We start from the raw sequence: 55,038 nt of genomic DNA on the forward strand, positions 1-55,038 counted from the left end.
CCCGCGATCATCCGCAGCAAGGTCGACTTGCCGCAGCCCGATGGCCCGACCAGCGCGACGAATTCGCCGTCCTCGATGTCGATCGAGATGCCGTGCAGCACCTCGACGGCCCCGTAGGCCTTCCGCGCGTTCCTGATCTGAACCGTTCCCATGCTCTCTCCCCTAAGTCTTTTCGACACTGGCCCCCACGGACCTACCTTTCAGCCGTTCCCGCCCGCCTGCGCTGCCTTCTCGTTCAGCAGCTTGATCAGGAACTCGCCTGTATTCTTCTCGTGCTGCTCGGCAAGCACCGCAGCCGCGCCGAAATCACCGGCACGGATCATGTCGCGGATGCTCTTGTGCTCCTGCAGCGCCTTTTCCAGGCGGTCGTGCTGGGGCACCAGCCCGTAGCGTTGCGCCGACATCAGCCCGTGCATGTTGTCCAGCAGCCGCCGGCACCAGCGCGAGCGCGGCGTGTCGCACAGCAGGTCGTGGAATTCATAGTTCAATTCTGCCACCTGGACATAGTCCTGCGCGTCCAGCGCCCGGCGATAGGCCTCGATATTGCGGTCGATCAGTGCCTTGCGCTCGGCGTCGAAAAAGGCCGCGCCGAGCTCGATGCCCAGCCCGCAGATCTGCCCTCGCAGCGCGCTGATCTCGGAAATCTGGTCCAGCTCCAGCCCCTTTACCACCGCGCCGACGTGGTTCTGGATATCGAGCCAGCCCTCGGAGGCCATCCAGCGCAGCGCCTCGCGGATCGGTGTTTCACTGATCCCCAGCGCCTGCGACATTTCGTTGGTGGTGATCCGGTCCCCCGGTCCGATCTTGCCCGCCAGGATCATCGAGCGGATATGGCGCCGAGCCATCTCGGTCTTGGTATTGAACTGGTTTGTAGCGGTCATCGCTCCACTCCCCTTCCCATGTTGCGCAATCGGCGCGGTCTAGCCCTTGGTTGCGCCGTCGGCGAGCCCCTTGATAAGCCATTTCTGGACCAGCAGCGCGAAGATCACGACCGGAACCACCGTTATCGTACCCACCGCCGTCAGCGCGGCCCAGTTGGCCCCGTTGATCGTATCCCCGGCGATCCCGGCAATGGCCACCGGCATCGTCGTCGCGTGGCGGTTGGTCAGCACCAGCGCAAAGAGCAACTCCTCCCAGGCCAGGATCATCGAGAAGATCATTGTCGAGATCAGGCCCGGCAGCGAGATCGGCACGATGATCTTGAAGAAGGCGCCATAGCGCGAACAGCCGTCGATCATCGCCGACTCTTCCAGCTCGCGCGGGAGCGAGACGAAGAAGCTACGCATCAGCCACATGACATAGGGCACTAGGAAGGTGCTGTAGGCCAGAATCAGCGTGATGTGCTTGTCGGTCAGCCCCAGCTTGCGCGCCACCAGGAACATCGGCACCGCCAGCGCAATCGGCGGCACCCCCCGCGACAGCAGGATCAGCAGCCCGAAAGTGGCCGCGCCCTTGATCCGGACCCGCGCCAGCGCATAGCCCGCCATCGCCCCGACCAGCAGCGAGAAGACACCCGAACCAAAGGCCACGATGATCGTGTTCGCCAGCCGTTTGTTGATATCGGCTCGGGTCATGTATTCGACGTAGGTTTCCAGCGTCGGCGAGAACAGGAACTTGGGCGGGTTGGTAAAGATATCGACCTGGTGCTTGAACGAGGTCAGCACCATCCAGAAGACCGGAAAGAGGAAGATCACGCTGACCGCGATTCCCGCCGCGATCCGCACCCGGTTGCCGGCAACGCCCTGCCGTGCGGGGGTTCTGCTCATGAACGCCATCCTAGAACCACTCCTCGAGCTTGCGGCTGCCGCGCAGGAAGATCCCGGTCAGCACCATGGTCAGAACCAGCACGATCACCGCCATCGCCGCCGCTTCGGCAAAACGCAGTGAACGGAAGGCCTCTTCGTAGATGAACAGGTTGACCACCCCGGTCGCCTTGCCGGGACCGCCATAGGTGGCCGCCAGCACGATATCGAACATCTTCACCGCGCCCAGCCAGCGGATCACGAAGGTGGCCGCGATCACCGGGACCAGCAGCGGCACCGCGACAGACCAGAGCGTCGACCACCAGTTGCAGCCGTCGATCTTGGCCGCCTCGAAGACGTCCTTGGGCAGCGCCAGCATGGCGGCGGTAGCGATCAGCACGATGAAGGGCGTCCAGCGCCAGGTGTCGATGATGATCACCGCCGCCATGGCCAGGTTCGCATCGCCGAACCAGTCGAGCGGCCCCAGACCGATCAGCCCCAGCCAATAGTTCAGGATCCCCCAGAGCGGGTCGAGGATCATCCGCCACATGCCCCCGGCGACTACCGGCGCGACCACCATGGGAATGATGAACAACGCCCGAAGCAGCCCCCGCCCGGCCCAGGGCGCATTGATGAGATAGGCAATGAAGAATCCCAAGGCGACCTGGATCGGCAACGCGAAGACCAGGTAAATCAGCGTCACCTTCATCGAGTCCCAGAAGCGATAATCGGCGATCACTTCGCGGTAGTTCTCGAGCCCAACCCATTCGCCAGCCCCGAAGGAGGTGATCTCGAAACGCGAGAAGCTGATGTCGAGCGTATAGAAGATCGGATAGGCGAGCAGCGCGACCATCAGAATGATCGCCGGCAGCATGAAGGACCAGCGCACCAGCAGGTCGCGGGTCAGAGGATTACGGCGCGTTTTCGCACTCCCAGGACTGGCTGCCAGAACATCACTCATACCTCATCTCCTTTCGTGTCGACAGCCCGCCAGATCGGCCCGCGCGCGCGCACTGGATCGAGCAAGGCAAGGTCACCCTGCTCCACTTCGTAGCCCTTCGGGAAAGGCGGCCTGGGCTCCAGGTCGAGGGCGAGCATCACCCGGTCATCGGCGTAGTAGCTCCGCGCCACCACCATCTCCAGCAGTCCCGCCAACTCGCGATTGCCGGTGCGGAAAGCCTCCAGGAGATCGCGCACCTCATCTCTCGGCAGTGCGCCGAACCCTCCACCAGCCATGTCTAGGATGCGCGCCAATGCGGTCCGCACGCCTGTCGCATCCCGGTCGAGCGACGCAACGATATCCGCCAGGATCGCTGGATCGTCCGCTCCCGGCATCCCGTGCTCGACGCTGGCGGGGATCATGTATCCAGCCACCATAGCGAGAACGCCCCGCTCCTCGGCGGTCAGTTCGATGGAAGGCCTTATCATACGTTCCATTCCCGCCTCAGTCGAACAGATCATAGATGCGGGCCTTGATCCGGTCCCCGATGTAAAGCGCCAGCGCCTGGATCGTCGAGGTCGGGTTGACCCCGCCCGAAGTAACGAAAAGGCTACCGTCGACGATGAACAGGTTGCGCACGTCATGCGCGCGGCCCCATTCGTTGACCACCGACCGCTCGGGGTCGCGGCCCATCCGCGCGGTGCCCATGAGGTGCCAGCCGGCATACGGCAGCAGCGTCTTTGACGTGATGTCCCGCGCCCCCGCCTCGGCCAGGATCTCGCGCCCGCGCGCAACAGAATGTTCCAGCATCTTCCGTGAGTTGTCGGACAAAGTGTAAGTGATCTTGGGCGCCGGGATGCCGTCACCGTCCCGCAGGCTCTCGTCGAGCGTCACCCGGTTGTGCTCTTCCGGCAGATCCTCACAGATCGAGACCATCCCGGCGCTATGCCCGAACAGCCGCCGCATCGCCGCATGATGGTCGGCACCCCAGGGGATCAGCCCATCGGCCATGCCGTTGATCGCCGTCCGCACGGGCCCCATCCCACGCGAGAACTGATAGGCATAACCCCGCAGGAAACCGCGCGCGGCGTCGGTCTCGTAGAACTCCATGCTCCAGGTGCAGATGGGCGAACCGCGCAGGCTGTCCATCGGCTGGTCGAAATGGCCCCGGATCTGGGCATAGGGGTGCAGCATCAGGTTCCGCCCCACCAGCCCGCTGGAATTCGCCAAGCCGTCAGGGAACCGTCCCGAGGCCGAGTTCAGCAGCAGCCGAGGCGTTCCGACCCCATTGCAGGCGACCACCACGATCTCTGCCGTCTGGAAGATCTCGCGCCCTTCGCGGTCATAGTAGACCGCGCCGCTTGCCATGCCCTCGGCATTCGTCTCGATCCGCGCCACCCGGCAGCCGGTGCGCACCTCGACCCGCGAGCGGATTGCCTCCTGCCAATAGGTGATATCGGTGCTTGCCTTGGCCCCCTGCGCGCAGCCCGAGCCACACTGGCCCAGGTTGATGCAGGGCGCGCGGCCATCGTATTCCTGCGTGGCGATGGCCGCGTCCGAGGGCCACCAATGCCACCCCAGGCGGTTCATCGCGGTGCCCAGCACCTCGCCCGTCCGGCCCATCGGTATCGGCGGCATGACCGCGGGCTTTTCCGGATAGGCCGGATCGCCGGCCAGGCTCGCCACGCCCATCTTGCGGTCGTTCAGGTCGTAGAACGGCGCAAGCGTGTCATAGTCGATCGGCCAGTCTTCGGCCACGCCATCCAGGCTGCGCACCCGGAAATCCGAGGGATGCAACCGAGGGAAATGCGCGGCATAGAAAACCGTGCCGCCACCGACGCCGTTGTAATTCGCCACCTTGATCGGCGAGTCGTCGTCGTTGATCGGATAGTCGGCCGGCAGCCCGCGCCGGTTCGGGCTGATCGCGTAGTCTTCGTAGGTGCGCCCCTCCCAGTCCCGGCGGTTGGCCGGAAAGGCCGAAGGCACCGGCCAATCGCCCTGCTCCAGGCAGACAATGCGCATCCGCGTTTCGGCCAGGCTCCAGGCCAGCGCGGCGCCGGACGCTCCGGCGCCGATGATGAGCACATCCACCGGCTCGGGATTATGAGCTGCCTTCGACTGCATGTCCGGCCCCGGCACCCGCCCTCAGATCGCCAGCCGCGGGATCGGCGTGCGCTTGGGCATGTCGATCATCGGCGACGGCGGGTATTTGGCAAGTGCCGCCTCGACCGGCTCGGTGCCCCAGCCGGGACGGTCCGGGACGATCAGGTAGCCGTCCTTGATCTCGGGTTCATGGGTGAAGATCTCGCCATCCCAGGCGATCCGGTCGATATCGGTTTCCATGATCCGCAAGTTCGGCACCACGGCGCTGAAATGCGCGTTCATCATGGTGCAGAGATGCCCGTAGAAGTTGTGGCTCGCGACGTTGATCTCATGCGCCTCGGCCGCCGCCGCGATCTTGAGCGACTGCCAGACCCCGTTCCAGGGCGTGTCGATAATCGCCACGTCAATCGCCTGCTCGCGGAAGAACGGCAGGAACTGCTGCAAGCCGATCAGCGTCTCGCAGGAGGAGATCGGATGCCGGCTCTTTGAACGGATATAGGCCAGAGCGCGCGGATCCAGCGTGTCGATCTCGACCCAGAACAGGTCCAGGTCCTCGATCTCCCTGAGGAATGACAAATAACCCTCTGTCTTTCCGTTGAAATTCAGATCAAGCAGGATATCGATATCCGGCCCGGCCTCTTCCCGCATGATCTGCAGGTGTTTGCGCAGGTCCTTGCGGGTGCGCCGTTCCACGTTGCGGCCCGGTTCGTGCGGACGGCTGAACCCAGGCGACCAGCCCTCGATCCGCCCGGCCTCATCATAGTGGAAGATATTGGTCTTGAGCGCACTGAACCCCTTCTCGCGCACCTCGCGCGCGATCTGGCGAACGCCGCTTTCGTCGCGGATGCCGGGCGGGAAATGCTCGGTCCGCGTGCGGTAGGATACGCAGTGCGACCAGTAAACGCGGATCTTGTCGCGCATCTTGCCACCCAGCAAAACGTGGCAGGGCACGTCCAGCGCCTTGGCCTTGACGTCCAGCAACGCGTTCTCGATGGCCCCGATGGCCTGGCCGACCACACCGCCAGATCCCGGACGCGTCACGTTGCGCAGGTCTTCGCGGATATGCTCGTGGAAATGCGCGCTCTGCCCGATCAGCCGGTGCGAGAGTTCGCGGATGATGTGGCCAACACCCGGAGAGCCGAAATTCTCGTCGAACTCGCTCCAGCCGACGATCCCGTCCTCGGTCACGATCTTCAGGAAATAGTAGTTCCGCCAGGAGTTGCTGCACGACAAGGTGCTGACTTCGCTGACAATGGCTTTGGAAGGCATCGTGTCCCTCGACAGGTTGCGCGCGCCCGTGGATGTCGCGCCTTGTGGTGAATGCAGACCGCTTTGGCGGTCAAAGGGCGGATACGGGCGGCGCCTGTGGCACCGCCCGCCGGTCTTCAAATCAGCGCAGCGCCTTCTCGATCTTGCCGGCCGCGGTGCTCAGCGCCTCCGAGGCGCTGGCCTGTCCGGCCAGTCCGCGGGCGATCTCATCCGCAAGGATCTGCTGCGCCGCATCGGATTTCGGGCTGCGGATGCGCCACATGTGCCCGGTTTCCGCCGCCTCGTAGGCCTGCTGCAGCGTTGCATAGACCGGACCCAGCCAGGGCTCGGCCGGTGTGCCCGCCAGCGTCGACTTACGCGCCGGGAAAGAGCCCATCAGTGCCGCGTTGATGCTTTCCCCCTGCTTCGAGGTCAGCCATTGCAAGAAGGCCCAGGAAGCCTCGGTCTCTTCGGTCTTGCTGCTCACGCCCGCGATCCAGATGCCGCGATGCGTGCCGGCGCTAGCCGTGCCGACCGGGAGCACCTGAATACCGACTTGGTCGACAGTCAGCGTGGTCGATTTCGGATCGACGGCTGTCGACTTGTAGACGCTGCCCCAGTTGAACATGTTGGCGACCATGCCCTGGCGGAACGCCTGCAGCGACTCCGAGAAGCCATGCCCCAGCGCACCCGGCGGCGCGTAATCCAGCAGCCGTTTGTGTGTTTCCAGCGATTTCTCACCGATCTCGTTGGCGAAGGCCGGCTTGCCGGCATCGTCCAGCAGGCTGCCACCGTTGGCGTTGAGGATCGATTGCCAGATGGTCGGCGTCAGCGGCTCGCGGACGAAATAGGTGTCAATCGCCCAGACGTCGTCCTTGCCGTCGCCATTGGTGTCCCGCACCAGCTTTGGCGCCTCGGCAAAGAACTCGTCCCAGGTCTGCGCCGGGGTCGGCTCGGGCAGGCCCGCCTCCTGGTAGAGTTTGCGGTTGTAGAAGCGCAGCAGCACGTTGGACCGCACCGGCACCGCATATTGCACGCCATCCCATGCGCCCGCGGCCAGCGGCGCCGCGTTGAAATCGTCCCAATCGTAATCCGCCGAGGTCATGCCGGCGATCTCGGAACCCTTCAGATCCTTCAGCGCACCGATCTGCGCCAGCTGCGGCACCCAGGGATCATCCACCAGCAGGATGTCATATTCCGGGTCCGGACTGGTCGCATCCAGCATCATCTTCGCCAGTAGCTCCGTGTAAGGAACACCGTCGAAGACCACGTTAATATTCGGAAATTCCTTATTGAATTCGGGAACTAATGTCTGCTGCCACGCTTTCACGAAAGCCTCGTTCCCGACGATCCGCACCTCGATCGGCGCGGATGCAGTTCCCAGCCCTTCAGCCAGAGCCGAGGTGCACAGCAGCCCGGCAAGGCCAACCGCACCGGCGGCGACGCCAGCCCTCCGAATCCCCCTGAACAGTATTGATTTTGTTTGATTTATCACGGCCTGATCCTCCCCTGATCGCGCAATATTATACATTCTATATAATCTAGAACGCGATCGCGCAAGCCCGACGACGCTCACGAGAAGATGTTCCCAAATACTTCACAAAATTATCTTAACATGCTGTTATTTATCTATTCTCCTGTTGATGGACAGCGTGCATTGATCGAGATCTACGCCCTGCCAGGCTAAACTGATCAAAGTCGACCCACTTAAAAATGCTCGGAATCCCCCCGCATCTCGCGGGCATGGATGCCGAGCACCATCAGCCCCGGCCAGAGCATATAGGCCTGGATCTCCAGGTTCTCACCGAAGGATAGAAGGACGATCGTCATGATGATCGCCATCGGAAGCCGTGCCCTCGGGTGGCGAGTTGCATCCAGCAGCACCAGCACTGTATGCCACAGCATCGGAAGCAGCAGAGCCACGAACCCGGCAACGCCTTTGACGAAGAGTAACCCCCACCAGGTATGATGGCTGCCGATCGGCATGTATTCCACGGCATGGCTCCCTGGATGCACGGTGCCATGGCCGAACCAGAAGGCCTCGGCCTGCCAGCGTTCGCCGGCGATACGCTGCAAAGTCTCGCGGACCCGCGTGCTGTCGGCCCGCGCGCCCCGGAACCGGGCCACGGCCTCGTCCGCCGCGCGCAGAACCGCGGGCCCGATCACCGCGAAGGACGCCGCCAACGCCGCCAGCACCTGCCAGGCCCAGCCGCGTACCACCAGCGGCATCACCCGCGGCCCCAGGGTGCAGGCCACCAGGCCGATCATCCCCATCCGCGATTTCGACAGGACGATCATCGCAACCCCGGCGGCGATCCCGATTGCCCGCCAGCGCCTGCTCTTCTCTTCGAGCGCAAAGGCGACCTGCAGCACCCCCAGCAAGGCGGCGAATGGCGACCAGGGCGCGTAGAACTGCCAGCGTGGCGTCCAGTTCGATGGATCCATCGTGTAGAAGAACACGGTGAAATACTCCGGTCCCGGCCCTCCAACAGCTTTCAGCGGCGAGGTGAATATCCGCTCCGGCAGCCCGGCATAGGGTGCAACGAACAGCACCGGCAACAGCGCAAGTGTCCACAGGCCGACGACGCACTGCCCGCGTATCAAGATCTCGCGCCGGATCGGCAGCACCGCCCCGGCAAGTGGGAACAGCGCAAGCAGTGCCCAGCCCTTGGCCCAGCCGATAGACGACTTGATCGTTTGTCCCGTCCCGAGGTTCCATGACAGGTGCCCTAACCAAAGCACCACCAGCATCGCGCACATGCCAGCGATCCAGCCCCAAACCACAGGCGGCACCGGGCCGGTGGCGCGCAGATCCTCGCGGATGCCAGGCCCGAGATAGAGCGAGAGCATCGCCAGCCCAGCGATCAGCCATCCCAGCACCGGTCCGACGATGTAGAGCGCACCGACGAAGTAGAACGGCCAGGTCCAGCGCAGGGCCGCGAAGACCATAGCCTCGGCCGGGTTGCGCGCCGCAACGACAGTGCTCATTCCGCGGCCACCCGAATGGCCGGCGCGCTGGTGCCCTGCCCCGTGGCAAGCAGTCGGTCGATCAGCGGGCGGCGCATCCAGCCCAGTCCCAAGCCAACCATGAACAGCAGCGTCGCCGCCGCTCCGGCAGCTATCGCGAGCTTGCGCCGAGGCGAGGACGGGCTGTCCGGCAGCGACGGATCCTCTAGCACTTGCACCAGTGGATAGGATGCGAAGAGATCGGACCGGTTGGTCTGCGTCCGCGCCATAGCCGACGCAAAGACCGCTTCTGCCACCGCAAAATCCCGTTGCAGGTCTTCAAGCCGCGCGGCCGGCTCGATCAGCGCGAGGCGGCGGTTTTCCGCAACATCAAGCCGCTCAGCAAGCGCCTCATGTTCGGCCGCCAGTCCGGCCCGCTCGGCCTCCAACTTGACGAGGTCGCTTAACAGTTCGGCCCGATTGCCGACATGCGACAGGTCCAGGCCCGCCAGTGCGGCTTCCGTCAACCCGGTCAGCCCTGCCGCCCGATCCAGCGCCTGCCGCCTCGCCGCTTCATGCCCGACCCGCGCGGCCTTGACCTCGGGGTGGTTCTCGCCATATCGCCCCCGCGCCTGCGACAGCAGCGCCGCCTGTTCGGACATCTGCGTCGCAAGGGCGGCGAATTCGCTATCGGCGTGGAGCTTCAGCGCTGCGGCAGCCAGCGAAGGTGTCGTGCTCAGCGCCTGTTCCAGCGCGACCACCGCCTCGCTCTTCTCGGCCAGGGTTGCAGTGAGATCGCGCAGGCGGCCGGACAATGTGTCCGCTTCGGCGACCAGCACCTTGTATTGCTCGGGCGAGATCAGCCCGGTTTCCTTTTGCAGCCTTGAAATCTCGGCTCGGGTCGACTGGACCGAGTTGCGATATTCCTCGATGGCCCCCCCGGCGCTGGTCTCACGCCGGGCCACTTCGTCCGCCCGCAGCGCGTCGATCTCGGTGAAGAATGCCTGCAACAGGGCGTCGCCCCTCGCCTTGGCGTCATCGGCGGAATTTCCAACGATGGAGACATGAATCAGCCCGGTCTGGTCAACCAGTTCCACCCGCGGCTTGCCGTAGTCCTCGCGCCGCATCTCCATATGTCCGGCCGCCGCATCCAGGATGCGTTCCGCCGCCAGCAGCCGTTTGTAAGTTTCGGTCGGGCTGACCGAACTGCTTGCGAAAGGCGAACTGGCATAGGACGAAGCCTGCCCGATCCGGTCGAGGTTGACCGAGGCCGAAGCCCCGGCGCCCGGCAGGATCAGCGACATCTCGGAAGTATATCGCAGCGGCGCGGTCGCCAGATAGGCCGCAATCGGAGCCCATATCGCGGCACTGCCGATAGCCAGCAGCCCGACATAGCGCGGCAACCGTCCGGCATCGGCGACGCGCCCGCCGCGCAGTAGGCGCATGAAGGACAGTTGACGAATGGGCAGACGCAACAGGCGGGGCATTGGCACGAAACTCGCAGGCAGGTGACACTCCACGAACCTACCATTCCTCGCCGAGCCCGGCTTCAACGCGGGGGGATCACCGCATGGAACTTGCGGAGAAGGACACTATCCTTTCGGAGAGGTCAGAACAGGCCCTGTTCCTTGGCCAGCATCGCCGCCTGGGTGCGATTGGCCGCGCCGATCTTGCGATAGAGCGTCTTGACGTGAAGCTTCACCGTCGGTTCTCGGATATCAAGATCGCGGGCTATCTCCTTGTTCGACTTGCCCAAGGTCAGCCCTTCCAGCACCTCCAGCTCGCGTGGCGAGAGCTTCTCGGCCAGCGGATGCGTTTGGGGTTCTTCCGCCGCGCGCATGAATTCGAGCGGCGCATATTGTTCGCCCATCGCCATGAAACGCACAGCGTTCACCAGCGACTTGCCCGACAGGGTCTTTGGCAGGAAACCGGCGGCACCGGCCTCCAGCACCCGCTCCGCGATCTCGCGGTTCGCAGTCCCCGAGATCACCGCGACGCGGTGATTGCCAGACATCTGCATGATCCGGTGAAGGCCATCCAAGCCGTTCATGCCGGGCATGGTGAAATCGAGCAGCACCAGATCGAACGCCACCCGTTCCAGCAGGGCCGCCGCCTCGTCGACATCGCGGGCGGTTTCCGTCTCCATCCCTGCCTCGCCGCCCAGGAACAGCTCCAGCATGTCGCGCAAAAGATCGTGGTCATCGGCGATCAAAATACGCATGGAACTCTCCAAACTGCGCAACCCGGGAATTCCGGATTGCGGTTCACCTCTGCGTATCTCGTTTATCACGAAAACTCTCCAATCAAATACAACCTTAGGCCATTTGCCGCGAACTGCGGCCCAACTGTGTCTAATACCAGAACTGCGTGACCGAAGCAGGACACTTACGGCTAAGCCACCCTATCCACAGGGATAGGTCGCCCTGTCACCCCAAGCGCAAAGCCGCGCGTTCGGGCAGGGTTTCCCCGGCTTTCGGCGCGAGCTTGGCCCCGGAAAGCTTGGCCTCACCACCGATTGGTCGGGTCTTCCTGGCATTTGGTATCGGGGGGCCGCCGCGCGGGAGAGCCACCCATCCCTGCGCCCCAACCACCTCTCCGGACGCGAAATTGAGCCAGGGCCGGCCGACGGGCATTCAGAAAGCGAAGTTTTCGCATCGGAGTTCCGGCATGTCCTACACCCACCACACCGGCGCAGGTTTCACGGCCCCCGCTGCCGTCCTGCCTCGTCCCGCCCCGCACAGCTTCGCCCGGATCCGGCTGTTCGGCCTCGATGTCATCTCGGCCGAGGGCCGCGAGGTGATCGCGCGCCTGCTGACTCCGGGCAGCCAGGCGCGTGTCGCCTTCCTCAACGCCCACTGTGCCAATATCGCGGCCCGTAACAGCAGCTATGCCGATGCGCTGGCGACTGCGGACATGGTCCTGCCCGACGGGATTGGCGTGGAAATCGCCGCGCGGATGCTGGGCGACGGCTTTGCCGAGAACCTCAACGGCACCGATTTTACCCCGGCACTGCTGCGCGAAGCCGCTCTGCGCGGCAAATCGGTGTTCCTGCTCGGCGGGCGACCCGGCGTCGCCGAAGACGCCGCGCGCAATCTTTGCCGTGCCATTCCCGGCCTGCGCATCGCCGGAACGCGTGATGGTTACGACGGAATAGCCGACGAGACCGCCGCAATCGCCGCAATCAACAAGGCCCGGCCCGACATACTGCTGGTGGCGCTCGGCGTGCCCGCGCAGGACGTCTGGCTTGCCCGCAACGCCCACCGTCTGGACGCCGGGCTAAGCCTCGGCGTCGGCGCGCTGTTCGACTTCCTCGCCGGTCGCGTGGCCCGCGCGCCAGCGGCCGTGCGGCGGGCGCGCTGCGAATGGATCTGGCGGCTGGCGATGGAACCGCGCCGCATGGCGGGCCGCTATCTCGCCGGCAACGCCAGCTTTCTCGCGCGCGCAGCTCTCCATGCGCTGTCCCGGACCAGCGCCACGCAGCACGTCCGCCGCGCTCTGGACATCCTGCTCGCGGGCACAGCCATCCTGGCCCTGTCGCCGCTCACAGCGGCCCTCGGCATCGCCATCCGTGCCGACAGCAGGGGTCCGGTGCTGTTCCGCCAAGTGCGGATCGGGCGGAAAGGCAAGCCCTTCACCATGTTCAAGTTCCGCTCGATGCACGTCGACGCCGAGGCGCGCCGAGCGGCACTGCTCGAGGGGTCCGACCGTGACGGCATCTGCTTCAAGTCGCGCCACGATCCGCGCATCACCCGGGTGGGGCGGTTCCTAAGGCGCTTTTCGATCGACGAGATGCCGCAGCTGCTGAACGTGCTGCGCGGCGAAATGTCTCTGGTTGGTCCGCGCCCCGCGCTGCCCGAGGAATATGCCGCCTACCCGGCCCATGCCCACGGTCGCCTCGCCGTCAAACCGGGCCTGACTGGGATCTGGCAGGTTTCGGGTCGCGCCGAGATTGGTTTCGACAAGATGGTAGATATGGACATTGCCTATGCCCGGTCGCGTTCTCCGCTGATCGATCTGCTTCTCTTCGCCATGACCTTCCGCGCTGTGATTGGCGGCCGCGGCGCCTATTGAGCCCTCAATCCAAGGAGGAGAGTACCATGTCTCATGTCAAGATTGCCGTCTTTCCCGTCGCCGGCCTCGGCACCCGGTTCCTGCCCGCGACCCGCTCGGTCCCCAAGGAGTTCATCCCGCTCGTTGACCGCCCGCTGATCGACTACGCCGTCGAAGAGGCCCGGCTGGCCGGTATCGAGGAATTCGTCTTCGTGACTTCCTTGGGCAAGACCGCGCTCGAAGATCATTTCGGTGCCGCGCCCGAACTGGAACGCAGACTGGCCGAGGGAGGAAAGACAGCCGCCCTGACTGCCCTGCGACGCAGCCGGCTGCCCGAAGGCAGCCATGCCTTCGTGCGGCAGGACCAACCGCGCGGCCTCGGACACGCGGTGTCGCTGGCACGACGGGTTGTCGGCAACCGCCCCTTCGCCGTCCTGCTGCCCGACGACGTGATCCGCGCGCCCCGGCCCTGCCTCGGACAGTTGATCGACGCGCATGAGCGCGAAGGCGGTCATGTCGTCGCCGCGATGGAAGTGCCTCGCGCCCAGGTTTCGTCCTACGGTATCCTCGACGTCCGGCAACAGACCGACGCCCTGGCCCGCGCGCGCGGTCTGGTCGAGAAACCGGACCCGAGCGTCGCGCCCTCCAACCTCGCAGTGGTCGGGCGGTATGTTCTCTCGCCTTGCATATTCGAGACCCTGGCCCGCACAGGCCCCGGTGCCGGCGGCGAGATCCAGCTGACCGACGCCATAACCGCTGATGCCGCCTCTGTGCCAGTTGCGGGCTACCGCTTCACCGGGGAACGCTTCGATTGTGGCACGGTTGCCGGGCATCTTGCGGCGACCATCGCCTTCGCGATGGAGCGGCCCGAACTCGCCAAGGCCATGTCCTGCCAGTTCTTCGACCATGCGACAGGCCAGGCGGCGGCCTGACTCACCTTTCCTCAACACCCATGCACCATTACTGGAGGCTTCGGCTGGATCCGACCGGCCGGCTGCCTATCCATTCGGATAGGGGCCTTGCCCCAATGCCCACAAGACCGCGCCGCCATTTTATGGCATCACACTCGCAGGGAACCGCCGAAGGAGGTCCGATGTCCGCAATTCTACAATCCGCCGCCATCATCGCCATCGCTCTTGCGTCGCCTCTCTACGCCGGCGACCTGCCCGCGCCGACCGGCGAAATCCTGCTTACCATCAGCGGCCAGATCACCGAGACCAACGGCGACGGCCTCGCACGGTTCGACCGCGCCATGCTCGAAACGCTCGCCCCAGTGACAATCGAGACCACCACGATCTGGACCGACGGAAAGCAAAGCTTCACCGGCGTTCCCCTGGCCCGGCTGATGGAAATGGTCGGCGCCAAAGGCGAGGTCGCCAAGGCCACCGCGATCAACGACTATGCCGTCGATATACCTTCCGAGGACTGGATCGAAAGCGGCCCGATTGTCGCTTACCTCAACAATGGCGCCTCGATGTCGGTTCGCGACAAGGGGCCGCTTTGGGTCATCTATCCATACGACTCCAAGCCGGCCTACCAGACCGAAGTGATCTATTCCCGCAGCATCTGGCAACTCGACCGGATCGAGGTCACGCCCTAGGTCACAGGCAATGAGCGCTCATGTCCCCCGCCCCCTGCAAAACCCCGGAACAAGGCTGAAGTTCGTCGCTGCCGTGCTCGGACTCAGCATGGCGCTGGTTGCGGGCATGGCCTGGCTGGTACTGAGCGAACTCGAAGAACTCTCGACCGCCAATTCGGACAACCTGCAGTGGACGCTGGCACAGGCCGACGTTGAATACCTCCGTTTTCGTCTGGCCATCGACGAAGCACGGCACCACGACGGCAGCCTCGCCGACGTGCGCCGCCGCTTCGACATATTCTACAGCCGCATGGACACGCTGGAACGCGGGACCGTCTACCAGACGCTTCGCGAGTCGCGCGAGTTCGACGCACCGAGGGAACGACTGACAACCTTCCTATCCCGAACCATCCCGCTGATCGACGCGCCAGATGCACAGCTTGAAGCCGGGCTCGGAGATCTCGCCGCCCAGGCACTCGCGATTTCCCCGCACGTGCGCGCGCTGTCGCTATCGGGCCTCTCGGCATTTGCCCAACTCTCCGACCACCGGCGCGCCGAATTGACCAAGACACTCGTATCGATGGCCTTTGTGCTCGCCCTTTTGGTCGCCGGGCTGGTACTCCTGGCCTTATCGCTGTTCCGCATGGCGCGGCTGGCGCAGGCCCGCGCACATCAGATCGACCAGACCGCGGCACGCTTGACCACCATCATCGAGACCTCGCAGGACGCGATCATCGTGACCAACCGCCAGGGCGAGATACTCGACTTCAGCCCCTCGGCCGAACGCCTTTTCGGATATGCGCACGGCGAGGCGCTGGGTCAAAAGGCACTCGACCTACTGGTGCCGCCGGAACAGGCTGAGGCGATCCGTCCGAACATGGCGGCCTTGCTGGCGAACGAGCACAAGGAAGGCCCCTGCGAGCGCAAGGGCGAAATCGTCGCCGTCGACAAGTCGGGCCGGGTGTTCCCGGCCGAGTTCTCGATCGACCTCGCCGACGACGGCGAGACCCACCTTTTCGTCGCCTTTCTGCGCGACATCTCCCAGCGCAAGGTGGCCGAGGCCGGGCTCAAGGACGCCCGCGACCGCGCGCTGGCAGGCGAGCGCGCCAAGGCCGAATTCCTCGCCGTCATGAGCCACGAGATGCGCACGCCGCTGAACGGCCTCCTGGGCACGATGGACCTGCTGCACGACCACAGTCTGACGGAACGCCAGACAGCCTTGGTGGAACGGATGCAATCCTCGGGCCGCCTGCTGCTGGGCCTGGTGAACGACGTGCTCGACCTCTCCAAGTTCGAGGCCGGCAAGATGGAGGCCGAAGCCCGGCCCTTCTCCTTCGCGAAACTGCTCGACGGCGTGGTCGCGACCGCGGCGCCGCTGGCTGTCGCCAATGGCAACTCGCTGTCCTGGCGCTGGGTCGGACCGGCCAAGGAAGGCGCCGTCGGGGATTCCCGACGCCTCCGGCAGGTGCTGCTGAACCTCGTCGGCAACGCGATCAAGTTCACCCGTGGCGGCAAGGTCGAGATCGAAGTGGAATGCATCAAGGCCCCGACACCAATCGCCGAGTTCCGCGTCATCGACACCGGTATCGGCATCGCGCCCGAAGATCTCGACCGGATCTTCCAGGACTTCGTGACACTCGACACTTCCTATGCCCGCAAGGCTGGGGGTACCGGCCTCGGGCTCGGCATCGCGCGCCGTCTCGCAAACCTGATGGGTGGGGCCATCGGCGCCCAGAGCACTGCCAGCCAAGGCACGACCTTCTGGCTGCGCGTGCCCCTCGTTCCGCTGTCCGAAGCGCTTCTGCCCTCTGATGCGCCGGAGCGCCCGCGCTCGCCGCGCGAAAGCCTCAACCTGCTGATCGTCGAGGACAACGAGATCAATCGCTTTGTCCTGCGCGAGATGCTCGAAGGTGCCGGCCATAACGTCACCGAGGCCATCAATGGCCGCGCCGGGGTGGAATGGGCGAATGCCGAACGCTTCGACGCCATCCTCATGGATATTTCAATGCCGGTCATGGACGGCGTCGAGGCCACGCGCATCATTCGCGCCGGTTCCGGCCCCTCACGCAATGCTCCGATCATCGCGGTGACCGCCCACGCGCTGCACGACGAAATCCTGCGGTTCCGCGAGGCGGGGATGGAGCTTTGCATCAGCAAGCCGATCGACCGCACAGTCCTGATGCAGACGCTTGACCGCATCGGCCCCAATGTTACCGGCCCAACAGCGAAAGCGGCGCCCTCCACGGACGATCTCGTCGACCTGGCTCAGGTTCATATCCTGGCGACTGCATTGCACGCCGCCAAGCGCCGCGGCTATCTCGACCGCTTCGCGGCCGAGACCGGACAGGCCGTCACCATTTTGTCCGCTGCGACCGAGGGCACGCCCGAAATCGCCGCCATCGCTCATAAATGCGCCGGCAGCTGCGCTGCCTTCGGGCTGACCGCCCTGCGCCAGTCGCTGGCCGAAATCGAAACCCGGATCAAGCAGGGCCAACCGCTCGACCCCGGCCTGATGGCCACGCTGGAGGCAACCTGGACCCAGAGCCTCCAAGCGCTGGAAGGCGCCTTCGGAGCCGAGATAACGTCAGCCGTGGATTAAGGCACCACCGCGATGGCGCCTGCCAGCGCCATCAGCCGTGCAATCTCCGAGATATTGGTGATGCCGCTGTCGTAACAGGCGATGGCATCGCCCGGTAGCAGGTAGGGGTCGTAGTCGTCCCGGTCCGCGCGCGAGCGCATGGTTTCGACCTTGCGCTGGATCACCACCGAAACCCCGGTCATCGGATTGCGAGAAAACAGCGCCGCCGAGCGATCCGCGCTCGACGCGCGTGGGCCGCCGACGCAATTCGCATCGATCACCGCCTGCATGAAACGTGTGCCATAGGGCACCTCGCGCACTGTCTGGCCGATGGCCGAAGGCGCATTGCCCGCCGCCGGCTGCGTCAGGTTCGACAGATAGAGCGAAATCCCAGGCGGGCTGATCAGACCGGGACGCATCATCTTGTCCTGGAAGCAGAGCCTCGTCGGCACCTCGATCTCGTCACCCCCGATTAGCATTACGTCCTCGAAGGTCCGCCCTTCGAGAACTCCGCGCAGGTCAAGCGTGTAATGCGTACCGTTCCTCGTGATCCGGACCGCCGAAAGGTCGGCATCCGGTCGGATCCCCCCGGCACGCCGCAGTGCGACCGACAGGTTGCGCCCTTCCGTCGAGGCCCCCAGCGCTTCTTGCCGCCGGCTGTCGACCTGATCGCCCGGCACGCCGCCGATATCCACTGGCTGTGGTTCGAACACCGCGCCGGTGACACCGACACGGGCCGATGCGAAATCCTTCACCAGAAGCGCGATATCCGGCGCGTCGTCGTAATACCCCCCGGCCAGAAGCGCGCGGCGCACGTCTGCGGCTACTTGTGCGGTGCTGCGCCCCTGCGCCGGAACCGGCTTGAGATAGGGCAGCTTGAGCGTTCCATCCCGCGAAATCACGTAATCGCCGGTGAAGGTGGTGTCTTCGGGCATCCGGAAATCGACCAGGTCGCCCCGCGACAGCACCTCTCCGCGCAGGGCAGCCGGGATGATACCGCTGTATTTGCCGCCCCCGCCGCTGCCCTGGGCTTCCGCCGCGAAGGGCCGGCATTTCGAGGCATTGATCTGCGGCGCCAACAGATACCCCACCGCATCCCTCGACACAGCAAAATCACGATATTGCGCCTGGTAGGCACCGCCGGTCGCAACCGGTTCGAGGTTGTCGGACACGGGAACAGCCGAACAAGCGCCCATCAACAGCGCCAGCACGCTGGCCGAGGTGGTCTTGCGGCTAAAATGCACTGGATCCCTGCTCCCGCGCGGTTCTCGTTATGGTTGCAGGGAATATAGCGGCCCCGGGACCGCTACGTCCATCACCACGAAGGCCCTGTCCCCCTATCCGATCGGATAGTGACCTCACCTGTTGCGCCACTGCACTGTCCGCCCGTGCGGAGGACGAGGCCGGGCCGGCACGGTAGAAATGGGACACGTCTGCCAGGGACGCCACTCACGAAACCGGGTTATTGTCATGTCACACAGCCGTTTTGGCACCTTCGCGACCAACCTGATGGCATATTGCCTGTCAGAAGCGGCCGCCAAGGCGTCGCGCCTGCTGGTCGTCGTGGCAGTGGCCCGAATCCTGGACGCCAGCGCGATCGGTATAGCTGCGGTCGCGCTGGCAACTTCCGACATCCTCAAGTCGCTGACCGAGAACGGTGTCGGCCAGCGCATCGTCGCCGCGCCCGCAGCCGAGTTCGAGGCGACTTGCGCGACCGCCCGCAAGATCTTCCGCGTCTGGTGCCTGGGTCTCTTCGCGCTGCAGCTGGTGGTCGGCGGCGTCATCGGGCTGGTGCAGCACGATCCCCTTCCCTTCCTGCTGATCGCAGTTCTGGCTGGCGAATACCTCTTCATGCCGGCCGGGCTGGTGCAATGCGCCCTCGCGATGCGCCAGGGCAAGATGCGCCAGACCGCCACCATTGCCGCCGGCCAGACCGTCGGCGCCAACACGATGACCGCGCTGCTGGTGCTTGTCCTGCCCGGCCCGATGGCACTTGTGCTGCCCCGCCTCTTGGCCGCACCGATCTGGACCATCGCCATGCGCCGCCTGGCACCCTGGCGTCCGGCACCCGGCGTGCAAGGCGCGCCGCTGCGCCCCTTCTTCTCCTACGGCTGGGCCGTGCTCGGGGTGGAACTGGTCAAGGCGCTGCGCTTCCAAGCCGACAAGCTGATCGTCGGGATGCTACTCGGCACCGAGGCGCTCGGCATCTATTTCATGGCCTTCAATGCCGGCCTGGGGTTGGCCAACTCTTTCTCTCAGGCCTTCTCCATCGTGCTCTTCCCGCACCTCTGTACCGCCGCTGACCACCGCGTTGCCCTGCGCCAGGCGCTGGCGCTGAGCCTCGGCCTCATAACGCCCGCCGTCGTGCTCCAGGCCCTGCTGGCCCCGGTTTATGTTCCCTTGCTGCTCGGCCCCGGCTGGGCCGATATCTCTGGCATCGTCTCGGTTCTCTGCCTTGCCGCCGTGCCCGGCATCGTCTGGACCGCCGCGGCCCAATGGCTGCGCGCCAATGACCAGCCGCGGCGCGAACTGAGCGTTACCGTCGCCCTCACCGCCGCCCTGATCGCCAATACCATGCTCATGGCCCCGCTCGGACTGTCGGCCATCGCCTGGGGCTATCTGGTCGTCGCCACCGTGGTCCAGGTCGCCGCCGCACTCGCGGCGCTGGCCCCGACATTCGCCAATGCGCCCGCCCGAAAGGTGTGACGTGACCCGCTTCACCATCATTGTTCCCTGCTACAACGCCGAGGCGACGCTAGGCGAAACCCTGGACAGCCTACGTGCACAGACCCTGCCTGACTGGGACTGCCTACTGGTCGACGACGGCTCGACCGACAGCACCCGAGCCATCGCCGAAGCGGCAGCACGGCGGGACAACCGGTTCCGTGTCGTTGCCAACCCGGGCAAGGGCCCCAGTTCCGCCCGCAACCTGGCCCTGTCCGAGGGGCGCGGCACCGACATCGCCTTCTGTGACGCCGATGACCTTTGGCTGCCCGCCAAGCTCGCCGAGGCCGCCGAAACGCTCGAGCGAACCGGTGCGGCGGCGACTTTCGGCCAGATCGCCTTCTTCGACGGCACCCAGTCAAGGACGCTGTCGCAGGTGCCCGGCAAGCCCCTAAGCGTCCCGATGCTGCTCGGCGAGAACCCCGTCTGCACCATGTCCAACCTGGTCATCCGTCGCGAGGCGTTCCAAGCGACGGGTGGTTTCGACTCCACGATGGTCCACAACGAAGACCTCGAATGGCTGATCCGCCTGGTCGCCGCGGGCCACGAAGTGATTGGGACAGACCGGCTCCAGGTCCGCTACCGCACAATGCCCACGGGCCTCTCCTCCAACCTCGAGGCCATGCGCGCCGGACGCGCCCGAGCGCTGGAGACTGCCGCACGCTACGGATTTACCGCCGATCCCCGCGCCGAGGCGGTGCACCTGCGCTACCTCGCCCGGCGTGCCCTTCGCGTCGACGCCCCGGCGGGCGAGGCCCTCAAATTCGCCTTGGCCGGTGTCGCCACCAGCCCGCGCGGATTTTTCGGCGACGCGCGCCGGGGCCTACTTACGCTGGCCGGCGCGCTAGCCGCCCCGATTTGTCCGCGCCCCCTGCGCCACGCCCTCTTCGCCTTCTGAAAGGACCAACCGATGCCCGAAGCCTCCATCGTCGTCCCCGCCTGCAACGCCGAAGCGACCCTCCCCGAAACGCTCCGCTCGCTCTGCGCCCAGACCCACCCGGACTTCGAGATCGTGGTGGTCGACGACGGATCGACCGACCGGACCGCAGCCATTGTGCGCGGCATGGGCGATCGCCGCCTGCGCCTGGTGCAGCAGCCGAACCGGGGCCTCGCCGGTGCACGCAACAGCGGTATCGAGGCCGCCTGCGGTGCCTTCATCGGCCTCTGCGATGCCGATGATCTCTGGCGCCCGACCAAGCTGGCCGCCCATGTCGAGCACCTGAAATCCGACCCGTCCATCGGGCTCAGCTTCTCCGGCTCGGAACTGATCGACGAGACCAGTCGCTCGGTGGGCATTGCACAACGCCCCAGGCTCCACGGCATCGGCGCCGCCCATGTGTTCCGCCGCAATCCGGTTGGCAACGGTTCGGCCCCGGTTCTGCGCCGCGAGGCGCTGGCCGCACTCGCCTGGCGCCCGGCCCCTGAGACCCTGCGCGACTGGGTCTTCGACGAGACATTCCGCCAGTCCGAGGACATCGAGTGCTGGCTCCGCCTGGCGCTGACCACAGACTGGCGCATCGAAGGCGTGCCCGGACTGCTCACGCGCTACCGCGTCGCCAACGGCGGCCTCTCGGCGGGCACCGATCGCCAATTCGCCTCGTGGGAGCGGATGGTCAACAAGCTCACCCCAGTTGCGCCCGCCTTCATGGCACGCCACGCACCGGCGGCGCGGGCCTACCAGCAGAGGTACCTGGCCCGCCGCGCGATCAGCACCGGCGACGGTACTCAGGCGATGCAGCGGCTCCGCGCCGCTTTCGGCCAGTCCTGGGCGCCGCTGGTCGAGGAGCCGCGCAAGACGCTTGTCACCCTGGCCGCGGCCGGCGTGCTGTGCGCCGTTGGCCCCCAGGCTCTGACTCGTGCGCGTCACCTCCTGTCCGCACGCCAATCCGCCTGAGCGAGGCCCCAGATGATCCGCGTCCTGCACCTGATCGACGACACCACCCCCGGCGGCGTGACCCGTTATCTCGAGTTCATCCGCCACCACCCCGCCATGACCGGCGTGGCCCGGCACCAGATCCGGTTGGTCACCCGCAATCGCCTGCGCGCCGAGCGTGTTACCGCCGACATCGTGGTCTCGCACCTCGCGATCTCCTGGCGCGGCCTGCCGCAGTTCATGGCCCTGCGCGCCGCCAACCCGAAGGTGCCGCTTATCCACGTCGAACACAGCTATTGCGAAGGCTTCGTCGCAGCACGGGTCTCCAAACGCGACCGTTTCTACACCCTGCTGCGTTGCTCCTACTCGCTCTTTGATCGGGTTGTCGCCGTGAGCGAAGGCCAGGCCGGCTGGTTCAACCGCCACCGCCTGGTTGCCGCCGATGCCCTCGCGGTAATCCCGCCCTGTGTCGACCTCTCGGCCTTCCGCGCCCTCGACGCGCCCACCGGCCCGGTCGACGTGATCGGCGCCTTTGGTCGCCTCGACCAGCAAAAGGGGTTCGACCTGCTGATCCGCGCCTATCGCCAGGTGAAAGGCCAGGCCGTCCTGCGGATTCACGGTGAAGGCCCTGAACGGGCCGCGCTCGAGGCCTTGGCCGAGGGCGACCGCCGTATCCAATTCACCGGCTTCGTCGCCGATCCCGCCGCGGCCATGGCGCAATGCGATGCCGTGGTGATGCCGTCGCGCTGGGAACCATACGGCATCGTCGCACTGGAAGCGCTCACCGCCCGCCGTCCGCTGCTGACCTCCCCCGTCGACGGGCTGAATGACCACCGCACCGCCGGTGCGCAATGCATCCGGGGCGCGTCGGTCGAAGTCTGGGCGGATGCCCTGCGCGACCTGGTGAACGGCCGCACGGGTGCGCTCAATGTAAGCCCGTTCCGCACGCCCGAGCAGACCACGGCCGCGTTGTGGCAGAAATTGCTGGAGGACATTGCAATTCAGCCGAGGACAAGCGGCACGGAAACGCCCCGCCAATCCTCGGCCAGCTAACCCTGGCGGCGGTTCACGCCGCCGTCAGGCCCAGGATCCGCCGCGCCGTCTTCCAGTCGGCAACGGGGCGCTCGTATTTCTCGCAGAGTTCAGCCGCCCGCCGCACCAGCGCGGCATTCGACGGCGCCAGGCGGTCCTTGTCGAGCCGCACGTTGTCCTCGAGACCGGTGCGCGCATGACCGCCCGAAGAGATCGCCCATTCGTTTATGACGATCTGCTTCGGCCCGATCCCGGCGGCACACCAGGCGGCATCCTCTCCGAACATCCGCTTGACGGTGTGGATGTAGAAATCGAAGACCTCGCGGTCGACCGGCATCGCGTTTTTCACGCCCATGACGAACTGAACATAGGGCGTTGCCGCGATCCGGCCCTCGCCATGCATCTTCGCGGCCTGGAAGATATGCGAAAGATCAAAGGCTTCGATCTCGGGCTTCACGTTGTACTTCAGCATTTCTCCCGCCAGCCAGTCGACCAGATCCGGCGGGTTCTCGTAGACCCGCGTCGGGAAGTTGTTCGACCCGACCGAGAGCGAGGCCATGTCCGGCGCAAGCGGCAACATGCCGCCCCGCGCCTGACCCGCGCCTGACCGCCCGCCGGTCGAGAACTGGATGATCATGCCGGGGCAATGCTTCTCCAGCCCTTCCTTCAGGCGGGCGAATTTCTCCGGGTCCGAGCTCGGTGTCTCGTCGTCGTTGCGCACATGCGCATGGCAGATGGTAGCTCCGGCCTCGAAGGCCTCCTGCGTGCTCTCCACCTGTTCCGAAACCGTGATCGGAACCGCCGGGTTATTTGCCTTGGTCGGCAAGGACCCGGTGATCGCCACGCAGATGATGCAGGGTTTGCTCATGACAGCCTCACAGGTCGAAGAAGACCGTTTCGGCCTCGCCCTGAAGCCGGATCTCGAAACGGTAGACCGGCAGGCCGTCGCGTTCAATCCTCTGGGCGATCAGCGTGGCGCGCCGGTTCTCCCATTCGATGAGGTTCAGCACCGGGTCCTTGGCATTGGCCTCGACCTCGTCGGCAAAATACATCCGCGTGTTCAGCCCGATGTTGATGCCGCGTGCCACGATCCAGAGGTTCAGGTGCGGCGCCTGGGTGCCGATGTTGCGGCCACGGGTCTTGCCCGGCTTCACCGTGTCAAAGCCCCATTCGCCGGTGGCGAAATCGGTGATCACCCTGCCCCAGCCGCGGAACCCTTCCTCGACCGGCCCGCCGCCTTCGGGATGAGCATAATGCCCCTCCGCATTGGCCTGCCAGATCTCGAGCATGACGTCCTTGATCGGCGCACCCATGCCGTCGATTACCAGACCTTCGACCCGGATGCGCTCGCCCTTGGCGTTCGGCCCGGCAATGTCCCAGCCCAGTTCGCGCCGGTATATGTCGAACCCCGCCGCGCCGGGCGCCAGACCGATATGGACATAGGGACCAGCGGTCTGCGAAGCGGATTCCCGGAGATAATCGAGATGCTTGGCCATGGCTCAGTTTCCTTCCAGGCGGTTTTCGAACAGCGTCGACCGGCGGCCGCGCAGGATGATGTCGAAACGGTAGGCCACCGTGTCCAGCGGGATCGTCGCCTTGAGGTCGAGCTTGGCGGTCAACTGGTCGATGGCGTCGGCGTCCGGGATAGTCTGCACGATCGGGCAGAGCGGAATGAACGGGTCGCCCTCGAAATAGCATTGGGTGATCAGCCGCTGAACAAATGCCGTGCCGAAGACCGAGACGTGGATATGCGCGGGCCGCCAGTTGTTGACGTAGTTGCGCCAGGGATAGGCTCCCGGCTTGACCGTGCGGAAGTAGAAGTAGCCGTTTTCATCGGTGACCGTGCGCCCGCAGCCGCCAAAGTTCGGGTCGATCGGCGCGAGATAGGTGTCCTTCTTGTGCCGATAACGCCCACCGGCATTGGCCTGCCAGATCTCGACCAGCGTGTTGGGCACCGGCCGGGCGTTCTCGTCCAGCACGCGGCCGTGCAGGATGATCCGCTCGCCGATCGGGCTCTGGCCTGCCTTGGCGTAATTCGTCAGCAGGTCGTTGTCGCCCGCATCCACGTCGTTATGCCCAAAGACCGGCCCGGTGATCTCGGACACCGAATTCTGCAGGCTGATCAGCGAATAGCGCGGCGACCGCGCTACCGAGGTCTTGTAGCCCGGCGTCAGCGCCGGCGGGTGGATATCCCGGTCGCGCTGGTGGAATTCTCCCGGTTTCATCATTTCTTGGCCTCCTCCATCTCGGCATAGGTTGCCTTGGCTAGCTTGATCGCGTGGTTGGCCTTCGGCACGCCGGCATAGATCGCCACGTGCAGAAAGGCCTGCATCACGTCGTCCTTGGTCGCGCCGGTCTGTGCCGTGGCACGGATATGCATCGGGATCTCGTCGAAATTCCCCATCGCGGCGAGCAGAGCCAGCGTCAGCATCGAGCGTTCGCGTCGGCTGATGGTGTCATCGCTCCAGACAGTGCCCCAGGCGCCTTCCGTGATCAGCGTCTGGAAGGGAGTGTCGAAGGGCGTGCGGTTCGCCTCGGCGCGGTCCACATGGGCATCGCCCAGCACCGCCCGGCGCGTGCGCATCCCATCCGCATAGCGGTCTGTCATCGTGATCCTCCCTGCAGGTGTTTCCCGAGCACATCCTAACTCATGCTTGAAGGAAACTGATATTGATAATTTTCGAAGATTACATAACCTCACAGGCATGGATTGGGATTCCTACCTGCGCCTTCGGCACGTCCGCTGCTTCCTCGAAATTGCCCGTGCCGAGAGCATCTCGCGCGCGGCCGAACGGCTGAACATCACCCAGCCCGCCGTCTCGCGCACCCTCAAGGAACTCGAGGCCATGCTCGGCACGCCGTTATTCGACCGGGTCGGCCGCGGGCTGCGGCTGAACGATGCGGGCCGCGTGTTCCAGAGCCACGCCGCCGCCGCCATGGTCGAACTGCTGCGCGGCCGCGAACGCCTCTCGCGCGAGAGTGACATCGCCGAGCGCCTGTCCGTCGGCGCGCTGCCCACCGCCGCGACCGATCTGCTGCCCCATGCCGCGCTCGCCTTCCGCGCCGAGGCGCCGCATGTGAGGCTGCATGTCCTGACCGGGCCGAACTGGCTGCTGTTCAACCAGCTGCGCGACGGCACGCTCGACCTCGTCGTCGGCCGAATGCCCGAGGGCGAGGCCGGCAAGGGCGTCACCTTCGAACAGCTCTACGTCGAGGACGTCGTGCTGCTCTGCCGTCCGGGCCACCCGATCCTCTCGGCCGACCGGCCCGAGCGGCAAATCACCGACCATCTTCTGCTGACGCCGCCCCGTGGGGCGGTGATCTCGGCCACGGTCTCGCGCTACCTCGCCAGCATCGGCCTGCCCGAGATGCGCGGTGCCATCGAGACCGTCTCGCTCCAGGTCGGCCGCAAGATCGTACAAAGCTCGGACGCGCTCTGGTTCATCTCGCGCGGCGTGGTTGCCGAGGAACTGCGCCTCGGCACGCTGGCCTCGGTCAACCTCGCCTCGCCCCTGCTGGCCGGGCCGGTGGGAATCAGCGTCTCGCGCTCGGCCCCTCTGAGCGTCGCCCGCAGCCTGTTTGCCAATTGCCTGCGGCGTGCAGCCGATGGCGTACTCGAGACAACTTGAGCTGTAGATATGGAAAAGACGCGAAACTGGTACGGGCGGTCGGACTCGAACCGACATATCCTTCCGGACGGCGGATTTTGAATCCGCTGCGTCTACCATTCCGCCACGCCCGCAGCGCCTTGACGTCTAGCGCGCCGCGCGACGCTCGGCAAGACGGGGAAGACGGCTTTTGCGCCCCTGCGCGCACCCGCCCGGTTGACCCGGCAGGGAACCCGTGATTTGCCGGTGCCAACATTGAAATCCCGCCACGGACCCCTCGAATGCTGCGACCGCTCTACGACTGGACGATGCGCCTGGCCGACCATCCGCGCGCGATGTGGGCCCTGGCGGCCGTAGCGTTCGCCGAAAGCTCGTTCTTCCCGATTCCACCCGATGTGCTGATGATCCCGATGATCCTCGCGCGCCCCTCGCGCGCCTGGGCCATTGCCGGGGTGGCGTTGATCGCCTCGGTGCTGGGCGGGATGCTCGGTTATGCCATCGGCGCGCTGGCCTTCGAGGGCATCGGCCAGCCGATCCTCGCCGCCTTCGGCAAGACCGCCGAGATGGAAGCCTTCAACGCCCGCTTCAACGACTATGGCGTCTGGGCGGTTCTGATCGCGGGGGTGACGCCCTTCCCCTACAAGGTCATCACGATCATGTCCGGCTGGACCTCGCTGCCGCTGCTGCCCTTCGTGCTCAGCTCCATCGTCGCGCGCGCGCTGCGTTTCTTCGTGGTGGCCGGGCTGCTCTGGAAATTCGGCGCACCGGTTCGTGATTTCATTGAACGGCGTCTGGGCCTTATGTTCACCCTGTTTGTCCTGATCCTCCTGGGCGGCTTTGCCGCGGTGAAATACCTATGACCCGACTTCGCCTGATCCTGCTCGCCGCCGGCGGGTCCGCTGCGCTTCTGCTCGGTGCCTTCACCTTCCAGTATTTCGGCTACCCGCCCTGCAAGCTCTGCCTCTGGCAACGCTGGCCCCATGCGGTCGCGATCCTGCTTGGTCTGCTCGCCGTTGCCTTCCCCGGCATCGCCCCCATCGCCCTGCTCGGCGCCATCGCCGCGCTGACCACAGGTGGCATCGGCGTCTATCACACCGGGGTCGAGCGCGGCTGGTGGGAAGGCCCCAACACCTGCACCTCCGGTTCGATCGGCGGGCTCAGCTCCAGCGAACTGCTCGACAAGATCATGAACGCCCCGCTGATCCGCTGCGACGATGTCGCCTGGCAGTTGATGGGCCTCTCGATGGCCAGCTGGAATGCGCTGATCTCTTTCGGTCTTGCTGCCATCTGGGTCGTGGCCTGGCGCGCCCGCGCCTGAGGCCCGCCTCAGAGCAAATGTAAAAAACTTTTACATCGCCCCTTGCAATGGCGCGGACAGTCGCCATCTTCGGTAATGTGAAGCGCATTCACATACAGTTCCAACACCGGAGAGACCCGACAATGTCAACGATGACGACTGATCTGCCCTCCCCGTCCCCCGGCGGGTGGTTCTCCAAGGCCGAGGCCTGGCTCGACAGCCGGGGCAAGGGCGCCTGGATCGCCGCTATGGTTCTGGGCTTCATCTTCTTCTGGCCGGTCGGCCTGGCCCTGCTGGCCTACATGATCTGGAGCAAACGCATGTTCAACAAATCCTGCCGCCACCGCAACGGCTTTGGTTCGCATCATTGGAGCCGTGGCCTGCACACCCCGACCGGCAATAGCGCCTTCGACGCCTACAAGGCCGACACGCTGCGCCGTCTCGAGGAAGAACAGCGCGATTTCCAGGCCTTCCTGGAACGGCTCCGCGAAGCCAAGGACAAGGCAGAGTTCGACCAGTTCATCGACGACCGCGCCCGCCGCGCCGCACAGGGCGAGGCAGACAACTCGGCCGCCTGAGAGAAGTCACCGGCCGGCCCCTCTCCAGGGGGCCGGTCTTCCCCTTTGCCGGAGACCGCCCGCATGTATGCCGACTATCACACGGCCCTGCCCGACCCCGAACGGCAGCCGCAGTTCTACCGTGACGTGCCCGTCAAACGGCTTGTAGCCTGGGTTGCCGACAGCGCGGTGATCCTGGCACTTTGCGTCCTGGCGGTGCTGATGACGGCCTTTGTCGGCCTGCTGATCTGGCCGCTGCTCTACCTTGGCATCGGCTTTGCCTACCGCGCCGCGACCCTCGCGGCGGGCTCCGCCACGCTGGGTATGCGCCTCGCCGGAATCGAGCTGCGCCGCGCCGACGGTGGACGTTTCGACGGCACCCATGCCCTGTTGCACACCGGCTTCTATTCCTTCTGCCTGAGCCTGCCGATCCTGCAGATCATCTCGGTCGTGCTGATGGCAACAAGCACGCGCGGTCAGGGCCTGCCCGACCTGGCGCTGGGGACCGTCGCGCTCAACCGCAGGGCCGCATAATCCCCCCGAATAGTGACTTGCGCGGCGGCTTTGGCGATTGTTATCATCGCTCAAAGCTGCTTCAAGACTCGTTCATGCGCCATACTTTGCCAATCGCTCCGCAGTTCTACGTGACTGCTCCGCAACCATGCCCGTATCTCGACGGTCGCATGGAACGGAAGCTGTTCACCGCGCTGCAGGGCGAAAACGCAGACAAACTGAACAACGCACTTTCGCGCCAGGGCTTCCGCCGGTCACAGAACGTGCTCTACCGCCCCTCCTGCGCCGAATGCTCGGCCTGCCTCTCGGCTCGGATCGACGTTGACCGCTTCCGGCCCACCCGCAGCCAGAAGCGGATTGCCAAGCGCAACTCCGGGCTGACCCGCAAGGCGAATTCGCCCTGGGCCACCGAAGAGCAATACGAGCTGTTCCGCCGCTACCTCGACGCCCGCCACGCCGATGGCGGCATGGCCGACATGGATGTCTTCGAATTCGCCGCGATGATCGAGGAAACGCCGATCCGCAGCCGGGTGATCGAATATACCGACGCCGAGCGCCGCCTGACCGCGGTCAGCCTGACCGACGTGCTCGAGGACGGCCTCAGCATGGTCTATTCCTTCTACACCCCGGACCAGCCGCAGGCGAGCCTGGGCACGCACATGATCCTCGACCATATCGAGATCGCCCGCGAGGCGGGGCTGCCCTATGTCTACCTCGGCTACTGGGTGCCCGGCAGCCAGAAGATGGGCTACAAGTCCCGTTTCTCGGGGCTGGAGATCTACACCGGCGGCAAGTGGCAGGTCATGACCGATCCCGAGAGCTATTCCTCGACCCTGCACCCGCTCTCGACCGACCCGATCGCCGAACAGGTCGCCAACATCAGTCTCCCTGATCGCCGTCCCGCGCCGGGCATCTGATACAGTGCAATCGCTCTTCGCCGTGACCCTCATGGTGCCCGACTATGACGCGGCGCTAGATCTCTACGTGGGCGCCCTGGGCTTTACGCTGCTTCAGGATATCGCCCTTGGCGAGGGCAAGCGCTGGGTCCGCGTGGCGCCCCCCGGAGGCAATGGCGCTTCGCTGCTGATCGCCCGTGCCGCGGATGACGCCCAGGCCGCCGCCATCGGGAGGCAGACCGGCGGCCGCGTAGGCTTCTTCCTCGAAAAGGATGACTTCCAGCGCGACCACGCCGCGATGCTGGCGCGCAGCGTGACCTTCGAGGAACCACCCAGACATGAGCCCTACGGCACCGTCGCCGTCTGGCGCGATCCCTTCGGCAACCGCTGGGACCTGATCGAGTTCGCCGCTACTGCGTGAGGCTTGCGGCCAGCCGGGCCAGTTGGTCGATCACCGTGCCCCAGCCATCGTGAAAACCGAGGTCGTCGTGTTTGGCGCGCTCCTCCGGCGAGCGATGCAACGCCTGAGCCACGTAGCGCGTGCCGCCGTCCTCGTCGGTCATCGTGACGACAGAGGTCATCGCCAACCAGGGCTCCAGCGGCTGCCAACCCTCCTTCAGCACCGTGGTGAAAACCAGCCGTTCCATCGGCTCGATATGGAGGAAGCAACCTTCGACATGCGGCTGGAATTCCCCCTGCCCCTCGCGCATCTGCGTCTCGAACCCGCCGCCGGGCCGCAGCTCCATCTTCACCACCTTGCATTCCAACGGCTCGGGCAGCCACCACTTCGCGAAATGCGCCGGGTCCGACCAGGCAGACCAAACAACCGCGCGCGGCGCGCGGATCAGGCGGGAAATCGTCAACGTGCTGTCGGTCATGTCAGGTCTTTCGGGCAAGGGTTTCGGCATAGGCGGTCAGTCGGTCGGTGCGCCCTTCCCATACGGCGCGCTGTTGCGACAGCCAATCTTCGGCCTGGGCGAGCCGTTCGGGGTTGATCCGGCAGATCCTCGACCGGCCGGCCTTTTCGGTTCCGATCAGCCCGCTAGCCTCAAGCACGCGCAAATGCTTGAGGATGGCCGGTAGGGTCATCCCGAAGGGCGCGGCAAGATCCTTCACTGCCGCCGGCCCCTTTATCAGCCGCGCGATGACGGCGCGGCGGGTGGGATCGGCCAGAGCGTGGAAGGCGGAATCAAGGTTTACCATATGGTTCACCATATAACCAGTAAACCAATTGGTAAAGTAACTGCACAAAAGAAAGGGCCGACGCTCATGGCGCCAGCCCCCCCGTTGCGTTGCTGCGATCACACCCCGATCAGATCCGGCACGATGGTCACGATCCCCGGGAACAGCCACAGGATCGCAAGCCCCACCACCTGAATCAACACGAAGGGCACGATCCCGCGGTAGATATGCCCGGTCGTCACCTCCGGCGGCGCCACGCCGCGCAAGTAGAACAGGGCAAACCCGAAGGGCGGCGTCAGGAACGAGGTCTGCAGGTTGACCGCGATCATGATCGTCACCCACTTGGGATCGAACGAACCGCCGTAGATCACCGGGCCGACAATCGGGATCACGATGTAGATGATCTCGAGGAAATCAAGCACGAAGCCCAGCAGGAAGAGCACCATCATCACGATCAGGAAGACAGTGAACTCGTTGTCATAGCTTTTCAGGAAGTCCTGGATGTAATGCTCGCCGCCGAAGGAGATCACCACCAGGTTCAGGATCTGCGACCCGATCAGGATCGAGAAGACCATCGAGGTCACCTTCGCTGTCTCGCGCACCACCGGCGTCAGCACCCGGCTGCGGTAGAGCACCCAGCAGGCATAACCGAGACCGAACATCGCGTAGAGATAGGTCAGGTAGGCGATCAGGAAGGCCAGGCCGTTCTCGAAGGTCACCAATTCCTGGTTCACTCGCAGGTCGAAGTTCACCCCGATCAACAGGCAGATCACGATGGCGAAGGTCGACATCAGGATGACCCGGCCCGACCGCTGCTCGTCATGCAGCTTTCGGAAGGCCGCGAGCATGATCGCCCCACCGGCCCCGAGCGCCGCCGCCGGCGTCGGGTTGGTGATCCCGCCCAGGATCGACCCCAGTACAGCCACAATCAGAACCAGCGGCGGGAAAACCACCTTGACCAGGTCATTCTGCGCCATCGCGATGGCAGCGGCCCGGCAGCCAAAAAGAACCATGACCGTCGGAATCGCAATCAGCAGCACCGTCACGCCAGGCGTCGTCACCGGGCTGACCAGCAATGCGTCAATCAGCAGGATCAGTACCAGCCCTAGCGCGCCGATGATCATCGGCCGCGGGCTCGACGAGGGCGAGATGCCCCGGCTGAAGGCCAAGACAATCGCCATCAGCGTGACGAAGAACCCGATGCCGGTGCCGATGGGCGCCGCCGCCGCGATCTTGGCCTCATGGGCAGCCGCGCGTTCCTCGTCGGTCAGCTTCTCGCTCTGGTGTTGTCCACCTGCCGCGTCAATGTCGGCCTGCTGCTTGACTGCAAGATCCCACTTCGACTGGCCGTGCAACTCGATCATCGAGGCCTTGCACTCGTCCGAGACATTGGTCCGCAGGATCGCGCCCTTGGTGATGTCCGAATAGGACGAAACCGTCACATCCTGCGATCCGATGACGCGCGCGGCGTCCAGTCCGACAAAGGCGATGATGATCGCCAGCGGCACCGCCAGCAACCAGGTCAGCCGCTCCGAACGGGTCACTGGCTCGCCGATGCTGCCCTCCAGATCCACCGCCGGCGCCTTCTCCGGGTTCAGCAGCGCATAGCCGAAGGAATAGACCGCGTAGAGCAGCGCCAGCAGGATCCCCGGCAGCAGCGCCGCCTGGAACAGCGTGCCGACCGAAACCACCGCCGGTGTGCCGAGATAGGTCAGCGCATCGGTGCAGCCGGCCAGGTTCGCCCGTTCCTCCTGCGCGGCGGCATAGAGGTCGCCCGCCAGCGTGCCAAGCAGAACGATCACGATCGAGGGCGGGATGATCTGCCCCAGCGTGCCCGAGGCCGCGATGACCCCCGTCGCCAGTTCGGGCGAGTAGTTGTTGCGCAGCATCGTCGGCAACGCGAGCAGGCCCATCGTCACCACGGTGGCGCCGACGATCCCGGTCGAGGCAGCGAGGAAGGCGCCCACCACCACGATCGAAACGGCCAGACCGCCCGGCAGCGGGCCGAAGACCCGTGCCATGGTCGTCAGCAGGTCGTTGGCGATCTTGGACCGCTCCAGCGTGATGCCCATGAGCACGAACATCAGCACCGCCAGCAGTGTTTCGATGGACTGGCCCGCCAGCACGCGTTCGTTCATCCGGTTCACGATGAACGAGATGTTGCGATCCATCGCCTGGACCCAGCCGCCTTCGAACACGTGCTGCGCGACCCGCGGCAGCTCGGGATATCTGAAGATCGAGATGGCGTCGGCCTTGACGCCCTGGCCTATCAGGTCCGCGTAGGCCTGTGTCGATGTGTCGATTGCCTGGTGGATCAACAATCCCGCGCTGTCCAGCGCGGCGATGATGCCAAAGGCGATGAGACCTGCCCCACCCAGCGCGAATGCCACCGGGAAACCCGAGAGGATGCCGCCGAACAGGCACAGGAGCAGGATGATCAGGCCGATTTCGATGCCGTCGAGACCGAGAAACATGTCAGCTGTTCCTAAATTCTAGTGGGTGCCTTCGTAGGCTTCTTCACCTTCGCCGAGCGTGTCTCGGTCCAAGTATTTGCCCGCGCTCGCCTCGCCTTCCACGAACTCGAGCCACGAGCGGTAGAGGAAGGTGAAGGAATGGATGAAGATCATGGCCGCGAAGAGGCAAAGCAGGACCTTGAACATGTAGTAATGGTCAAAGCCGTTGGGGCTGAAGCCGATCCGTTCGACGTTCCAGCGCAGCGCCTTCGCCTTCATCACCAGCCGCTCCAGCGTGTCGCTGGCCGAGGGCTTGGGCACGATCAGGTGCCGCCACATGAAGTACCAGCCGTACATCCAGATAACGACGGACATCGGCAGCATGAAGATCATCGAACCGACCATGTCGATGACCTTCTTGGCGCGGAAGCTCACTGCTGAATAGACGAGGTCAACCCGCACGTGCCCGCCCTGCACGAAGGTGTAGGAGACGCAGAGCGCGATGATGATGGCGTTGTAGAGCTTCAGCTCCTCGCCCCACCAGCTGATGTCATATTGCAGCGGAATGCCGAAGCCGAAGACCATGTCTGCCCGGGCAAACACGCGCTGGATGAAGACGACCACGATCTGCTGCAGCACCATGATCAGGCCGGCCCATGCAAAGACCCGTCCGAAGAGGTTGCCGAAGCCCTCCATGAAGCGCACCGTCGCCCAGCCGAACCGCCGGTTGGCCATGACCGCGATGGTCAAGAGCAGGAACAGGTCGAACATCACGAAAAAGAACTCGACCGAGCCGCCATAGTAGACGACCCGCATGATCGCCTCCTTGTTGGACCAGTCGAGCCATAGCGATGGATGCGTGAGTGCATAGGCGAGATTGTAGAATCCGCCGAATATCTGGCTGAACAACCAGATGATCGCGTCAATCATGACGTCTTTATCCTCCCTGGCCCTGTTTTTGGGGTCCGGTTCTTATTTTTGGTTCTTATGCCGGTATTCCGGTCATGTCGGGCCCGCGCATGGCGCGGACCCGCTTTGCTGCACTTATGTGCCGATCAGCCCAGAACGCGGTCGCGCTGCGCGGTATAGGCGCCGTCCGACAGGGCCAGCCAGGCCGAGGACTCGCGCATCGACGCATCGACGCTCGCCCGGATCTTGGCGAAGAGCTCGTCGCCCATATACTGGTCGAGGGTCTCTTTCGACGCCTTGCCGAAGGCATCCCAGACCGAATCCGGGAACTGCAGCGTCTTCACGCCACCTGCCCGCAGACGACCCAGCGCCGCCGAGTTGTTGGCCAGGAACAGCGCCAGGGTCCACTGGTGCGAGGCGCTGGCCACCTGCTCGATGATCTGCTGGTGCGCAGGCGACAGGCTGTCGAAGACGTCGCGGTTGGTCGCCAGCGAGAGCGCCGCACCCGGCTCGTGGAAGCCGGCGGTGTAGTAGAACTTGGTGATCTCCTGGAAGCCCGCCTTCTCGTCGGCCCAGGGACCGATCCACTCGGTACCGTCGATCGCGCCAGACGACAGTGCCTGGTACACTTCCGCGCCGGGCAGGTTCTGAACCGAGCAGCCGAGCTTGCCAAGTGCCTGGCCGCCCATGCCGGGCATCCGGAACTTGAGGCCGTTGAAGTCCTCGGGACCGTTGATCTCCTTGCGGAACCAACCGCCAGCCTGCGCGCCGGTGTTGCCGGCCAGGAAGGACTTCAGCCCGAAGATCTGGCCGAGCTCGTCGTGGAAGCCGAGTCCGCCGCCGTGGTAATACCAGTTGACGATCTCCTGCGCGGTCATCCCGAAGGGCGCTGCGGTGAAGAACTGGTAGCCCGGGTGCTGACCGGTGAAGTAGTAGTCGGCGCCGTGGTACATGTCGGCCTGGCCCGAGGTCACTGCGTCGAAGACCTCGAAGGCCCCCACGAGTTCGCCAGCGGCCTTGAGGTCGATGGTCAGCATCCCATCGGTAGCTGCGGTGATCTTGTCGGCGCAGTATTGCGCGGAATCATGCACACCGGCGAGGCCACGGCCCCAGGTCGTTACCATTGTCAGGGTCCGCTTGCCCTGGGCGTAGGCCGGCGCGGCCAGTGTGGTGGCCGCAGCCGCGCTTCCGCCCAACGCGGTCGTCTTCAGGAACGATCGACGATCCATGTAGTTCTCCTCCCGTTTTTTATGCTCTTGGGGACCGGTTGTGTCCCCGGCTTTCTCAAAAGTGTTGCTACCCTAGCCATTTGTCTCTCGTTGTGAATAGCAAATCATGGATGTGATTGCGTAGCGTCCGGGGCTCTGCGCTGCCCGCATCGGCCCTGGCCCGCCCATTCAAGGGCTGTACCCGCCCCTCGCCTTGCCCCCGCGAACGGCCGCCAGACCGTCTGAAATCAAGCCAAAACGCGATGATTCGCACATTCGATCAATACCTTCCGGACCCCGTCCCGTCGCCCGCCCGTCTCGGCGCGGAGCCCGCGGCTACGGTTTCCAAGTACGTACTCTTACTTACATCGGCGCTTTTCGATAAAGTCGTCAGAAATGGCGCGCGCGCAACATAATTACCTAAAATCCACCCACACGATCATCTTTTTCGCCGCTTTGAAGGTTGACGCCTCTGCCCGACCTCCATAAGGTCCGCGCACACGAAACTGGAGTCCCGGGGCATGATCACCCTAGTCGTAATCGTAGGAACGAATCGCATGGGCCGGTGACGGATATCCAGATCCCTACCCATGCGCCTCCGATATCCTCGGGGGCTTTTTTATGTTCGGCGGCAGGATGACCCGCAAGATGGAGCAAGACAGATGACACGGGAAATGACGGGCGCGAAGATCGTCGTAAAGGCGCTGAAGGACCAGGGCGTCGACACGATTTTCGGCTATCCCGGCGGTGCGGCGCTGCCGATCTATGACGAGATCTTCCAGCAGAACGACATCCGTCACATCCTGGTGCGGCACGAACAGGGCGCGGTGCACGCCGCCGAAGGCTATGCCCGATCAACCGGCAAGGTCGGCGTCTGCCTCGTCACCTCGGGCCCCGGCGCGACCAACACCGTCACCGGCCTGACCGACGCGCTGCTCGACTCCATCCCGATCCTGGTCATCTCCGCCCAGGTGCCGACCTTCCTGATCGGCTCGGACGCCTTCCAGGAGGCCGATACCGTCGGCATCACCCGCCCCTGCACCAAACACAACTGGCTGGTGAAGGACACCGAGCGCCTGGCCGGAACCATCCATGAAGCCTTCCACGTCGCCCGTTCCGGCCGTCCCGGCCCCGTGCTGATCGACATCCCTAAGGACGTGCAGTTCGCAACCGGCACCTATGCGCCGCCGAAACCCTCGACCTCGCACTACCAGCCCAAGCTCAAAGGCGACATGGATGCGATCACCGAGTTGGTCGCCGCGATGGAAAAGGCCAAGCGTCCGGTCTTCTACACTGGCGGCGGCGTCGTGAATTCCGGCCCGGCCGCCAGCATCCTGCTGCGCGAACTGGTCGACGCCACCGGCTTCCCCGTCACCTCGACCCTGATGGGTCTCGGCAGCTATCCGGCCAGCGGCAAGAACTGGCTCGGGATGCTGGGTATGCACGGCCTCTACGAGGCCAACCTGGCGATGCACGGCTGCGACTTGATGATCAACATCGGCGCCCGCTTCGATGACCGTATCACCGGCCGCATTGACGCTTTCAGCCCGAAGTCGAAGAAGGCGCATATCGACATCGATCCCTCCTCGATCAACAAGGTGATCAAGGCCGACATCCCGATCGTCGGTGACGTCGCCCATGTCCTCGAGGACATCCTCAAGGTCTGGAAGGCACGCGGCCGCAAGACCGAGGCCGAGTCAGTGGCCAAATGGCACAGCCAGATCGAGGAGTGGCGCAAGGTCCGCTGCCTCGACTACACACCGTCGACCACTTCGATCAAACCGCAATACGCGCTGGAACGGCTCGAGGCGCTGACCAAGCACCGAAAAGACCGCTTCATCACCACCGAAGTCGGCCAACACCAGATGTGGGCGGCGCAATTCCTGCATTTCGAGGACCCCAACCACTGGATGACCTCCGGTGGTCTCGGCACCATGGGCTATGGCTTCCCCGCCTCGATCGGCGTGCAGATGGCGCACCCCGAGGCGCTGGTCATCAACGTCGCGGGCGAGGCCTCCTGGCTCATGAACATGCAGGAAATGGGCACTGCAGTGCAGTTCCGCCTGCCGGTAAAGCAGTTCATCCTGAACAACGAACGCCTCGGCATGGTGCGCCAGTGGCAGGACCTGCTGCACGGCGGCCGCTTCTCGCATTCCTGGTCCGAGGCGCTGCCCGATTTCGTCAAGTTGGCCGAGGCCTTTGGCGCCAAGGGGATCCTCTGCAAGGATCCCGCCGATCTGGATGATGCGATCATGGAGATGCTGAACCACGACGGGCCCGTGATCTTCGACTGCCTGGTCGAGAAGCACGAGAACTGCTTCCCGATGATCCCTTCGGGCAAGGCGCACAACGAGATGCTGCTCGGCAATGCCGAGACGAAGGGCGTGATCGACACCAAGGGGTCGGTGCTGGTCTGAGACCAGGCGCCACCCCAGTTCATTTGCATTCAGAGGAACGAGAAGATCATGTCCCCCCTGCACATCACCAAAGGCGCAACCAGCCACTCCGCCTACAACCTGCGCCCCAGCTTCTCCGAGATCGAGGAACGCCACACGCTCGCCGTTCTGGTCGAGAACGAACCCGGCGTCCTGGCCCGTGTCATCGGCCTATTCTCGGGTCGCGGCTACAACATCGAAAGCCTGACCGTGGCCGAGGTCGACCATACCGGCCACCTCAGCCGCATCACCATCGTCACCACCGGCACGCCGCAGGTGATCGAGCAGATCAAGGCCCAGCTCGGCCGCATCGTGGTGGTGCACGAGGTGCATGACCTCACCGTCGAAGGCCCCAGCGTCGAACGGGAACTGGCCATGCTCAAGGTCGTCGGCACCAGCGAGAAGCGGGTCGAGGCGCTGCGCCTCGCCGACATCTTCCGCGCCAGCGTGGTGGATTCGACGCTCAACAGCTTCGTTTTCGAGATCACCGGCGCGCCGGACAAGATCGAAGCCTTTGCCGAGCTGATGCGCCCGCTCGGCCTGACCGAGATCGCGCGCACCGGAGTAGCGGCGCTGCTGCGCGGCGCCTAAGGGGGCTCAGACCGGCTCCAGAGAACTGTCCCTGCGCCGTCTCCAGGCGCCGGGATCATTGGCAGCCGGGCGCCGAAGTGGAATGACCTCGGCCCCGCGGTGCGAAACGGCGCCTGCCGCCTTCGATGCCACTGCGCTCAACCGGTCGGCCAATCCGCAGAACAACCCCTCGGCAACCAGTCTGGGATTGCTGGCCACTCTCTGATGCCGAACCGTGGCAAGGTCGAACTGGATCCAGTCACCCGCGTCCAGATTTACGCCGATCTGCTGATCGTCCTGCAGACAGAAAGCCAGTTCCCCGTGATCTTCGCACCAGATCACGGCATGTCGCTCGCGTTTGTCGCTCCATAGCACTACGCCGAACATTTCATGACTCACATCCGCCAATGCTCCGACTTTGCGGCAAAATGCATTGCACAAACATGGCCTATTCAGTGTCTCTGTCTTGCAATTTGTGTCGGAGCGGATACGCTTCTGGCGTTAATTGGCACCAGCCATGACGCCAATCAGCGTCAGGTCGCAAAGCCCAGGATTTGTTAATCTTTATTGCAGGTAGTAAATTGCCACAATAATACAATCACAGGGAGAACAAGGGACCACGATGGCACGACAGACACGATCTCCGGCGGACCTGCGCAACATGTTCGGCAGCAACCTCAGGCGCCTGTCGACGCAATACCCGTCGATTTCGGAACTGTCGCGACAACTCGGGATCAATCGGACCCAGTTCAATCGCTATCTCTCGGGCGAAAGTTTCCCGCGCCCGGACGTTCTTGACCGCATCTGCGAATTCTTCGGGGTCGATGCGCGAATACTGCTCGAACCGGTTGAAACGCTTATCGGCCCCAAGCAAGCGACCAGCCACCCCTTTCTGGCCGATTTCCTCGCAAAGGGCGTAAAGGACATACCCGACGACTACTTTCCCTCGGGATTCTATCGTTTCACCCGGCGCAGTTTTTCGAACGAAGGGCAATATGTCGTCGGCCTCGTCTACATCTTCCGCGATGGCGACATGACTTTCCTGCGCGGCTTTGAAGCCCGCGAGGCAATGCAAGCCCAAGGTCTGCCGCAAGATGCCCGCTCGCGCGAGTTCCGGGGCTATGTCTCCCAGCAAGAAGAAGGCGTGGCCATGGTCGTCTCGCGCCGTAACGCGCTGACCAGTTCATTCAACTTCCTGAGCAGGATCAACTCCTTCGAGAACAACTTCTGGGTCGGTTACGTGGCACGTCCGATGCGCGAAACTGCTCACGGCAGCCGCGTCGCCCGCATGGTTTACGAATACCTAGGCCCTACCGCTCGCAAAGCATTCCCCGCAGCGCGCAAAACCGGGTTCTACAAGGAAGAAGATCTTTTGCCCTTCCACGTGCGGCTTCTGCAGGTGAAAGAGCCCTTCCGCTAGGCCGGCCGGGGAGCTGCCAGCCGTCTTCCGACGGCCTCTGTTTTAGGTGTAATCCGAGCGCTGCAAGCCGTATTTCGCCATCTTCTCGTTCAGCGTCCGACGCGGCAGGCAAAGCTCGTCCATCACGGATGCGATCGAGCCCTTGTGGCGCCGCATCGTATTGTCGATCAGCATACGCTCGAATGCTTCCACGTATTCCTTCAGGGGCTTGCCTTCCGTGGTCATCACCGGCTGCATCTCCTCGTGGTCGCTCATCAGCAGCGAGGCGATGGTGCCCGACCCGCGCCGCGACTGCAGCACCGCACGCTCGGCGATGTTGATGAGCTGGCGCACGTTGCCCGGCCAGGGCGCCTGGAGCAGCTGCGCGGCCTCCTGTGCGCTGACCTTCGGCGCGTCGCAGCCGTATTCCTCGGCGAACTGCTCGGATAGCCGGGTGAAGAGCGTCAGGATGTCCTCGCCGCGCTGGCGCAGCGGCGGCACCGTGATGCGCAGCGCCGCCAGGCGATAGAACAGGTCCGGGCGCAGCACGTCCTCGGTCTTTCGGCCGGCCTCCTGCAGGTTCGAGATCGCCACGATCCGGGTCTCGGCCGGGGTGCCCTGCTCGTTGATGACCGACAGCAAGCGGGCCTGCAGCGAGTCCGTCAGCGCCTCGATATCCTCGAGCACCAAGGTGCCACCGCGGGCCTCTTCAATGGCCGGAAGCTGGGTATCCTCGGGCTGCATCGGCCCGAACAGCCGCTTGGCCAGCGCCTGCTCCTCCAGCGCGCCGCAACTCACCAGCACGAATTTTTTGCCGGCGCGGCTGCCAACCGCGTGGAGCGCGTGGGCCACCAGCGTCTTGCCGGTCCCGGTCTCGCCGTCGATCAGCACGTGTCCGTCGGCCTGACCGAGGTCGAGGATGTCTTCCTTGAGCCGCGCCATTACCGGGCTCGCGCCGATCAGCTTCTTCATGATCTGACCGCCGTCCGACAGCTCGCGCCGCAGCGCCCGGTTGTCGAGCACCAGCCGGCGCGCGCCGGTGGCGCGCTTGGCCAGACGCGACATGTGGTCCGGGTTGAACGGCTTTTCTAGGAAGTCGAATGCGCCGACACGCATCGCCTCTACCGCCATCGGCACATCGCCGTGACCCGTGATCATTATGACCGGCAGCGCGGAATCCGAGCCCATCAGCTTCTTGAGGAACTGCATCCCGTCCATGCCAGGCATCTTGATGTCCGAGATCACGATGCCCGGATAGTCCGGCCCCAGCACCCGCAGTGCGTCCTCTGCGCTCGAGAAAGTCTCGGTGTCATATCCCGAGAGAGCCAGCCACTGGCTGATGGACTGGCGCATATCCTGTTCGTCGTCGACAATTGCGATCTTCATTGCCTGGGCCATTCGGGCGTACCTCTCATTCGGCGGCTTCGACGCCGTCCTCTTTTACGATGGGCAGTTGCATCTCGAAAACTGCTCCACCCCTCTGTCCGTTCCGCGCTGTGAGCCGGCCGCCATGGTCGTTGACGATCCCCGAGGAGATCGCCAGCCCCAGGCCGACCCCGTCGCCGGGTTGCTTGGTCGTATAAAAGGGCTCGAACAAGGAATCCAAGTCCTCGATCCCGTCGCCGTTGTCCCGCACGGTCAGCGTCGCGGTCGCGCCGGCGGCCAGGATGATCTGCACCTCGGGGTCGGAAACCGACTTGATCGCGTCCAGCGCGTTGCGCAGCAGGTTCACCATCACCTGCTCGATCCGCATCCGGTCGCCCAGCACACGCACCGGCTGGTCGGGCAGAACCTGGGTGATCTGCACCTGCCGCTGGCGCAATTGCGGCTCCATCATCGACAGCGACGAGGCCAGCGCATCGCGCATGTCGAAGGGCGCAAAGGCGTCTCCGCCCTTCCTGGCATAGGATTTCAGCTGCCTGGTGATCGCGCCCATGCGCTCGATCAGGTCGTCGATCCGCCCGAATGAGGAGAGCGCCTCCTCGGGCCGGTTGCGCCGGATCAGCAGGCGCGCGCCGGCAAGATAGGTCTTCATCGCCGCCAGCGGCTGGTTCAATTCGTGGCTGACAGCCGCCGACATTTCGCCAAGTGCGGCCAATTTCGAGCTCTGCGCCAGCGATTGTTCGGTGACCGCAAGGGTCTCCTGCACCCTTTCACGCTCGGCAATTTCCCGCTGTAACCGTGCGTTCAGCGCGCGAAGTTCCGCTGACTCCCGCTGGAACAACGCCATGCGCAACGCAGTCTTCCGGCTCAGGGCGTAAAAGGCCAGCGCGAGCAGAATGGCAAATCCCATGATCTCCAGTGCCAGCACCCCGTTCACCCGTTCGCGGATCGAGGCATAGGTGGTGAAGGAGGTCATGCGCCAGCCGCGGAAGGGAATGCGCGTCTCGGTGCGCATCACGCCCTCGCCCTGGATATAGGCGTCGGCCGGCAGCGCGGTCCAGTCGGCAGTGGCACGGATCGCGCGCTGGATCGCGCTCTGCGGATCCTGCCGCTTTAGCGCTACGTCCTCCGACAGCCCGCGCCAGCGCGACTCGGTGGCCAGCACGATCCGGCCCGTACTGTCGGCCACGAGCACCGCGTCCGATATGCCCGCCCAGGCCCGTTCGAACTTCTGCAGGTCGACCTCGACCACGATGACGCCAAGCGCCGCCTGTCCGCTCTCGACCCGGCGCGAATAGATGAAGCGATAGCCCGCGCCGCTGCGCTCGATCACCGAGAAGACCGTCGCGTTCGAGCGCATCGCCTCGATGAAATAGGGTTCTTCCTGGTGGGCGGTGCCCAGCAACCGGTTCTCGGTCGCGGCAACCGTGCGCCCCTCGCCGTCCAGCATCATCAGACCGGCGGCGCCGATCTCCTCGACGAAGGAGGTCAGGCGGTCGGTCGATTCGGCAAAGTTCCGCGTCTCCAGCGCGCTGATCAGCGTCGGGTCACGCGCCAGAAGCTGCGGCACGATGGCATTGCGGCGCAGCTCGCTCAACAGGTTGCCGCTGTAAAGCGCCAGGCGAAGCTCGGCCCGGCTGCGGGTCGTGGCGGTGAAACGGTCGGTCAGCAACCGGTTGGTAGTCCAGACCGTGGCGACCGCAACCGCCAGCAACGCCAGAAGGGACAGGCGCACGCGCCAGCTTATGGTATCCGTGCGGGGCAGGATTAGGGTCGATTGCAAGGGGTTGCGCGTGTTCGCCATGGACGAAGGGTAATGAAACCCCGCGTCCCGCTCAAGTCACGCCGGTGTCAGCACACCGACCAGCGCGCGGAACATTGCCGCTCCGTCGGTGCCTCCGTGGCCGGGATCCGCCGCCCGCTCCGGGTGCGGCATCATGCCGAGCACGCGCCGGTTGGCCGAAAGCACCCCGGCGATGTCGCGCTGCGACCCGTTCGGGTTCTCGGCATAGGTGAAGGCCACGCGGTCCTCGCCCTTCAGCGCATCCAGCGTGGCGGCATCGGCATAGTAGTTGCCGTCGTGGTGCGCGATCGGAATACCCAGAACATCGCCGGCGTTATAGCCCGAGGTAAAGGCGCTGTTCGACGTCTCGACCTTCAACTGAACGGTCTTGCAGATGTATTTCAACCCGGCGTTGCGCAGCAGCGCGCCCGGCAGGATGCCGGTCTCGGTCAGCACCTGGAAGCCGTTGCACACGCCCATCGCATAGCCACCGCGCTTGGTGTGCTCGACCACCGCCGAACAGATCGGCGAGCGCGAGGCGATGGCGCCACAGCGAAGGTAGTCCCCGAAGGAGAAGCCACCGGGAATGCCGACGATATCGACGCCTTTGGGCAGGTCGCTGTCCTTGTGCCAGACCATGGTGACATCGGCCCCGGCGGCGCGGAAGGCTTCGGCCAGGTCGCGGTCGCAGTTGGACCCGGGGAAAACGATGACGGCGGCTTTCATGTCTGACCTCTCAGGAAGACGATGCGGTTGGCCGCCCACCAGGGCAGCAAGGCAAGGACCAGCGACGCCAGGCCGATCAGGGTGAGCATAGGGGGCACAAACCACAAGCCCCGCCCTGTGTCCAGATGGACAATGCCCCCGTTGCCGGCCCGGCCCCGCGCGACCTCAGGCCATTTCGATGCGATAGCTCTCGATCACCGTATTGGCGAGGAGCTTCTCGCACATTTCCTTGACCTGCGCTTCGGTCGCGCCCTCGGCGAGATCGAGCTCGATCAACTTGCCCTGGCGCACGCCGTTGATCCCGGCAAAGCCCAGTGCCCCCAGCGCGTGGCGCACGGCCTCGCCCTGTGGATCCAGAACCCCGTCCTTCAGCATTACCTTGACGATTGCCCGCATGTCCGACCCTCTTGAATGGTTGAGGCTGCTTCGCGCAAGCGGCGGGCACTGTCAACCCGGGTGCGCGCGGTGCCGGGGGCGGGACGTGGTCCCTGCCCTCCGGCCTTGATCCAAGCTCAGTTGATGAGCTTCGGCTTGGTCATCTGGGTGGGCTCGTTCGGCATCACGCCAAGCCGCCGCGCAACTTCGGAATAGGCATCCGTAAGGTTGCCCAGGTCGCGCCGGAACACGTCCTTGTCGAGCTTGCGGCCCGAGCTGATGTCCCACAGGCGGCAGCTGTCGGGGCTGATCTCATCGGCCACGACCAGGCGCTGGAAGTCGCCGTCATAGATCCGGCCGATCTCGATCTTGAAGTCGATCAGGCGGATGCCGACGCCCAGCATGAGGCCCGAAAGGAAGTCGTTGACCCGCAGCGCGAGGCTCAGGATGTCGTCCATGTCCTGCTGGCTGGCCCAGCCGAAGGCAGCGATATGCTCTTCGGTGACCATCGGGTCACCCAGCTTGTCGTCCTTGAAGTAGTATTCGACGATCGGCCGGGGCAGCTGCTGGCCCTCTTCGATGCCCAGACGCTTGGACAGCGAGCCCGCGGCATAATTGCGCACCACCACTTCCAGCGGGATGATCTCGCAGGCGCGGACAAGCTGCTCGCGCATGTTCAGGCGGCGAATGAAGTGAGTCGGCACGCCGATCTGGTTCAGACCGGTCATGAAATACTCGGACAGCCGGTTGTTCAGGACGCCCTTGCCGTCGATCACGTCCTTCTTCTGGGCGTTGAACGCGGTGGCGTCGTCCTTGAAATACTGAACGATGGTTCCCGGCTCCGGGCCTTCGTACAGGATCTTGGCCTTGCCTTCATAGATTTTCTTGCGACGCGCCATAGCCAGCCTTTCGGGAAACGCGGCCCGGATTGAGTCCCGTGCGCGCGTAGCGCCGTATAGTCCAAGGGGAGAAGTGTCGCAAGCAGGGGACAGGCACTTGCACCTTCGCGGCCGCGTCGGCATATCAGACAACAAGCCGAATTCATCCCAGGGGGACTCTTTGCCATGACCACCTTCGACAATCGCGAGAACGCTTTCGAGAACAAATTCGCCCATGACGAGGAAATGATGTTCAAGGCCGTGGCACGGCGGAACAAGCTCCTCGGTCTCTGGGCGGCCGAGCTGATGGGCAAGTCGGGCGACGACGCCACAGAATATGCCAAGTCGGTCGTCCTGGCCGATTTTGAGGAAGCCGGCCACGAGGACGTGGTGCGCAAAGTGGCCAAGGACCTCGACGGCAAGGCCGACGCCGACGCCATCCGCGCCAAGATGGAAGAGCTGATGCCCGTCGCCAAGAACCAGATCATGAACGAAGTGGGCTGAGCCCAAGGACCTTCGGCGCCTTCCGGCCCGGCGGCGATCCGCATCGCCGTCCTCCGGTGGGCGCCACACCTGCCGGCCGCCCCGCGGCCCGCAGCGCCCCGGAAAGGGGCACCTTCCCAAATCCAACTCATGAAGAAGTTGCGCAGAATGGGTTTGCCTTGGCGCATCCCGCGTGACAGACCGTCGCGAAACCGCCGGCGCGCCGGCAGCCCCGTGAAGGAGCGACAAGACATGAGCGATCTGCTTTCCGAACTGCTGGCCACCCGTGACGTTCTGCTCGCCGATGGCGCCACCGGCACCAACCTATTCGCAATGGGTCTCGAGGCCGGCGAAGCGCCCGAACTCTGGAATACCGCCGAGCCGAAGAAGATCCTTGCGCTCTACCAGTTCGCGGTCGACGCCGGCAGCGACCTCTTTCTGACCAATACCTTCGGCGGCACCGCTGCGCGGCTCAAGCTGCACAGCGCTGACAAGCGCGTGCGCGAACTGAACCGCGTCGGCGCCGAACTCGGCCGCGAGGTCGCCGACAAGGCAGAGCGCAAGGTGGTGGTCGCCGGCTCCGTCGGCCCGACGGGCGAGATCATGGAACCGGTCGGCAGCCTCTCGCATTCCCTGGCCGTCGAGATGTTCCACGAACAGGCTGACGGGCTGAAGGAAGGCGGCGCCGACGTGCTCTGGCTCGAAACCATCAGCGCGCCCGAGGAATACCGCGCCGCCGCCAAGGCCTTCGCCCTCACCGGCTTGCCTTGGTGCGGCACCATGAGCTTCGACACCGCCGGGCGCACCATGATGGGGGTCACCTCCTCGGCGCTGGCGCAGCTGGTCGAGTCGCTCGACCCGCCCCCCCTCGCCTATGGCGCCAACTGCGGCACCGGTGCCTCGGACCTGTTGCGGACCGTGCTCGGCTTCACCGCGCAGGGCACCGGCCGTCCGATCATCGCCAAGGGCAACGCCGGCATCCCGAAATACGTCGAGGGCCACATCCACTACGACGGCACCCCTGCTCTGATGGCGGAATACGCGGTGATGGCCCGGGACTGCGGCGCCAAGATCATCGGCGGCTGCTGCGGCACCAAGCCCGAGCACCTGCGCTCCATGCGCGACGCGCTCGACAGCCGCCCGCGCGGCGAAGCCCCGTCGCTCGAGCGCATCCAGGCAGAGATCGGCCCCTTCAGCTCGGCGAGCGACGGCACCGGCGAAGATCCGAACGCTGCCCGCCGTGAGCGCGGCCGCCGCCGGCGCGGCTGACACCGCAGCCCCTCAGAACAGCGAAAGCTGATCCCCCGGCCGCACCGGCGGCCGGAACCGGCCGCAATCGAGCGGCGGACTCGGCGCATCCAGCCCCAGCCGATGCGCCGCAGCCTTGAACCTCTTGCCGATCAGCTCGGCATGAATGCCTTCGCCCCGCATCCGGTGACCCCAGCGCGCATCGTAGTCCTTGCCGCCGTGCATCTCGCGCAGCCTCGCCATGATGCGGGCGGCCTTGCCCGGTACGTTTTCAGCCAGCCATTCCTGCCAAAGCTCCGAAACCTCGCGCGGCAGCCGCAGCATGATCCAGCTCGCCGTACTCGCACCGGCCTCGCGCCCCGCCGCCAGCAGCGCCTCGACCTCGTGATCGGTCAGCCCCGGGACTATAGGCGAGGTCATCACCCGCACCGGCACGCCCGCTTCGCTGAGCCTGCGGATGGTGGCGAGGCGACGCGCCGGTGTCGGTGCCCTCGGCTCCATCCGGCGCGACAGGTCGGCGTCGAGCGTCGTCAACGAGATCCCGACCCGCACCAATCCCCGTTCCGCCATCGGCGCGAGAATGTCGAGATCGCGCTCGACCAGCGTGCCCTTGGTGACGATGGCGACCGGGTGGTCGCACTCGGCCAGCACTTCCAGGCAGCCGCGGGTGATACTCATGTCCCGCTCGACCGGCTGATAGGGGTCGGTATTGGTGCCGATGGCAATCGGCGCGACGCGATACGACTTCGCCCCCAGCTCACGCGCCAGCACCTCCGGCGCGGCAGGACGGGCGATCAGCCGCGTCTCGAAGTCCAACCCCGGCGAGAGGCCTAGATAGGCGTGCGATGGTCGCGCAAAACAATAGATGCAGCCATGCTCGCAGCCCCGGTATGGGTTGATCGACCGGTCAAACGGCAGGTCGGGCGAGCGGTTGTAGGTGATGAGGCTCTTTGGCACCTCGACTCCTACCTCGGTGCGCAGCGCCGGCAGTTCCTCGGGCATGTCCCAGCCATCCCAATCGGCGCTGCGGCTCGGCTCGAACCTGCCGGGCGCATTGCTGGCGGCGCCACGGGCTCGGCGACGGTCTTTGTCGATGGGCAGGCTCGGGGTCATGAATTAGATATAGAACAAATGAGGAACATCAGCAAGCGCCGCCCGACACGCCCGCCCCGGCCTCGCCATTGGCCCGCCGCAGGTCGGAACAGATGCGGCCAGTGTCGCAATTAACGCAGTGCGCGCCACGCGCTTTCGCCAAAAGTGCGACAGACCGCCCCAAGGGCGCCCCCGGCCTCAATGCAAGGAATCGCGCGCATGTCGGAAGAAGACGAGATCATCCTGTCGGAACTCGACGACGAGGAACTGGTCCAGCAGATGTTCGACGACCTCTACGACGGTCTCAAGGAAGAGATCGAGGAAGGCGTGAACATCCTGCTCGAACGCGGCTGGGCACCCTACGAGGTGCTGACCAAGGCGCTGGTGGGCGGCATGACCATCGTCGGCGCCGACTTCCGCGACGGCATCCTCTTCGTGCCAGAGGTGCTGCTTGCCGCAAACGCGATGAAGGGCGGCATGGCCATCCTCAAGCCGCTGCTCGCAGAAACCGGCGCGCCGCGCGTCGGCAAGATGGTCATCGGCACCGTCAAGGGCGACATCCACGATATCGGCAAGAACCTCGTCGGCATGATGATGGAGGGCGCCGGCTTCGAGGTGGTCGATCTCGGCATCAACAACTCGGTCGAGAAATACCTTGAGGCGCTTGAGCGCGAAGGTCCCGATATCCTCGGCATGTCGGCGCTGCTGACCACGACGATGCCATACATGAAAGTGGTGATCGACACGCTGGTCGAACAGGGCAAGCGCGACAACTACATCGTGCTGGTGGGCGGCGCTCCCCTGAACGAGGAATTCGGCAAGGCCATCGGCGCCGACGCCTACTGCCGCGATGCCGCCGTCGCTGTGGAAACCGCCAAGCATTTCGTCTCGCGCAAGCACAACAGCATGAACGCCTGACCCCCGCTTGCGGCGCGCTGAGAGCTATGGTCGGCCCGCAGGTCATCCTGCGGGCCGTTTTGTTCCGGCGGCGTCAGCGCCCCTCGATCCGGGCCACCACCGCACCCAGCACGATGCCGTAGAGCACATGGCCGATCAGCGCGACCCAGGTGATGCCGGTGAAGTTCAGGAACAGCGGCAGGCCAGCGATGGCGGTAATCCCGCCGATGGCGAAGATCCAGAGGCCGAAGCCATAAATCGCCGAGGGCACGAACCAGCCGAACCGCGCGCCCATCACGGCGTGCCAGAGCGGGCGGAAAATAAACAGCCAGCCGACCGGATAGCCGATCAGCCCGACGAGGTAGAAATGCACGAAGTAGCCCGCGAAATCGCCGCTCGGCAGGCCGAGGCTCTCGAGCAGGCTGCGCGCGAGGCCATGCGGCGAGAGCGCGGCGAAGCCCAGGCCGGGGCTGATGAGCTGCCCCCAGAGATCGAAGGCGATGGTGGCGAGGAAGCCGGCAATGAACATCAGGCCGAGCGGGCGGACATTGGGCGCGGGCAAGGCGGTCGGGGCGGTCATGGCATCGGATCTCCTGGGACTGTCTCTGCCGCCGATCTTGCGCCCGGTTCCCTCCAGCGTCATCCTCAATCCGGAAATCCTACAGGATCACACGCACAGGTTAGATTTGTGTCAGAGCGAGACGACACCCAGCCCGACCCTGGCACGCTGACCTACGAAGGGCTTGCACCTGCCCATCGCGGTCGGCTGCTGCTGATCGCCTGCGGCGCGCTCGCGCGCGAGATCCTGGCGCTGAAGACGCGCAACGGCTGGGACCATATCGACGTGACCTGCCTGCCCGCGATCCTGCACAACCATCCCGAGAAGATCACCGCCGCGGTCGAAGCCGCCATCGACAAGCACCGCGCAGACTATGACGACATCTTCGTCGTCTATGCCGATTGCGGCACCGGCGGTCTGCTCAAGGCGGCCTGCGCCAGGCTCGGGGTCGAGATGATCGCCGGACCGCACTGCTATTCCTTCTTCGAGGGAAATGCGAACTTCGCCGCCCATGACGATGAAATAACGTCGTTCTACCTGACCGACTTCCTCGCTCGCCAGTTCGACGCCTTCGTCTGGAAGCCGCTCGGCCTCGACAGGCACCCCGAACTGATCGGCATGTATTTCGGCAATTACACCAAGCTGGTCTACCAGGCCCAGACCGACGACCCGGACCTGACCGCCCGCGCCCGCGCCTGCGCCGACCGGCTCGGCCTCGCCTTCGAACGCCGTTTCACCAGCTACGGCGATCTCGCCACCGCCCTGGAAGCCTGGGCGCGGCGCTGACGGCGGAAGCCGCGCGCGCTTGCGCCGCGATGCCTCCTTAAGAACCACAGAAGAGGTCGGCGCCGCGCCCCTGATTTCTCTTCTTCAACAAATACCTCCGGGGGAGCCGCCAAAGGCGGCGGGGGCAGAGCCCCCTATTGCGCCGCCGCCACAGAACGGATCCGTTCGATCATGGCGCGCAACCCGTTCGAGCGCTGCGCAGAAAGGTGGTCATGCAGCCCCAGCCGCCCGAGTTCCGCCCGCGCGTCGACCCCGGCAACCTCCGTAACCGGCAGGCCGTTGTAGAGCGCACGCAGCAGCGCGATCAGCCCGCGCACGATCAGCGCGTCGCTGTCACCGTCGAAATGGAACGTCCCCTTCTCGATCACCGGATGCAGCCAGACCTGACTGGCGCAGCCACTGACCTTGGTGGCCGGCACCTTCAGGGCCTCGGGCAGCGGCTCCATCGCCTTGCCCAGCTCGATGACATGGCGATAGCGATCTTCCCAATCGTCGAGAAACTCGAAATCCTCGGCGATCTCTTCGAAGGCGGCGCTGGCCATGACTTTGTTCCCCGAAACACTGCGCCCCGTGAGGTAAGACGCAGGCGCGGCGCTGTCCACCCCGCCTTCATGCTTTTCAAGCGCGGCGCGATGGGTTAACCCCTTCTGAGGCAATTACACACCGCGGGCAGGCGATGCGCAAACCCCTGATGCTTCTCATTCTGGCCAGCCTGGTGCTGGCCTCCTGCGGCTGGCGCGATTCCCGGGTCAATCCGCGCAACTGGTTCGGCCGCGGCAAGGAAGTCGCCGTGGCCACGGAAACCGCCTCGCCGGTCAACCCGCTGATCCCCAGGCGCAGCAGCATTCTCGAAAAGGGGCCAGTCGTCGATCGCAGCGTGCCCATCGGCCGCGTGACCGAACTCAGGATCGAGCCGACCAATACAGGCGCCATCGTCTATGCGACCGGCATCGCCGAGCGCCAGGGCCCCTTCCAGGCCAAGCTGCGTCCGTCCAACAAGGAACTGATCCCGGACGAGAACGGTGTTCTGACCTTCGACTTCAATATCGTTTACCCCAACCGCGCCACTCCCGTTGGCAGCGACCTGACCCGCACGGTGCACGAGGCGCACAGCCTCTCCAAGCAGGAACTGGCCCGCATCCGCGTGGTCCGCGTGGTTGCCGCCCAGAACGCGATGGAATCGCGCCGCCGCTAGGTCGGAGACGCGCGTTATTCCCCTGACTTGCCACGCTGGCCCTCGTCGCGGCCTTGCGCTATGACGGCGCGAGGCTTCAAGGGCACGACATGGCACGTTATCTCATCACTTCGGCGATCCCCTACATCAACGGGATCAAGCACCTCGGCAACCTGGTCGGCTCGCAGCTGCCGGCAGACCTCTTCGCCCGCTACCTGCGCGGTCGCGGCAACGAGGTGCTGTTCCTCTGCGCAACCGACGAACATGGCACCCCCGCCGAACTCGCCGCCGCCAAGGCCGGCAAGCCGGTGGCCGAATACTGCGCCGAGATGCACGAGGTGCAGGCCGACATCGCCCGCCGCTTCGGTCTGTCGTTCGATCACTTCGGCCGCTCCTCCTCGCCGCAGAACCACCGGCTGACCCAGCACTTCGCTGGCAAGCTGGCCGAGGCCGGGCTGATTCGCGAAGTTTCCGAGAAGCAGATGTTCTCGGTCACCGACAATCGCTTTCTGCCCGACCGCTACATCGAGGGCACCTGCCCCAACTGCGGTTACGACAAGGCGCGCGGCGACCAATGCGAGAACTGCACCAAGCAGCTCGACCCGACCGACCTCATCAACCCGCGCTCGGCGGTCTCAGGCTCCACCGATCTCGAGGTGCGCGAGACCAAGCACCTCTACCTGCGCCAATCGGCGCTCAAGGATGACCTCGACGCCTGGATCGACACCAAGACCGACTGGCCGATCCTGACCACCTCGATCGCCAAGAAATGGCTGCACGACGGCGACGGCCTGCAGGACCGCGGCATCACCCGCGATCTCGACTGGGGAATCCCGGTACGGAAGGGCGATCAGCCCTGGCCGGGGATGGAGGGCAAGGTCTTCTACGTCTGGTTCGACGCCCCCATCGAGTACATCGCCTGCGCCAAGGAATGGACCGACTCGCGCGGCGCGCCCGATTCCGAATGGGAACGCTGGTGGCGCACCGACAAGGGCGCGGAAGACGTTCGCTACATCCAGTTCATGGGCAAGGATAACGTGCCCTTCCACACGCTCTCCTTCCCGGCCACGATCATCGGCTCGGGCGAGCCGTGGAAGCTGGTCGACCACCTCAAGTCCTTCAACTACCTGAACTATGATGGCGGCCAATTCTCGACCTCGCAGGGTCGCGGCGTCTTCATGGACCAGGCGCTGAGCATCCTGCCGTCAGATTACTGGCGCTGGTGGCTGCTCTCCCACGCGCCGGAAAGCTCCGACAGCGAATTCACCTGGGAGAACTTCCAGGCTTCGGTGAACAAGGATCTGGCCGACGTACTGGGCAACTTCGTCAGCCGCATCACCAAGTTCTGCCGCTCGAAGTTCGGCGAAGTGGTGCCCGAAGGCGGCGAACAGGGCGAGGCCGAAAAGGCGCTGATCGCCACCCTGAACGAACGCGTCCGCGCCTACGAGGGCTTCATGGACGCGATGGAGGTCCGCAAGTCGGCGCAGGAGTTGCGCGCGATCTGGGTCGCGGGCAACGAATACCTGCAATCCTCCGCGCCCTGGACCACGATCAAGACCGACGAGGCCACAGCAGCGATGCAGGTGCGCATGGGCCTGAACCTGATCCGCCTCTACGCAGCGCTCTCGGCGCCCTTCATCCCGGATGCCTCGGCACGGATGCTATCGGCGATGAACACGCTCGACACCGAATGGCCGGGCGATGTCGGCGCGGCCCTGGATGCACTGCCCGCGGGCCATGCCTTCAGCGTGCCAGATGTGCTCTTCGCCAAGATCACCGACGAACAGCGCGAAGACTGGCAGAGCCGCTTCGCGGGTGTCCGCAGCTAGTGTTCCATCTGCGCCGCCGGTGTCTCTGGCGCCGGCGCGTGGTGGCTGTGAACCGCTCCTGCCCCGGCAATTGCCGCAGCACAGACCACGACCGCTGTGATGAACAGCCGCGATTGCCGTTTTGCCTTCTTCCTGCTAGTCAGCCCGTCGTTGACCACACGCGCGCTGTTTTCCCTGCGCATGATCGCTCCCCTCTTTTTCTATGTCCTACCTTGCCAGATAGGTCTCGGATACGGGGCTTGTAAGTGAACTCGATCACACCGGCTTGAAACCGCCGATTCCCGGCACCTGGGCAAGCGCCGCAAGGAAGATCCCTGCGCCCAGCGGGATCAGTTCGTCGGGGAAATCGTAATCGGGATTGTGCAGCGCCGGCGTCTCCTCGCCCGCACCCAGCAGGAACATCGCCGACTTGCTGACATCGCCGAAGCGCCCGAAATCCTCGGAGGCGCGCATCGGCAGGTCGCCGGCATCCCATGACACCCCCTCGGCCGTCAGCGCGCGTGCCAGGATATCGGTGGCCTCGGGGTGGTTCCCGCAGGCGCGGAAAACGTCGTGATAGCCGATCTCGGGCACCAGCCCCGCCCCCATCTCCAAGACCAGCTCTTCCACCGCGGCGACCAGCGCCGCCATGTCCTCATCGCGCGTGGTGCGCAGAGTCGCCCATAGCTCGGCCTCGCCCGGCGCGATGCCGAAGGCGGGCTCGCCCAGCCGCGCATGGGTCACGGTCACCAGCCGAAAGCCCGGATCGGAAGGCCCGCTGCCCTGCCCCAGCGCCGTCAGCGCCGGCATCAGCCGCGAAAGCGCCACCATAGGCGAGAGCCCGGTCTCGGGCATCGAGGCATGGGCCGTGCGCCCCCGCAGCCTGATCAGCGCCCCGCGCGAGGCGCAGTTCATCGGCCCCGCCGCCAGCGCCACCTGCCCCAGCGGCATTCCCGGCATATTGTGCAGCGACAGCGCGTAGTCAGACCTCAGCGCCTCGAACTGCGGGTCCGCCAGCACCTTCGCCGCCCCCGAGCCATCCTCCTCGGCTGGCTGGAACAGCAGCACGATCCGCCCATGCTCGGGCCGGCTGCGCCCTAGCACCCGCGCCACCCCCATCAGCACCGCCATATGCCCGTCATGCCCGCAGAGATGACCGGTGCCTGGCACGGTCGAGCGATGCGCTGCCGCCGACAGTTCCTCGATCGGCAGCGCATCCAACTCGCAGCGAACAAGAACGCTCGGCCCCTCGCTCGTGCCTTCGTAAACGGCGGCAACGCCATGCCCGCCCAGCCCGGTCACGATACGGTCCGGCCCGGTTCCACGCAACGCCGCAACCACCCGCCGCGCAGTGGCCTCCTCCTGCCCCGAGACCTCGGGGAAGCGGTGCAGCTCGCGCCGAAATGCGGTCAGCTGGACGATATCGCTGTTGCCAAGCTGGATCATGGTGCCGTCTCTCCTTGCTGGTCGTGATCGCCGCGCAACAGCAACAATCCATTCCCTGCCTTCCGGCACCCGCACGGGGCCGGAAACAGTGCCACAATCTTACCCGCTCGCCGTCGCAACGGCCACATGATCCCGTGCGAGAAGAGACTTGCAGGGTCAGAATGTCCCGATTCCCGAAAAATCAGACATTCGAAAGGAGCCATCCGTGTCTCCCATTGCGATCTTCCTTTGCGCCGCATCCATCGCCACGCTTCCTTCTGGTGCCCAATCCGCAGCCGAACTCAAGCTGGCCTGCGAGGGCGGCCTCTCGGCCCCCGTTTGCCGCGCGCTGGCCACGACCCTGGCAAGCGCAGTCGGCCCCATCGTCCTGACCGAAACCCTGGCCGCCGGTCCCGGACTGCGCTTCGTGACCGAGGCCCACAGGCCCGATATACTCTCGGGCCACCTCGCCTGGCAGGGTGCCGACGGCAGCCGCGGCACCGGCCCGACGCTGACGCTCTCGGTCTCCGACACCACCATCGACGACGCCATGCTCGCCCGCTTCGCGGCAGAGCTGCT

General features: G+C 64.9%; 57 protein-coding genes and 1 tRNA gene (2 of these 58 running past the window's edge). 25 read left to right on the top strand and 33 right to left on the bottom strand.

Features of this window, described 5'->3' with window-relative positions:
• The 11 genes from IE266_RS16540 to IE266_RS16590 form a co-directional block, all read right to left on the bottom strand.
• Window positions 1–152: the beginning of an ABC transporter ATP-binding protein gene (locus IE266_RS16540; RefSeq protein ID WP_189681218.1), read on the bottom strand. The gene continues 922 nt to the left of window position 1, outside the view; only the first 152 of its 1,074 coding nucleotides appear in the window; it begins with the start codon at window positions 150–152; its stop codon lies off the left edge, out of view.
• A gap of 48 nt (window positions 153–200) precedes the next feature.
• Entirely contained in the window at window positions 201–881 is a 681-nt protein-coding gene (locus IE266_RS16545; protein WP_189681219.1) for a GntR family transcriptional regulator, read from the bottom strand.
• A gap of 39 nt (window positions 882–920) precedes the next feature.
• The gene (locus tag IE266_RS16550) at window positions 921–1,766 is read right to left on the bottom strand and encodes a carbohydrate ABC transporter permease (RefSeq protein WP_229864198.1); all 846 of its coding nucleotides are present in this window, start codon (window positions 1,764–1,766) and stop codon (window positions 921–923) included.
• Window positions 1,767–1,776: 10 nt separating this feature from the next.
• The gene (locus tag IE266_RS16555; RefSeq protein WP_229864199.1) at window positions 1,777–2,703 is read right to left on the bottom strand and encodes a carbohydrate ABC transporter permease; all 927 of its coding nucleotides are present in this window, start codon (window positions 2,701–2,703) and stop codon (window positions 1,777–1,779) included.
• On the bottom strand, window positions 2,700–3,179 hold the full coding sequence (locus IE266_RS16560) for a hypothetical protein (RefSeq protein WP_189681221.1): 480 nt from the start codon (window positions 3,177–3,179) through the stop codon (window positions 2,700–2,702). Before IE266_RS16560 ends, IE266_RS16555 begins: the two co-directional genes overlap by 4 nt.
• A gap of 7 nt (window positions 3,180–3,186) precedes the next feature.
• Window positions 3,187–4,806: a GMC family oxidoreductase gene (locus tag IE266_RS16565; protein ID WP_189681222.1), complete on the bottom strand. Its 1,620-nt coding sequence runs from the start codon at window positions 4,804–4,806 to the stop codon at window positions 3,187–3,189.
• A 21-nt stretch (window positions 4,807–4,827) separates the two neighbouring features.
• Window positions 4,828–6,054: a mandelate racemase/muconate lactonizing enzyme family protein gene (locus IE266_RS16570; protein ID WP_189681223.1), complete on the bottom strand. Its 1,227-nt coding sequence runs from the start codon at window positions 6,052–6,054 to the stop codon at window positions 4,828–4,830.
• 121 nt (window positions 6,055–6,175) lie between these two features.
• Window positions 6,176–7,609, bottom strand: a complete 1,434-nt coding sequence (locus IE266_RS16575) for an ABC transporter substrate-binding protein (RefSeq protein ID WP_229864201.1) — start codon at window positions 7,607–7,609, stop codon at window positions 6,176–6,178.
• Between the two features lie 131 nt (window positions 7,610–7,740).
• Window positions 7,741–9,021, bottom strand: coding sequence for an O-antigen ligase family protein (locus IE266_RS16580; RefSeq protein WP_189681224.1), 1,281 nt, complete (start codon window positions 9,019–9,021; stop codon window positions 7,741–7,743).
• Window positions 9,018–10,424 carry a GumC domain-containing protein gene (locus tag IE266_RS16585; protein ID WP_229864202.1) on the bottom strand — a complete coding sequence of 469 codons (1,407 nt, stop codon included), beginning with the start codon at window positions 10,422–10,424 and terminating at the stop codon, window positions 9,018–9,020. Before IE266_RS16585 ends, IE266_RS16580 begins: the two co-directional genes overlap by 4 nt.
• Window positions 10,425–10,588: 164 nt before the next feature.
• Window positions 10,589–11,200, bottom strand: coding sequence for a response regulator transcription factor (locus IE266_RS16590; protein WP_189681226.1), 612 nt, complete (start codon window positions 11,198–11,200; stop codon window positions 10,589–10,591).
• Window positions 11,201–11,646: 446 nt separating this feature from the next.
• Between IE266_RS16590 and IE266_RS16595 the strand changes: the two genes are divergently transcribed.
• The 4 genes from IE266_RS16595 to IE266_RS16610 all read left to right on the top strand — a co-directional run bounded on the left by IE266_RS16595 (window position 11,647) and on the right by IE266_RS16610 (window position 17,207).
• The gene (locus IE266_RS16595) at window positions 11,647–13,050 is read left to right on the top strand and encodes a WecB/TagA/CpsF family glycosyltransferase (protein WP_189681227.1); all 1,404 of its coding nucleotides are present in this window, start codon (window positions 11,647–11,649) and stop codon (window positions 13,048–13,050) included.
• Window positions 13,051–13,076: 26 nt separating this feature from the next.
• A complete protein-coding gene (locus IE266_RS16600) occupies window positions 13,077–13,961 on the top strand; it encodes a UTP--glucose-1-phosphate uridylyltransferase (protein ID WP_189681228.1) in 885 nt (294 codons plus the stop codon).
• Window positions 13,962–14,122: 161 nt separating this feature from the next.
• Window positions 14,123–14,629: a putative pterin-binding protein gene (locus IE266_RS16605; RefSeq protein WP_189681229.1), complete on the top strand. Its 507-nt coding sequence runs from the start codon at window positions 14,123–14,125 to the stop codon at window positions 14,627–14,629.
• 10 nt (window positions 14,630–14,639) lie between these two features.
• Entirely contained in the window at window positions 14,640–17,207 is a 2,568-nt protein-coding gene (locus IE266_RS16610; RefSeq protein WP_189681230.1) for a hybrid sensor histidine kinase/response regulator, read from the top strand.
• Here IE266_RS16610 and IE266_RS16615 read toward each other — a convergent pair.
• Window positions 17,204–18,430 carry a polysaccharide biosynthesis/export family protein gene (locus IE266_RS16615; protein ID WP_308434602.1) on the bottom strand — a complete coding sequence of 409 codons (1,227 nt, stop codon included), beginning with the start codon at window positions 18,428–18,430 and terminating at the stop codon, window positions 17,204–17,206. The genes IE266_RS16610 and IE266_RS16615 overlap by 4 nt on opposite strands.
• Window positions 18,431–18,656: 226 nt before the next feature.
• Here IE266_RS16615 and IE266_RS16620 point away from each other — a divergent pair, with 226 nt between their 5' ends.
• From IE266_RS16620 to IE266_RS16635, 4 genes are read left to right on the top strand one after another with little or no spacing between them, the layout of a single operon-like run.
• Entirely contained in the window at window positions 18,657–19,892 is a 1,236-nt protein-coding gene (locus IE266_RS16620; RefSeq protein WP_189681231.1) for an oligosaccharide flippase family protein, read from the top strand.
• Between the two features lies 1 nt (window position 19,893).
• Window positions 19,894–20,808: a glycosyltransferase family 2 protein gene (locus tag IE266_RS16625; protein ID WP_189681232.1), complete on the top strand. Its 915-nt coding sequence runs from the start codon at window positions 19,894–19,896 to the stop codon at window positions 20,806–20,808.
• 12 nt (window positions 20,809–20,820) lie between these two features.
• Window positions 20,821–21,804: a glycosyltransferase family 2 protein gene (locus IE266_RS16630; RefSeq protein ID WP_189681233.1), complete on the top strand. Its 984-nt coding sequence runs from the start codon at window positions 20,821–20,823 to the stop codon at window positions 21,802–21,804.
• Between the two features lie 12 nt (window positions 21,805–21,816).
• The gene (locus IE266_RS16635) at window positions 21,817–22,836 is read left to right on the top strand and encodes a glycosyltransferase (protein WP_189681234.1); all 1,020 of its coding nucleotides are present in this window, start codon (window positions 21,817–21,819) and stop codon (window positions 22,834–22,836) included.
• 13 nt (window positions 22,837–22,849) lie between these two features.
• Here the strand turns inward: IE266_RS16635 and IE266_RS16640 are convergent, their stop codons facing one another.
• Genes IE266_RS16640 through pcaC form a run of 4 tightly spaced genes read right to left on the bottom strand, consistent with a single transcriptional unit; the run spans window position 22,850 to window position 25,423 of the window.
• A complete protein-coding gene (locus IE266_RS16640) occupies window positions 22,850–23,683 on the bottom strand; it encodes a 3-oxoadipate:acetyl-CoA acetyltransferase (protein ID WP_189681235.1) in 834 nt (277 codons plus the stop codon).
• 7 nt (window positions 23,684–23,690) lie between these two features.
• Window positions 23,691–24,311, bottom strand: a complete 621-nt coding sequence (gene pcaG / locus IE266_RS16645; protein ID WP_189681236.1) for a protocatechuate 3,4-dioxygenase subunit alpha — start codon at window positions 24,309–24,311, stop codon at window positions 23,691–23,693.
• A gap of 3 nt (window positions 24,312–24,314) precedes the next feature.
• Window positions 24,315–25,043 carry a protocatechuate 3,4-dioxygenase subunit beta gene (gene pcaH, locus IE266_RS16650; protein WP_229864205.1) on the bottom strand — a complete coding sequence of 243 codons (729 nt, stop codon included), beginning with the start codon at window positions 25,041–25,043 and terminating at the stop codon, window positions 24,315–24,317.
• Complete coding sequence (gene pcaC, locus IE266_RS16655; RefSeq protein WP_189681237.1) at window positions 25,040–25,423, bottom strand: 4-carboxymuconolactone decarboxylase; 384 nt, start codon at window positions 25,421–25,423, stop codon at window positions 25,040–25,042. Before pcaC ends, pcaH begins: the two co-directional genes overlap by 4 nt.
• Before the next feature lie 97 nt (window positions 25,424–25,520).
• Here pcaC and pcaQ point away from each other — a divergent pair, with 97 nt between their 5' ends.
• Window positions 25,521–26,444: a pca operon transcription factor PcaQ gene (pcaQ, locus tag IE266_RS16660; protein WP_189681238.1), complete on the top strand. Its 924-nt coding sequence runs from the start codon at window positions 25,521–25,523 to the stop codon at window positions 26,442–26,444.
• Window positions 26,445–26,471: 27 nt separating this feature from the next.
• Here the strand turns inward: pcaQ and IE266_RS16665 are convergent.
• Window positions 26,472–26,557 (bottom strand) — tRNA-Leu (locus IE266_RS16665).
• 147 nt (window positions 26,558–26,704) lie between these two features.
• On the opposite strand from IE266_RS16665, the gene IE266_RS16670 reads away from it, so the two are divergent.
• The 6 genes from IE266_RS16670 (at window position 26,705) to IE266_RS16695 (ending at window position 30,107) form a co-directional block, all read left to right on the top strand.
• Entirely contained in the window at window positions 26,705–27,283 is a 579-nt protein-coding gene (locus IE266_RS16670; RefSeq protein WP_189681239.1) for a YqaA family protein, read from the top strand.
• Complete coding sequence (locus IE266_RS16675) at window positions 27,280–27,741, top strand: disulfide bond formation protein B (RefSeq protein WP_189681240.1); 462 nt, start codon at window positions 27,280–27,282, stop codon at window positions 27,739–27,741. The genes IE266_RS16670 and IE266_RS16675 overlap by 4 nt, the downstream gene beginning before the upstream one ends.
• Window positions 27,742–27,863: 122 nt before the next feature.
• Entirely contained in the window at window positions 27,864–28,298 is a 435-nt protein-coding gene (locus IE266_RS16680; protein ID WP_189681241.1) for a DUF2852 domain-containing protein, read from the top strand.
• Window positions 28,299–28,361: 63 nt separating this feature from the next.
• Entirely contained in the window at window positions 28,362–28,811 is a 450-nt protein-coding gene (locus tag IE266_RS16685) for an RDD family protein (RefSeq protein WP_189681242.1), read from the top strand.
• Window positions 28,812–28,885: 74 nt separating this feature from the next.
• Window positions 28,886–29,707 (top strand): arginyltransferase, encoded by an 822-nt coding sequence (locus tag IE266_RS16690; protein ID WP_189681243.1) that lies wholly within the window; start codon window positions 28,886–28,888, stop codon window positions 29,705–29,707.
• A gap of 4 nt (window positions 29,708–29,711) precedes the next feature.
• Window positions 29,712–30,107, top strand: a complete 396-nt coding sequence (locus tag IE266_RS16695; RefSeq protein WP_229864207.1) for a VOC family protein — start codon at window positions 29,712–29,714, stop codon at window positions 30,105–30,107.
• On the opposite strand, the gene IE266_RS16700 is transcribed toward IE266_RS16695, so the two are convergent.
• From IE266_RS16700 to IE266_RS16720, 5 genes are all read right to left on the bottom strand, one after another.
• Window positions 30,097–30,564 carry an SRPBCC family protein gene (locus IE266_RS16700; RefSeq protein WP_189681244.1) on the bottom strand — a complete coding sequence of 156 codons (468 nt, stop codon included), beginning with the start codon at window positions 30,562–30,564 and terminating at the stop codon, window positions 30,097–30,099. The genes IE266_RS16695 and IE266_RS16700 overlap by 11 nt on opposite strands.
• 1 nt (window position 30,565) lies before the next feature.
• Window positions 30,566–30,889, bottom strand: a complete 324-nt coding sequence (locus tag IE266_RS16705; RefSeq protein WP_229864209.1) for an ArsR/SmtB family transcription factor — start codon at window positions 30,887–30,889, stop codon at window positions 30,566–30,568.
• Window positions 30,890–30,987: 98 nt separating this feature from the next.
• On the bottom strand, window positions 30,988–33,342 hold the full coding sequence (locus tag IE266_RS16710; protein ID WP_189681245.1) for a TRAP transporter large permease: 2,355 nt from the start codon (window positions 33,340–33,342) through the stop codon (window positions 30,988–30,990).
• A gap of 18 nt (window positions 33,343–33,360) precedes the next feature.
• Window positions 33,361–34,251: a TRAP transporter small permease subunit gene (locus tag IE266_RS16715; protein WP_189681246.1), complete on the bottom strand. Its 891-nt coding sequence runs from the start codon at window positions 34,249–34,251 to the stop codon at window positions 33,361–33,363.
• A 125-nt stretch (window positions 34,252–34,376) separates the two neighbouring features.
• Entirely contained in the window at window positions 34,377–35,459 is a 1,083-nt protein-coding gene (locus tag IE266_RS16720) for a TRAP transporter substrate-binding protein (RefSeq protein WP_189681247.1), read from the bottom strand.
• Window positions 35,460–36,100: 641 nt separating this feature from the next.
• Here IE266_RS16720 and IE266_RS16725 point away from each other — a divergent pair.
• On the top strand, window positions 36,101–37,855 hold the full coding sequence (locus IE266_RS16725; protein ID WP_189681248.1) for an acetolactate synthase 3 large subunit: 1,755 nt from the start codon (window positions 36,101–36,103) through the stop codon (window positions 37,853–37,855).
• A gap of 48 nt (window positions 37,856–37,903) precedes the next feature.
• Window positions 37,904–38,464 (top strand): acetolactate synthase small subunit, encoded by a 561-nt coding sequence (ilvN, locus tag IE266_RS16730; RefSeq protein WP_189681249.1) that lies wholly within the window; start codon window positions 37,904–37,906, stop codon window positions 38,462–38,464.
• Between the two features lie 6 nt (window positions 38,465–38,470).
• On the opposite strand, the gene IE266_RS16735 is transcribed toward ilvN, so the two are convergent.
• On the bottom strand, window positions 38,471–38,830 hold the full coding sequence (locus IE266_RS16735) for a hypothetical protein (RefSeq protein ID WP_189681250.1): 360 nt from the start codon (window positions 38,828–38,830) through the stop codon (window positions 38,471–38,473).
• Between the two features lie 235 nt (window positions 38,831–39,065).
• Between IE266_RS16735 and IE266_RS16740 the strand changes: the two genes are divergently transcribed.
• Window positions 39,066–39,863 (top strand): helix-turn-helix domain-containing protein, encoded by a 798-nt coding sequence (locus tag IE266_RS16740; RefSeq protein ID WP_189681251.1) that lies wholly within the window; start codon window positions 39,066–39,068, stop codon window positions 39,861–39,863.
• A gap of 42 nt (window positions 39,864–39,905) precedes the next feature.
• Here IE266_RS16740 and IE266_RS16745 read toward each other — a convergent pair whose 3' ends face one another.
• The 5 genes from IE266_RS16745 to purC form a co-directional block, all read right to left on the bottom strand.
• Complete coding sequence (locus IE266_RS16745) at window positions 39,906–41,240, bottom strand: sigma-54-dependent transcriptional regulator (protein WP_189681252.1); 1,335 nt, start codon at window positions 41,238–41,240, stop codon at window positions 39,906–39,908.
• Between the two features lie 13 nt (window positions 41,241–41,253).
• Entirely contained in the window at window positions 41,254–43,029 is a 1,776-nt protein-coding gene (locus IE266_RS16750; protein ID WP_189681253.1) for a sensor histidine kinase, read from the bottom strand.
• 36 nt (window positions 43,030–43,065) lie between these two features.
• Entirely contained in the window at window positions 43,066–43,734 is a 669-nt protein-coding gene (purQ, locus tag IE266_RS16755; protein WP_189681254.1) for a phosphoribosylformylglycinamidine synthase subunit PurQ, read from the bottom strand.
• A 165-nt stretch (window positions 43,735–43,899) separates the two neighbouring features.
• Entirely contained in the window at window positions 43,900–44,130 is a 231-nt protein-coding gene (gene purS / locus IE266_RS16760) for a phosphoribosylformylglycinamidine synthase subunit PurS (protein WP_189681255.1), read from the bottom strand.
• A gap of 116 nt (window positions 44,131–44,246) precedes the next feature.
• Complete coding sequence (gene purC, locus IE266_RS16765; protein WP_189681256.1) at window positions 44,247–45,008, bottom strand: phosphoribosylaminoimidazolesuccinocarboxamide synthase; 762 nt, start codon at window positions 45,006–45,008, stop codon at window positions 44,247–44,249.
• Between the two features lie 165 nt (window positions 45,009–45,173).
• Between purC and IE266_RS16770 the strand changes: the two genes are divergently transcribed.
• Both IE266_RS16770 and bmt read left to right on the top strand, forming a co-directional pair.
• Window positions 45,174–45,491, top strand: a complete 318-nt coding sequence (locus tag IE266_RS16770; protein ID WP_189681257.1) for a DUF1476 domain-containing protein — start codon at window positions 45,174–45,176, stop codon at window positions 45,489–45,491.
• Window positions 45,492–45,722: 231 nt separating this feature from the next.
• On the top strand, window positions 45,723–46,739 hold the full coding sequence (gene bmt / locus IE266_RS16775) for a betaine--homocysteine S-methyltransferase (protein ID WP_189681258.1): 1,017 nt from the start codon (window positions 45,723–45,725) through the stop codon (window positions 46,737–46,739).
• A 12-nt stretch (window positions 46,740–46,751) separates the two neighbouring features.
• Here bmt and IE266_RS16780 read toward each other — a convergent pair whose 3' ends face one another.
• Window positions 46,752–47,831 carry a PA0069 family radical SAM protein gene (locus IE266_RS16780; protein ID WP_189681259.1) on the bottom strand — a complete coding sequence of 360 codons (1,080 nt, stop codon included), beginning with the start codon at window positions 47,829–47,831 and terminating at the stop codon, window positions 46,752–46,754.
• A gap of 198 nt (window positions 47,832–48,029) precedes the next feature.
• On the opposite strand from IE266_RS16780, the gene IE266_RS16785 reads away from it, so the two are divergent.
• Window positions 48,030–48,728, top strand: a complete 699-nt coding sequence (locus tag IE266_RS16785; protein WP_189681260.1) for a cobalamin B12-binding domain-containing protein — start codon at window positions 48,030–48,032, stop codon at window positions 48,726–48,728.
• A gap of 73 nt (window positions 48,729–48,801) precedes the next feature.
• On the opposite strand, the gene IE266_RS16790 is transcribed toward IE266_RS16785, so the two are convergent.
• Window positions 48,802–49,287: a hypothetical protein gene (locus tag IE266_RS16790; RefSeq protein ID WP_189681261.1), complete on the bottom strand. Its 486-nt coding sequence runs from the start codon at window positions 49,285–49,287 to the stop codon at window positions 48,802–48,804.
• Window positions 49,288–49,395: 108 nt separating this feature from the next.
• Between IE266_RS16790 and IE266_RS16795 the strand changes: the two genes are divergently transcribed.
• Window positions 49,396–50,052, top strand: coding sequence for a DUF1638 domain-containing protein (locus IE266_RS16795; protein ID WP_189681262.1), 657 nt, complete (start codon window positions 49,396–49,398; stop codon window positions 50,050–50,052).
• A gap of 134 nt (window positions 50,053–50,186) precedes the next feature.
• Here the strand turns inward: IE266_RS16795 and IE266_RS16800 are convergent, their stop codons facing one another.
• Window positions 50,187–50,594, bottom strand: coding sequence for a SufE family protein (locus tag IE266_RS16800; RefSeq protein WP_189681263.1), 408 nt, complete (start codon window positions 50,592–50,594; stop codon window positions 50,187–50,189).
• 149 nt (window positions 50,595–50,743) lie between these two features.
• Between IE266_RS16800 and IE266_RS16805 the strand changes: the two genes are divergently transcribed.
• Window positions 50,744–51,247 (top strand): hypothetical protein, encoded by a 504-nt coding sequence (locus tag IE266_RS16805; protein WP_229864211.1) that lies wholly within the window; start codon window positions 50,744–50,746, stop codon window positions 51,245–51,247.
• An 89-nt stretch (window positions 51,248–51,336) separates the two neighbouring features.
• Entirely contained in the window at window positions 51,337–53,055 is a 1,719-nt protein-coding gene (metG, locus tag IE266_RS16810; RefSeq protein ID WP_189681265.1) for a methionine--tRNA ligase, read from the top strand.
• On the opposite strand, the gene IE266_RS16815 is transcribed toward metG, so the two are convergent.
• Together IE266_RS16815 and IE266_RS16820 are read right to left on the bottom strand one after the other, a co-directional pair.
• Window positions 53,052–53,237 carry a hypothetical protein gene (locus tag IE266_RS16815; protein ID WP_189681266.1) on the bottom strand — a complete coding sequence of 62 codons (186 nt, stop codon included), beginning with the start codon at window positions 53,235–53,237 and terminating at the stop codon, window positions 53,052–53,054. The two genes, metG and IE266_RS16815, sit on opposite strands and share 4 nt — an antisense overlap.
• 73 nt (window positions 53,238–53,310) lie before the next feature.
• Window positions 53,311–54,480, bottom strand: a complete 1,170-nt coding sequence (locus IE266_RS16820; RefSeq protein ID WP_229864213.1) for an amidohydrolase — start codon at window positions 54,478–54,480, stop codon at window positions 53,311–53,313.
• A gap of 205 nt (window positions 54,481–54,685) precedes the next feature.
• On the opposite strand from IE266_RS16820, the gene IE266_RS16825 reads away from it, so the two are divergent.
• A protein-coding gene (locus IE266_RS16825) for a hypothetical protein (protein ID WP_189681267.1) crosses the window boundary here: on the top strand, window positions 54,686–55,038 show its 5' portion. 25 nt of this gene lie beyond the right edge of the window; 353 of the gene's 378 nt are visible here — the first part of the coding sequence; its start codon is at window positions 54,686–54,688; its stop codon lies beyond the right edge, outside the window.

It is taken from the genome of Seohaeicola zhoushanensis (assembly GCF_014656415.1).
Lineage (GTDB): Bacteria > Pseudomonadota > Alphaproteobacteria > Rhodobacterales > Rhodobacteraceae > Seohaeicola_A > Seohaeicola_A zhoushanensis.

Excerpts from the sequence above, each read along its gene's own strand:
- IE266_RS16545 (WP_189681219.1), bottom strand. The coding sequence starts at position 881 with ATGACCGCTACAAACCAGTTCAATACCAAGACCGAGATGGCTCGGCGC.
- IE266_RS16550 (WP_229864198.1), bottom strand. The coding sequence starts at position 1,766 with ATGAGCAGAACCCCCGCACGGCAGGGCGTTGCCGGCAACCGGGTGCGG.
- IE266_RS16555 (WP_229864199.1), bottom strand. The coding sequence starts at position 2,703 with ATGAGTGATGTTCTGGCAGCCAGTCCTGGGAGTGCGAAAACGCGCCGT.
- IE266_RS16560 (WP_189681221.1), bottom strand. The coding sequence starts at position 3,179 with ATGGAACGTATGATAAGGCCTTCCATCGAACTGACCGCCGAGGAGCGG.
- IE266_RS16565 (WP_189681222.1), bottom strand. The coding sequence starts at position 4,806 with ATGCAGTCGAAGGCAGCTCATAATCCCGAGCCGGTGGATGTGCTCATC.
- IE266_RS16570 (WP_189681223.1), bottom strand. The coding sequence starts at position 6,054 with ATGCCTTCCAAAGCCATTGTCAGCGAAGTCAGCACCTTGTCGTGCAGC.
- IE266_RS16580 (WP_189681224.1), bottom strand. The coding sequence starts at position 9,021 with ATGAGCACTGTCGTTGCGGCGCGCAACCCGGCCGAGGCTATGGTCTTC.
- IE266_RS16585 (WP_229864202.1), bottom strand. The coding sequence starts at position 10,424 with ATGCGCCTACTGCGCGGCGGGCGCGTCGCCGATGCCGGACGGTTGCCG.
- IE266_RS16590 (WP_189681226.1), bottom strand. The coding sequence starts at position 11,200 with ATGCGTATTTTGATCGCCGATGACCACGATCTTTTGCGCGACATGCTG.
- IE266_RS16595 (WP_189681227.1), top strand. The coding sequence starts at position 11,647 with ATGTCCTACACCCACCACACCGGCGCAGGTTTCACGGCCCCCGCTGCC.
- IE266_RS16600 (WP_189681228.1), top strand. The coding sequence starts at position 13,077 with ATGTCTCATGTCAAGATTGCCGTCTTTCCCGTCGCCGGCCTCGGCACC.
- IE266_RS16605 (WP_189681229.1), top strand. The coding sequence starts at position 14,123 with ATGTCCGCAATTCTACAATCCGCCGCCATCATCGCCATCGCTCTTGCG.
- IE266_RS16610 (WP_189681230.1), top strand. The coding sequence starts at position 14,640 with ATGAGCGCTCATGTCCCCCGCCCCCTGCAAAACCCCGGAACAAGGCTG.
- IE266_RS16620 (WP_189681231.1), top strand. The coding sequence starts at position 18,657 with ATGTCACACAGCCGTTTTGGCACCTTCGCGACCAACCTGATGGCATAT.
- IE266_RS16630 (WP_189681233.1), top strand. The coding sequence starts at position 20,821 with ATGCCCGAAGCCTCCATCGTCGTCCCCGCCTGCAACGCCGAAGCGACC.
- IE266_RS16635 (WP_189681234.1), top strand. The coding sequence starts at position 21,817 with ATGATCCGCGTCCTGCACCTGATCGACGACACCACCCCCGGCGGCGTG.
- IE266_RS16640 (WP_189681235.1), bottom strand. The coding sequence starts at position 23,683 with ATGAGCAAACCCTGCATCATCTGCGTGGCGATCACCGGGTCCTTGCCG.
- pcaG (WP_189681236.1), bottom strand. The coding sequence starts at position 24,311 with ATGGCCAAGCATCTCGATTATCTCCGGGAATCCGCTTCGCAGACCGCT.
- pcaH (WP_229864205.1), bottom strand. The coding sequence starts at position 25,043 with ATGATGAAACCGGGAGAATTCCACCAGCGCGACCGGGATATCCACCCG.
- pcaC (WP_189681237.1), bottom strand. The coding sequence starts at position 25,423 with ATGACAGACCGCTATGCGGATGGGATGCGCACGCGCCGGGCGGTGCTG.
- pcaQ (WP_189681238.1), top strand. The coding sequence starts at position 25,521 with ATGGATTGGGATTCCTACCTGCGCCTTCGGCACGTCCGCTGCTTCCTC.
- IE266_RS16670 (WP_189681239.1), top strand. The coding sequence starts at position 26,705 with ATGCTGCGACCGCTCTACGACTGGACGATGCGCCTGGCCGACCATCCG.
- IE266_RS16675 (WP_189681240.1), top strand. The coding sequence starts at position 27,280 with ATGACCCGACTTCGCCTGATCCTGCTCGCCGCCGGCGGGTCCGCTGCG.
- IE266_RS16680 (WP_189681241.1), top strand. The coding sequence starts at position 27,864 with ATGTCAACGATGACGACTGATCTGCCCTCCCCGTCCCCCGGCGGGTGG.
- IE266_RS16685 (WP_189681242.1), top strand. The coding sequence starts at position 28,362 with ATGTATGCCGACTATCACACGGCCCTGCCCGACCCCGAACGGCAGCCG.
- IE266_RS16690 (WP_189681243.1), top strand. The coding sequence starts at position 28,886 with ATGCGCCATACTTTGCCAATCGCTCCGCAGTTCTACGTGACTGCTCCG.
- IE266_RS16700 (WP_189681244.1), bottom strand. The coding sequence starts at position 30,564 with ATGACCGACAGCACGTTGACGATTTCCCGCCTGATCCGCGCGCCGCGC.
- IE266_RS16705 (WP_229864209.1), bottom strand. The coding sequence starts at position 30,889 with ATGGTAAACCTTGATTCCGCCTTCCACGCTCTGGCCGATCCCACCCGC.
- IE266_RS16710 (WP_189681245.1), bottom strand. The coding sequence starts at position 33,342 with ATGTTTCTCGGTCTCGACGGCATCGAAATCGGCCTGATCATCCTGCTC.
- IE266_RS16715 (WP_189681246.1), bottom strand. The coding sequence starts at position 34,251 with ATGATTGACGCGATCATCTGGTTGTTCAGCCAGATATTCGGCGGATTC.
- IE266_RS16720 (WP_189681247.1), bottom strand. The coding sequence starts at position 35,459 with ATGGATCGTCGATCGTTCCTGAAGACGACCGCGTTGGGCGGAAGCGCG.
- IE266_RS16725 (WP_189681248.1), top strand. The coding sequence starts at position 36,101 with ATGACACGGGAAATGACGGGCGCGAAGATCGTCGTAAAGGCGCTGAAG.
- ilvN (WP_189681249.1), top strand. The coding sequence starts at position 37,904 with ATGTCCCCCCTGCACATCACCAAAGGCGCAACCAGCCACTCCGCCTAC.
- IE266_RS16735 (WP_189681250.1), bottom strand. The coding sequence starts at position 38,830 with ATGTTCGGCGTAGTGCTATGGAGCGACAAACGCGAGCGACATGCCGTG.
- IE266_RS16740 (WP_189681251.1), top strand. The coding sequence starts at position 39,066 with ATGGCACGACAGACACGATCTCCGGCGGACCTGCGCAACATGTTCGGC.
- IE266_RS16745 (WP_189681252.1), bottom strand. The coding sequence starts at position 41,240 with ATGGCCCAGGCAATGAAGATCGCAATTGTCGACGACGAACAGGATATG.
- IE266_RS16750 (WP_189681253.1), bottom strand. The coding sequence starts at position 43,029 with ATGGCGAACACGCGCAACCCCTTGCAATCGACCCTAATCCTGCCCCGC.
- purQ (WP_189681254.1), bottom strand. The coding sequence starts at position 43,734 with ATGAAAGCCGCCGTCATCGTTTTCCCCGGGTCCAACTGCGACCGCGAC.
- purS (WP_189681255.1), bottom strand. The coding sequence starts at position 44,130 with ATGCGGGCAATCGTCAAGGTAATGCTGAAGGACGGGGTTCTGGATCCA.
- purC (WP_189681256.1), bottom strand. The coding sequence starts at position 45,008 with ATGGCGCGTCGCAAGAAAATCTATGAAGGCAAGGCCAAGATCCTGTAC.
- IE266_RS16770 (WP_189681257.1), top strand. The coding sequence starts at position 45,174 with ATGACCACCTTCGACAATCGCGAGAACGCTTTCGAGAACAAATTCGCC.
- bmt (WP_189681258.1), top strand. The coding sequence starts at position 45,723 with ATGAGCGATCTGCTTTCCGAACTGCTGGCCACCCGTGACGTTCTGCTC.
- IE266_RS16780 (WP_189681259.1), bottom strand. The coding sequence starts at position 47,831 with ATGACCCCGAGCCTGCCCATCGACAAAGACCGTCGCCGAGCCCGTGGC.
- IE266_RS16785 (WP_189681260.1), top strand. The coding sequence starts at position 48,030 with ATGTCGGAAGAAGACGAGATCATCCTGTCGGAACTCGACGACGAGGAA.
- IE266_RS16790 (WP_189681261.1), bottom strand. The coding sequence starts at position 49,287 with ATGACCGCCCCGACCGCCTTGCCCGCGCCCAATGTCCGCCCGCTCGGC.
- IE266_RS16800 (WP_189681263.1), bottom strand. The coding sequence starts at position 50,594 with ATGGCCAGCGCCGCCTTCGAAGAGATCGCCGAGGATTTCGAGTTTCTC.
- IE266_RS16805 (WP_229864211.1), top strand. The coding sequence starts at position 50,744 with ATGCTTCTCATTCTGGCCAGCCTGGTGCTGGCCTCCTGCGGCTGGCGC.
- metG (WP_189681265.1), top strand. The coding sequence starts at position 51,337 with ATGGCACGTTATCTCATCACTTCGGCGATCCCCTACATCAACGGGATC.
- IE266_RS16815 (WP_189681266.1), bottom strand. The coding sequence starts at position 53,237 with ATGCGCAGGGAAAACAGCGCGCGTGTGGTCAACGACGGGCTGACTAGC.
- IE266_RS16820 (WP_229864213.1), bottom strand. The coding sequence starts at position 54,480 with ATGATCCAGCTTGGCAACAGCGATATCGTCCAGCTGACCGCATTTCGG.